The following is a 56,343-nucleotide window of genomic DNA, read 5'->3' as shown; positions in this document are numbered from 1 at the left end:
CAGCGTCACCTACGGCGCCGGTGGCTCGACGCGCGACAAGACCTTGTCGACCGTGCGCGACATCGCCGCGCTCGGCCATGAGGCCGCTCCTCACCTGAGCTGCGTCGGCTCGACCCGCGCCAACATCGCCGAGATCCTGGCCACCTACCGCGCCCAGGGCATCCACCGCCTGGTGGCGCTGCGTGGCGACCTGCCCAGCGGCACCGCGACCGCCGGTGAGTTCCGCTACGCCAGCGAGCTGATCGCGTTCATCCGCGAGACGCAAGGGTCGGATTGGCACATCGAGGTCGCCGCCTACCCCGAATACCACCCACAGCAGCGTTATGCCAAACGCGACCTGCAGTTCTTCGCCGACAAGGTTCGAGCAGGTGCGAACTCGGCGATCACCCAATTCTTCTTCAACCCCGACGCGTACTTCCACTTCGTCGACGAAGTGCGCGCGTTGGGCATCACGGTGCCGATCGTGCCGGGCATCATGCCGATCCACAACTACGCGCGTATCGCCCAGTTCGCGGCGCGCGACGGCATCGAGATCCCGCGCTGGGCGGCGCTGAAGATGGAGGGTTTCCTCGACGACACGGCCTCGATCCGCGCGTTCGGCCTGGACATCGTGACCCGGCTGTGCGAGCGCCTGATCGCAGGCGGCGCACCGGGCATCCACTTCTACACGCTGAACCAGAGCCCGCTGACGCTCGAGATCTGCAAACGCCTGGGGTACTGACCACCCCCGAAGCGCCTTCGGCGCCTCCCGCTCAAGGGGGCGCCATCAGCGGACCGACAGAGCCGGATCCGCGATGGCTGCTTGTTCGGTCGCGGCAATGCAAACTATCGCTGCCAGGCCACGCCTTCTTCAGTCAGCAACGCGTCCAACGGCACGTCGTGCGGCTCGCCCTCGAGCCACGGCACGTAGCCGTGCGCATAGCCGAGGCCGGCGGTCGCCGGTTTGGGCGTGATCGCCGCCAGCGTGCGGTCGTAAAAGCCACCGCCGTAGCCGAGCCGCACACCATCCGGCCCGTAGCCGACGCACGGCACCAGCAGCAGTTCGGGGTGGAATTCTTCGGTGTCCTTCGGCTTCGGGATGCCGTAGGCGTCCTCCTCCATCGGGCAACCGGGGTACCAGACGTGGAAGCGCAGTTGCTTGGTTTCGCGGTCGATCACCGGCAGGCCGATGCGGCGCTCGTCGTGCCCTTCGCTCCAGCGGTAGAGCGCCGGCAGCGCGTCGAACTCGCCCTTGATGGGCCAGTAGGCGCCGATCGTTTTTTCCGGCCGGCCAATCAGCCAGACCTGCAACACCTCTTGCAGGTGGGCGGCCCGCTGGTGGCGGTCGAGCAGGGCCATGCGCTCGGCCTGCAGCTGCTTGCGGAGCAGGGCCTTGTCGCGCGAGGGCTCCAGGTTCAGCTTGAACGGCAGCGTCATGGTCCGTGGCGAAGGCGAGACAGGGATGATGATTGTGCCGGCGCCTGGCTCGCTTGGGCGGCCGGTGTGTACGGGGCAAACTCTTGATTCGGATTGAATTCGCAAGGACACGCCATCCCGGTGAATCGTTATTCCTGTTTCTGCAATGGACTGTTCACCATAAACGTCTTGGTGTCACTCCACTCGGTGCTTAGAGTCGGGTTTTCCCGGACCGCCGCGTCCCTTCTGACGACAACACCGAACCATGACCATCCGCTCCCTGGCTCCTCTTGCCCTGGCCTTGGCCGCTGCGTTCAGCGGCAGCGCCTTTGCCCAATCGTCCGTCACCGTCTATGGCCGGGTCGACCTGTCGGTCGCCCAGCAGGCCGATGCGGTGAAGAACAACGAAGTCCGCAACGGTTCGGGCAGCCGGCTGGGCTTCCGCGGCATCGAAGACCTGGGTGGCGGCCTGAAAGCCGTGTTCCAGATCGAACACCGCTTCAACGCTGACGAGGGCACGCAGTCCAAGGCCGCCTTCTGGGACGGCAAGGCGATCGTCGGCCTCGAAGGCGGCTTTGGCCGCGTGACGCTGGGCCGTGAAGACAACCCGGCCTACGCCCTGAGCCAGATCGTCGCCGACCCGTGGGGCACCGACACCGTGGCGTCCAACAGCACGATCGTCAACGGCCGCATCGGCACGAACCGCTACAGCAACGGCGTGAACTACCGCTTCAGCGCCAACGGCTTCACCGTCGGCGCCCAAGTCGCCGAGGCCGATGGCAACACCCCGGCCAGCGGTGTGGCCGAGAAGCGCCCGTACAGCCTGGGCGGCGCCTGGGCCAGCGGGCCGATCGTGCTGGGCATCGGCTACGAAAACCCGGCCGACGAAGACGACTACTGGGCCACGATCAACGGCAGCTACAACTTCGGCATCGTCAAGGTGGGCGCCTTCTTCGGCACCGGCCGCGACGGCAGTGACCAGAAGGCCCGCTCCTACCTGGTGTCGGCCACGGCGCCGATCGGCCAGGGTGAGCTGCGCGCCAGCTGGGGCGAGCTGAAGAACACGACCACGGACGTGATCCAGGATCGCCAGCTCAGCTTGGGTTATCACTACGCCTTGTCCAAGCGCACGACGATCTATGCTGACATCACGCGCGAAGGCCGTGACGACATCCCCGACAACTTCAAAACCACCGGTTACGACATCGGCATCAAGCACAACTTCTGAGCGACGATCTAACGCATCAGCGCAACAAGTTTTCAGAGGTCTCGGGCATGCTGCCGCGTGGGGACGCGGCACCAGGCGTGCTCTAGAGATGTTGGGGTCATCTTCGCGGGTGACCCCTTTTTTCATTCCGGCCTGACTTGGACTGCGGGGTAGGGCCGGACTGCGAAGGTCGGCGCGTGGGCCGGCCGCCCGGGACATCTTCTGCGGCTCGCTCGCGGGGCACGGCTTGAGGTGATCAACGGGCTACCCATCAACACCGTGGTGCCGGAGATGCGTCGGGGCGACCGCGAATGAGAGCCTTCGAAGATGCCCCGAGCACCCGGTCCTTGCAGATCGGGTGCCAGTGCTCGGCGTGCCACGCCACAGTCGGTTCCACAGGGCGATGGTGGTGTCCTCGCTCGGCGGCCTTCATTCGCGGTCGCCCCAACGGCTCTGGTGCGCCACGGTGTTGATGGGCAGCCCGCCGCTCACTGCAAACATCCGCCCGCGAGCGGGCCGCAGAGCGGGGGCACCGCCGTCGCCCTGCGCCACACCCGTGACAGAGGATCATTCATTGCGGCCCGGCCCCTAAACTCCCCACCATGCCCGTCAGCCCCCAAACCCAGGAAACCGTGCGCTGGTGCAGCGAATTGCTGGGCGCGCTGGGCCCCGTGCGCGTCAAGCGCATGTTCGGCGGCCACGGCCTCTATGTCGACGAGGTCTTCATCGCCATCATCGTCGGCGACGATCTGTTCCTGAAGACGGACGATCAGAATCGCCCGGCTTTCGAAGCTGCCGGTTGCCGGCCATTCGAGTTCCAGACGGCCGACGGCAAGAAGGTCGCAATGAGTTACTGGAGCGCACCGGCCGAGGCCATGGACTCGCCGGCGCAGATGCTGCCCTGGGCGCGGCAAGCGCTGGCTTCGGCATTGCGCGCCAGGGCCAGCAAACCACCGGCCAAACCACGTGCGCCGCGGGCCAAACCGCCGGCCGCCAAGGCCGTCAAGCCCGCCAAGAAGGCTTGACCCGGCTCAGGACGCCAGACCAGCCATGCCGGCTCGTCGGCTTGCCAGGCCTCGGCGGTCAGCACGTCACCGCGGCGCAACCACAGCCGTTCGCCGGTGGTCAGCACATGGTCGTCGAGGTCGCCATCACGCGTCAGCCAGGCCCGCCCGGCCTGCACGGTGACCCAACCCGCATCACCCGCCACCCAACGCCGCGCCTGCGGCAGCGCCAGGCTGCTGGGCTGCTCCAGCTGGGGCAGGGCCAAGGAAGCGAAGGAATGCGTGCTCATCATCAATCTCCTGTCGGCCGGGAACGTTTTCCCGATGGACTGCATCATGCGCGGGAGTCCGGGTTAGCACCAATGCTTTCGAAGGCGTCGATTGATCAGATTTCGTCATGAATAAACCGAGTGGCCGGCCGCTCTCGCTGGACTTCCTGCGCAGCTTCGAGGCCGTCGCCCGGCGCCTGAGCTTCAGCGCCGCGGCCGAAGACCTGCACCTGACGCAGCCGGCCATCAGTCGCCAGATCAAGAGCCTCGAAGAGGAGCTCGGCAGCATGCTGTTCAACCGCGGCACACGCCGGGTCGAGTTGACCCACGCCGGCCAAAGCCTGCTGCGCGCGGTCGAGCCGATGCTGGCCCGGCTCGATGGCACGGTGCGTCAGATCCGCATCGCGCAGGGCCGGGCGCAAATCAGCCTGTCGACCTTCCCGTCGTTCGCGACGCTTTGGCTGATGCCGCGCCTGACCGACTTCGAGCGCCGCCATCCGGGCATCGACATCCGGCTGTCGGCCACCGACCGCCTGGCCGACACGGACGATCCCGAGCTGGACCTGCTGCTGCGGCATTGCCGGCCCGAGCGTGCCCCGGTCGGCGCCGAGCGCATGTTCGGCGAGGTGTTGACGCCGGTTGTGGGCGCCCGCATGGCCGACGCGATCGCCCGCGGCGAGGTGCCACCGCTGGCCCAGCCAGCCGACCTGGCGCAGCACGCGCTGGTCGAGGTCGAAGACAACACGCCCAGCGCCAACGCGCTGGCTTGGCCCGCCTGGTTGGGTGCCCAGGGCCTCGGCCATCTCGCACCGCGGCGCTGGTACAGCGTCAACTTCAATCACCAGCAGATCCAGGCCGTCGTCGCCGGCCAGGGTGTCGGGCTGGCCTGGTTGCCGATGGTGCACGACGCACTGGCTCGCGGCGAACTGGTCGAGCCCTTCGGGCCGGCGCTGCGACTGCGCTCACCTTTCGCCTACTTCATGGTCGCGCTGGACCATGCCCCCTCGCATGGCACGGGCCGCCCCGCGCGGCCCGAGCTGACCGCGCTGCTGGAATTCGTGCGCCAGCATGCTGCCGACACGCGCCGTGCAATCGGCGAAGAGGCGTCGACTGATGCGCCGGAGTCATCAGCGTGATGACAACACGGCATCACGCGGGGCCGGCATAGCCTCTAGCATCGGGGGCCGCGTTTCATGCAACGGATCGAGCCCTCATGTCCCTCCAGCTCTACATCGGCAACAAGAACTACTCCTCCTGGTCCATGCGCCCGTGGGTGGCGCTGCGCCATTTCGGCATCCCGTTCGAGGAGGTCAAGCTGCGTTTCGACAGCTTCGACGCCGGCTCGCAGTTCAAGCAGGCCCTGGCCCGCGTGTCGCCCGCTGGCACGGTGCCGGTGCTGGTCGACGAAGGTTTCTCGGTCTGGGACACGCTGGCAATCGCCGAGTACCTGGCCGAGAAGTTCCCGCAGCACGCGCTGTGGCCCCGCGCGCCGCATGCCCGGGCCCGCGCGCGCAGCCTGTGCGCCGAGATGCACGCCGGCTTTCGCGCGCTGCGCGGCGCCTGCGGCATGAACATCGACGCCTCGATGCCCGAGGTCGGCCAACGCGTGCTGGCCGAGCAGCCTGCCGTACGCGCCGACCTGGAGCGCCTGGCCGCCGCCTGGCAGGACGCGCTGGACAGCTCCGGCGGCCCCTTCCTGTTCGGTGAATTCAGCCTCGCCGACGCCTTCTTCGCACCGGTGATCAGCCGCACCCGCACCTATGCGCTGCCATTGCCGGCCGCGGCCGCCGCCTGGGCCGAGCGCGTGTGGGCCACGCACAGCGTGCAAGCCTGGGTCACCGACGCACTGGCCGAAAAGGATTTCCTCGCTTTCGAGGAGCCCTACCGCCAGGCCCGCTGACCAAGCCGGTACCGCAGCGCCCTGCGCCCGTCAGTGCCAGGGGCGCTGCGGTACATTGACCGGATGCCCGTTTCTCCTCTCACGCGCGCCGCGTTGCGCCGAGCCGCCGCCATGGGGCCTGCGCTGTGCGGCCTTGCCTTGTTCGCGACGCTGCTCGCCCCCGTTGCCGCCGTCGCACAGGACCGCGACGACCCGATCCGCACCGCCCGCGACGCCTTCGCCAGGAAAGACAAAGCCAGGCTCGCCGCACTGCGTGCCCAGGTGGTGGACGCCAAGCACCCGCTGGCCCCTTGGGTCGACTACTGGGAACTGACCAACCGGTTGCCCGAAGTCCGCAGCGACGAGGTCGAGGCCTTCTACCTGCGCTGGCCCGGCAGTTATGTCGAAGACCGCCTGCGCAACGACTGGCTGCTCGAGCTGGGCCACCGGCGCGATTTCGAGCTCTTCTCGCGCGACCTGCCGCGCTTCAAGATGAACGACGACCGCGAGGTGAGCTGCTATGCGCAGCTGATCGACCATCTCGCCGGCAAGGACGTGCGCGACAGCGCCCGCCGCGCCTGGATGGTCCAGCGCGAGCCCGACGAAGGCTGCCAGCTGCTGGCGCAGACGCTCGTCGATGCCAAGCTCTTCAGCCAGGAAGACGTGCTGCGCAAGCTGCGCCACGCGACCGAGCACAACCGTGTCAAGCTGGCGCGCCAGACCGCGGCGCTGCTGGGCGAACCGACCGCGAAAGCGGTGGCCGACATCTTCGACAACCCGGCGCGCTACCTGGCCGTGAAGGCCAATGCCATTGGCCACTTGCGTACCGAGCTGGCTGCGCTGGCACTGGCCCGCGTGGCCGCCAACGACGTCGACACCGCATCCCGCCTGCTCGACGAGCGCTGGGGCGAGGTCCTCGGCGCCGAGCACGGCGCCTGGGCCCGCGCACAAGTCGCCAAGCAGGCGGCGATCGGCCTGAAGCCCGACGCGCTGGCCCACACGCGCAATGCCTGGAAGACGCTGCCGAAAAAGCTGGAGGACCAGCCCGACTGGAGCGACGAAACGCTGGGCTGGCTGGCCCGCGCCGCGCTGCGCCAGGGTGACGGCGCCGAACGCTGGCGCTGGGCCCAGCGCGCGATCGACGCGATGAGCGCCACCGAACGCAACGACCCGACCTGGCAGTACTGGCGGGCCCGCGCGCAACAAGCCCTGGCCAAATCGGGTGAAGCCGGCGATGCGGACCGAGCCGAAGCGCGGCAGACCCTGGCAACGCTGGCCAACCAGCTGCACTTCTACGGCATGCTGGCCGCCGAAGACCTGGGCACGCCGCAACCCCTGCCGTCGCGCAGCGCACCGCTCAGCGAGACCGAACGCCACGCGACCCGTGCCTTGCCTGGGCTGCAGCGCGCGCTGGCCGCGATCGGCATGGGCCTGCGCAGTGAAGGCGTGCGCGAATGGAACTTCTCGCTGATCGGCATGAGCGACCGCGAGCTGCTGGCCGCCGCGCAACTGGCCTGCGACCGCGAGATCTGGGACCGCTGCATCAATACCAGCGAACGCACCAAGGCCGAGGTCGACATCGAGCAACGCTTTCCGCAGCCAATGCGCGCCGACGTGCTGGCCAAGGCGAAGGACATCGGCCTCGACCCGGCCTATGTCTACGGCCTGATCCGGCAGGAATCACGCTTCATCATGGATGCGCGCTCGCATGTCGGCGCCTCGGGCCTGATGCAGATCATGCCGGCCACCGCGAAGTGGACCGCGAAGAAGATCGGCCTGGACTTCAAGCCCGGCATGATCACCGACCGCGACACCAACCTGCGCCTGGGCACCGCCTACCTGAAACTCGTGCTCGACGACCTGGACGGCTCGCAGCCGCTGGCCGCCGCGGCCTACAACGCCGGCCCCGGCCGGCCGCGCCGATGGCGCGAAGGCCCGGTGCTCGAGCCGGCGATCTGGGCCGAGAACATCCCGCTCAACGAGACGCGGGACTACGTCAAGAAGGTGCTGGCCAACGCCACGATCTACTCGAGCCTGATGAACGGCAAGCCGGCCTCGCTGAAGGCTCGCCTGGGTGCACCGATCGGTCCCCGAACCATCAGCGCGCCGCCGGTGGACTCGGAATTGCCGTGAGCGCGACGGAGGTGGCCCCGCCATGCACGATTTACCGAAACCGTCGTACGAAGCGACCCATGTGCCGTCGGTGATGGGGCCCGAAGCGGCCGCCTACTGGTTGATCCTGGGCGGCAGCGGGTTTGTCGGCCGAGCGCTCGCCGAAGTCCTGTGCCGCCCGATGCATGACGGCGGCCCGCGGCTGCTCGTGCCGACCCGCCAGCGCCTGCATGCGCTGCGGCTGGGCCACTTGCCCAAGGTCGACGTGGTGCAGGCCGACGTGCACGATGACGGCGACCTGGCCAAGCTGGTCGCCGGTGCCGATGCGGTGGTCAACCTGGTGGGAATCCTGCATGGTCATGAAGCGGATTTCGATCGTGTGCAGGTCGCGCTGCCGCGCCGCGTGGCGGCCGCCTGCCGCGACGCTGGCGTGCGGCGGGTGGTGCATGTCAGCGCCCTCGGGGCGTCCACCAACGCGCCGTCGCATTACCTGCGCAGCAAAGGCCGAGGCGAGGTCGCGCTGCGCAGCGCGGGGCTCGATCTCACGGTGCTGCGCCCTTCGGTCATCTTCGGTGCCGAAGACCGCCTGACCAACCTTTTCGCGCGGCTGCAGCGTTACCTGCCGGTGCTGCCGCTGGCCGCCGCGGACGCGCGCTTCCAGCCGGTCTGGGTGGGTGACGTGGCCGAGGCGCTGGCCCGCTGCCTGGCCGATCCTCAGACCATCGGCCAGACCTACGAGTGCGCCGGGCCCGAGGTGATGACGCTGGCAGAGCTGGTCAATGCATCCGGCCGTTATGCGGGCCACGCGAGCCACATCGTCGCCTTGCCGCCGGTCTTGTCGCGTTGGCAAGCGGCGCTGATGGAGGCGTGGCCGGGCGCAACACTGATGAGCCGCGACAACCTCGATTCGATGCAGGTACCAAGCGTGGCCGTGCCCGGGCGGCCCGGCCTGGCGGCGCTGGGCATTCGTGCCACGGCGCTGGACGCCGTGGCACCGGGGTACCTCGGCGGACGCTCCGGCTGCTCGCGGCTGGACCCGTTGCGCGCCGAGCACACGTGAAGCGCTACATCGTCGGCGGCGCGGTGCGCGACGCGATGCTGGGCCGTGTGGTCAACGACCACGACTGGGTCGTCGTCGGCAGCACGCCCGAAGAGATGCTGGCCGCCGGCTACCAGGCAGTCGGCAAGGACTTCCCGGTCTTCCTGCACCCTGAGACCCACGAAGAACATGCGCTGGCCCGCACCGAGCGCAAGACCGCGCCGGGCTACCGCGGCTTCGTCGTGCACGCCGAGCCCAGCGTCACGCTCGAAGAGGATCTGCAGCGCCGAGACCTGACGATCAACGCGATGGCGCGCGACGAGGACGGCCGGCTGGTCGACCCGCACGGCGGCGCGCGTGACCTCGAGGCCAAGGTCTTGCGCCATGTCAGCGACGCGTTCGCGGAGGACCCTGTGCGCATCCTGCGGCTGGCCCGGTTTGCCGCACGCTTCGAGGGCTTCACCGTGGCGCCCGAGACGATGGCGCTGGTGCGCCGCATGGTCGATGCGGGCGAGGTCGACGCACTGGTGGCCGAACGGGTCTGGCAGGAAGTGGCGACCGGGTTGATGGAGGCCCGGCCCAGCCGGATGCTGCAGGTGCTGCGCGAAGAAGGTGCACTGGCGCGCTTGATGCCCGAGGTCGACCGGCTGTACGGCGTGCCGCAGCCCGAGGCGCATCACCCGGAGATCGACACCGGCGTGCACCTCGAGATGGTGCTGGACCAGGCCGCGGCGGCGAACGCACCGCTGACGGTGCGATTCGCGTGCCTCTGCCACGACCTCGGCAAGGGCACGACGCCGCCGGACGAGTGGCCGCGCCACATCGGCCACGAAGGCCGCAGCGAAGAGCTGGCGCGCGCGTTGGCGACCCGGCTGAAGGCGCCCACTGAAGCGACCGAGCTGGCGGCGTTGGTCGCCCGCGAGCACACCAATATCCACCGCGCGACCGAACTGCGCCCTGCCGCACTGACCCGGCTGCTCGAACGCTGCGACGCCTTCCGGCGCCCGCAGCGCTTTGCCGAGGCCCTGTTCGCCTGTGAACTCGATGCGCGTGGCCGGCTCGGATTGGAGCGGCGCGACTACCCCAGCCGCCCGCTGCTGACGAAGGTGTTTGCTGCCGCGGCCGCCATGCCGACCGCCGAAGTCGCCGCGACCGCGATTGCCCGCGGCGCCCAGGGCGACGAAATCGCCCAGGCCATCCACCAGGCCCGGGTGCGGGCCGTGGCGGCGGCGTTGGACACCGACGCCGACTGATGCAGCTTCAGAGCCGGTGCAGCCGGTCGCCTTCAGAAAAGCCGATCGGCTCGAAGACCAAGCCCGTCGTCGCAAAGCCGATGACCTTGAACAGCTCTCCCATCTCGTGCTCGGTGATCAGCTTCTGCGCCATCGCGCGTCCGCGCAGGTCGGCCGCCTCGAGCAACGGTGCAATGCCGCAGTTGATCAGGAAACGCGCTTGGCTGGTGTAGCCGATCACGTCGAGCCCAGCGTCCTGGCCGGCCAGCGCGATGCCGGTGAAGTTGACGTGGGCGGTGATGTCCTTCTCGCCGGGGTCGGCCAGCGGGTCGGTGTCGGCCTGGTGCGCGCGGTGGCACATCACCGTGCCACCGTGGCGCTGCACGTGGTAGTACTCGGCCTCGGGGAAGCCGTAGTCGATGAAGAAGGCGGCGCCGCGTTCGAGCTGGCCAGCCAGGCTGGTGACGAAGGCTTCGGCCTGCGGGTGGATCTCGGTCACCGTGCCGGGCAGGAAGGGGCCTTCGTGCGGAGGGCGCAACGCGGTATCGCGGTCGTCGAAGACCAGCTGGCCGTCTCGCACCGCGACGCCACGTTCCTGCCACCGCTGGCCGTCGAAACGCAGCAGTTGCACCGGCATCGCATCGAGCACTTCATTGCCGAGCACGACGCCGTGCATCGCCGATGGCCACTGGTCGGCCCAGCGGACACGATCACCAAAGCGGGCCAGCCGCGCCTGCTGCCGCGCCCGCAACTCGGCCGACAGCTCGACGATCGTGTAGCGGACCAGCGCATGCCCCATCGCGGCCAGGCCATCGAGCACGCTCTCGGCGAGCGTGCCGCTGCCAGCACCGAACTCGAACACCTCGTCGGCCTCGGCAATCTCCAGCACCTGCGCCACCTGGGCGGCGAGCGCGCGGCCGAACAGCGGCGACAACTCCGGCGCGGTGACGAAGTCACTGCCGTCGGCGGGCATGCGGCCGAGCTTGGGACGCGTGTTCGCGTAGTAGCCCAGGCCTGGCGTGTACAGCGCCAGTGCCATGTAGCGGTCGAACGGCAACCAGCCGCCGGCCACGGCGATCTCCGTGCGGATGTGTTCGCCCAGGGCCATCGATACACTGCCCGCTTCGCTTCCTTGCATCGTGCGATTGTAGGAAGCGCCGTCTTTCTGCCCAGCCATTCCGGCCCGCCTCCATGACTTCATCCACCCCGCTCGACTGTGTCGTGATCGGTGCCGGCCCGGCCGGTTGCAATGCTGCTTCGTGGGCGGCGCAGATGGGCCTACGCGTCGCGGTGGTCGAACAGGCGTCGGCGCCCTGCGCCACACTGGCCAGCCTCGATTTCGTGCAGGACTGGGTGCTGGGTCACCCGCGTACCACCTTGCGTGCCGTCGGCGAACAACTGGCTGCCCACACGCTCGGGCTGGCCGGGTTGCAGTGGCACCTGGGCCGCGCGGTCACCGGGTTGGTCCGGCAGGCATCGGGCTGGCAGGTGCAACTGGCCGACGGCGGCCTGCTCGACAGTGCGACGTTGCTGTTGGCGACCGGCGTGCGGCCCATTCGGCCGCCAGCCTATGGCGCCAGCCCCCAAGTGATGGACGCCCAGTCGCTCACCGCCCGCCGGGCCGAGTTGCCGCCCGGTCGCGTGCTGCTGCTGGGCGGCGGCGACAACGCGCTGGAGAACGCGGCCTACCTGGCCGGGCGCGGGCATGCGGTGACGATCTGGACACGCGGCGACTACCGCGGCCAGGCGACGCTGATCGCCGCGCTGGACCGCTGTCCGACGCTGGTGCAGCGCCTGCACACGGCCCTGCCGATAGCGCTGCGCGCACAGCCTGACGGCCGCATCGAGGCCGAATCGGTCGCTTTCGGCTGCGAGCAGTTTGATCACGCCGCGGTGCTGTTCGGCTACGAGCCAGAGCCCGCGCCATGGGGCTGGCTCACCAGCGCGTTGCAGGCGGCCGGCCAGCCGAGCCCGCGTCTGCCGCCCGGCCGGCCCGCCGAGGCGCTCGGCGTGTTCGTTGCCGGTGATGCCAGCGGGCGCTGGCATCCTTGCGTGCAGACCGCACTGGCCGATGGCGTCGCCGCAGCGCAGCAGGTTGCTGCGTATCTGCATCCAGCCGGTGCCAGCCTGGCGCACGCGGCGCCAAAGCCGCCGCCGTCGACGCTGAACAGCCAGATCCTGCACCTGAACGGCCTGCGCTTCGGCGCCAACCTCGGTGTGCTGGCTCATGAACGCGACGGGCCGCAGCCGATCCAGGTCGACGCCGAACTCAATCTCGGCCAGCAGCCGGCGCTGGCACGCGACGCCGACCTGGGCCATGTGCTGGACTACCGCAAGGTGCGCCAGATCATCATCGACGAGTGCACCACCGAGCACACCGACCTGCTCGAATCGCTGCTCGCCAAGCTGTGCGTGCGGCTGATGCGGCTGCCGGGTGTGCTCGGCGTGCGGATCAAGGTCGCCAAGCTGGAAATCTTCGACGACTGCGAAGTCGCCATCCGCTGTGAAGCAGGGTTGTGGTGAGCCCCCACACTCCCTGCCGGTCGCTGCCTTGCAGGCCGCGCCGAACCAGAGACTCGGCCCTTCGTCAGGCACGAACAGTCCTCAGGACTGTTCATGTCCGGCCTCAGCCCCCGAGGGGGCTCGCGCAGCGGACCGGCCGAGCCGGATCCGCGCACGCCACTTGGTGGGCGCCGGCTCCTGCGGAGCGCCTCGTGAGCGGCGTGGTGGAGCGTGGGGGAAAATAGCGGGTTGGCGGATCTGTGGGTCGGCCGCATGGATGGACTGAGATGAACGACATTGCCCGCCCCGAAACCACCGCGATTGACGCCACAGCTGCGGCTGCCGAGAAGAAGGCCGCCTTCGAGACGAACAAGTTGAGCAAGCGGCTGCACCGGCAGGTCGGCCAGGCGATCGCCGACTTCAACATGATCGAAGAAGGCGACAAGGTGATGGTCTGCCTGTCGGGCGGCAAGGACAGCTACTCACTGCTCGACATCCTGCTGAACCTGCAGCAGCGCGCGCCGATCCGTTTCGAGCTGATCGCCGTGAACCTCGACCAGAAGCAGCCGGGTTTCCCGGAAGAGATCCTGCCGAACTACCTGCGCTCGCGCGGCGTGCCGTTCCACATCGAGGAGCAGGACACCTACTCGATCGTCAAGAACATCATCCCCGAAGGCAAGACGATGTGCAGCCTGTGCTCGCGGCTGCGCCGGGGCATCCTGTACCGCGTTGCCAAGGAGCTGGGCGCGACCAAGATCGCGCTGGGCCACCACCGCGACGACATGGTCGTGACGCTGCTGATGAACATGTTCTTCGGCTCGCGCATGAAGGGCATGCCGCCGAAGCTGGTCAGCGACAACGGCGAGCACGTGGTGATCCGCCCGCTGGCCTACGTGGCCGAGACCGACCTGGAGAAGTGGTCGGCGCACCGCCAGTTCCCGATCATCCCGTGCAGCTTGTGCGGCAGCCAAGAGAACCTGCAGCGCGTGCAGATCAAGGCGATGATCCGCGACTGGGACAAGAAGTTTCCGGGCCGGATCGACAACATGTTCAGCGCGATGGGCAACATCACGCTGTCGCACATGATGGACCGCTCGCTCTACCCGTTCACGTCGATCCGGGCCACCGGTCAGCCCGACCCGACCGGTGACAAGGCCTTCGACGAAGACGAGGACGGCTGCGCCACCCCGGCCGTCAACTCGATTGAACCTCAGGTCGTTCAATGGGATCTGACCAACAAAACACGGGGTGGACCCGTCGTTTCTTGAGGAGTAAGTCGATGAACAGCCACCGCCGCATCGCCCTCCGCTGGACCGCCGTCGGCGCCGCCCTCGCGGCCGCCACGCTGGCCGGCTGTGCATCGTTCAAGACCCTCACCAGCGAAGTCAGCACTTTTGGCGAGTGGCCCACCGGTCGGCCCGCCGGCAGCTACGTGATCGAGCGCCTGCCCTCGCAACAGGCCGCCCCGGGCGGCCTGCAGGCGGATGTCGAGCAAGGCGCCCACCAGGCGCTGCAAATGGCCGGCTTCGTGCCCACCGCGGCAGGTGCCACGCCGGACGTGGTGGTGCAGATCGGCGCACGCATCACCCGCTACGACCGCTCGCCCTGGGACGACCCGTTGTGGTGGCGCCCCTATGGTTCGCGTTGGGCGGGCCCGGGCTGGCCCGGTGCCTGGGGGCCCTATGGGCCGTGGCGCTGGCGCAGCGAGCCCAGCGAATACCAGCGCGAAGTGGGCCTGTTGATCCGCGACAAGGCCTCGGGCCAGCCGCTGTACGAGGCCCGCGCCCGCACCGACGGCATCACCGCCGGTGGGCCGCCGGTGATCGCGGCGATGTTCTCGGCGGCGCTGAAGGACTTCCCGAAAGCGCGCAATGAGCCGCACGACGTCGATATTCAGCTGCCCTGAGCGGGCGGGATAATCCCGCCTTCATGCCAACGAGCCGGCGCGCGACGCCGGCTTGGCTTTTCTGGAGCACAGATCCATGGCGCTGAACGTCGTCATCATGGCCGCGGGCAAGGGCACCCGCATGCACTCGACCACCCCGAAGGTGCTGCACAAGCTGGCCGGCCGGCCGTTGCTGCAGCATGTGCTGGACCGCGTCGCGCCGCTGGCACCGCAACGCCAGGTGGTGGTCACCGGCCACGGCGCCGGGCAGGTGGAGCAGCTGGTGGGCGCCGCCGCCGTGTGTGTGCGCCAGGAGCCGCAACTGGGCACCGGCCATGCCGTGCAGCAGACCGCGCCGGCGCTGGACGACAACGCCGAGACCACGCTGATCCTGAACGGCGACGTGCCGTTGATCGGCAGCGACACCGCAGCCGCGCTGGCCTCGGCCTGCGGTGGCAAGAATCTCGCCCTGCTGACCGTGACACTGGCCGACGCCACCGGCTACGGCCGCATCGTGCGCCAAGGTGACGCAGTGCAGGCGATCGTCGAGCACAAGGATGCGACGCCCGAGCAGCGCACCATCCGCGAGGTCTACACCGGCATGATGGCCGCGCCGACCGCGCTGTTGAAACGCTGGGTGTCAGCGCTGAAGAACGACAACGCACAGCGGGAGTTCTACCTGACCGACATCGTCGCGATGGCGGTGGCCGATGGCGTGCCGGTGGTTGCCACCTCGGCGCACGACGAGACCGAAGTGCTGGGCGTCAACAGCCCCGCCCAGCTGGCCGACCTGGAGCGCCGGTTGCAGCGCCGCCAGGCCGACGCGCTGATGACCGCCGGCCTGCGCCTGGCGGACCCGGCCCGCTTCGACCTGCGCGGCACGCTCAAGCATGGCCGCGACGTCGAGATCGACGTCAACTGCGTCTTCGAAGGTGAAGTCGAGCTGGGCGACGAGGTTCGCATCGGTGCGAACTGCGTCATCCGCAATGCACGCATCGCCGCTGGCGCGGTGATCCACCCGTTCACCCACATCGACGGCGAGGCGCTGGGCGTGCAGGTCGGCGCCGGTGCGCTGATCGGCCCATTCGCGCGGCTGCGGCCCGGCGCGGTGCTGGGCGACGAAGTGCACATCGGCAACTTCGTCGAGGTCAAGAACTCGACGCTGGCCAGGGGCGCCAAGGCCAATCACCTGGCCTACCTGGGTGACGCCACCGTCGGCGAACGCGTCAACTACGGCGCAGGCGCGATCACCGCCAACTATGACGGGGCCAACAAGCACCGCACGGTGATCGGCAACGATGTGCACGTCGGCAGCAACTGCGTGCTGGTCGCGCCGATCACATTGGGTGACGGCGCGACGATCGGCGGTGGCTCGACGATCGCGAAGGACGCGCCAGCCGGCCAGCTGACGGTCGCGCGCGCCAGGCAGGTCAGCCTGGCCGGCTGGCAGCGGCCGAAAAAGTAGGCACCCGGCGACGGAATACCGTCGCCACCCTCCAAGAGGGCGGGCGGCCGCCTTGGGAGCAGCCAGGCGACGGCCGCGCCATCCGCTGGCCATCGTCAGGCCACCAACGCGCGCGCCAGCAGTTCCGGCTGGCCGGCCAACTCGATCGGCAGGTAGACCGCCGGCGCCTTGGCTTCCTTCAGGCGTCGCGCCTGGGCACCGAGGTTGAACACCGCGATGGGCCGGCCCGACTCGGCGGCCGCCGTCAGCACATAGCAGAAGGTTTCGGGCCAGACCGAGGGCAGCAGGATCATGTCCGGCGCCAGCTCGGCGATGCGGCCGGGCAGCGCCTTGTCCTCGTAGCGGCCCAGCACCTGCACGCCGGCCGCGCGCAGCGCTGCGTCGTCGGACGAGTGGCCAAGCAGCGTGAAGCGCAGGCCCAACTCGGCCGCGGCACGGCTGCGCGCCAGGCCCAGCAGCACGTTCAGCCCCTTGATCGGGCTCAGCGCCCCCACCACCAGGAGCTTCCGCACCGTTCCGCGCGGCAGCGGGTTGGCCGGCAGGTGCAGCGGTTCGTGCGGTTGCACCCGAACGCGCACCGCGGGGAAGTAGTTCGACAGCCGCGCCGCGACATCCTCGTCCGGCACGATGACCTGCTGCGCCCGCGTCAGCAGCTGCGAATGGGCAGCACGCCAGGCCCCGATGCGGCCGGCCGCCCGGCCCTCGTCGTCACGCTGCAGACAACGGTCGCAGGTGTCGCGGTCCGGCTCGCCGCAGTAGCGGCCGCTCGCGTCGACCAGGTTGATGCGCGGACAGATCAGGTGGTAGTCGTGCACCGTCACCGACAGCGGCACGTCAAGCGCCTTGCACAGCCCCGGCAGCAGTTCGCGCAGCACCGGCGGATGATCGACCAGGTGGTGCAGCTGCACCTCGCGCAGATCGAGCGCTGCCAGCACGTCCAGCAGCGCCTGCGCCGGGTGGCGCGGCCCGTAGCGGCCATCGGTGAGCAACGGCACCGCCTGCAGCGCCGGCAGGTCGAGCGTGCCGGCCAGGCCGCCGGTGGCGCCGAGCGCGACGCAGCCGGGCCGGCGCGACGGGTGCATCGTCACCACGCCAAGGCCGCGTTCGGCGCGCAGCCGCGCAGCCTCTTCGGCCTCGTGGCGGGCCGTGCCGCCGCCGCGGGCGTGGTTGACCATCAGCACCAGGCCACCACCGATGGCGACCTCGGTCGCACGCTTCAGGCGTGCCGCATCCAGCCGCGCGCGTTCAGGCAGCAGCGGATCATGGGCGATCCAGTCGTCGATGCGTTGCTGGTAGTCCGGGTGGCGCTGCAACAGCGTCGCGATGCCAGCCCGCGTGCGCGCACTGGCCTCGGCGCTGAAGCTGACCGAGCCCTGGTGCAGCACGTAGACGTCGCTGGCCACCAACTGCACCCAGCCGGCCGCGTTGGCACGCATGCACCAGTCGTTCTCTTCACCGTAGCCGCGGCCGAAACGCTCGACGTCGAGCAGGCCGACGGCGTCCAGCGCCGAGCGCCGCATCCACATGCAAAAGCCGACCCCGGTCGGCACCTCGACATGGCGGCCGCGGTTGACCGTCGCGGCCAGGGCGTCCAGCGCCCCATCGTCCAGCTCCAGCCGTTCCCAGTTGCTGTGGAGCATGCGCGGGTAGCTGCAGACCGTCGCGTTGTTCGACAGCGGCGTGATCGAGGCCGCGCGCGGCTCTGCCTCGCCATGCGCGACCAGCCGGTCCAGCCAGCCCGGGTGGACGCGGGTGTCGGAGTTCAGGATCACGACGTCGCGGTCCCAATGCAGCTTCAGGCCTTTGTTGACGGTGGCGACGAATCCGCGGTTGCGCTCGTTGACCATCAGGTGGATCAGGCCCAGCGCCGCCAGCTCACGCAAATGGGCCGACAAGGCCGGCTCGGGGCTGCAGTCGTCGATCACCACCAGTTGGTACGGCGTGTCGACCCACGACGACAACACGCTCCACAAGCAACGCAACGTCTCCTGGGCGCCAGCGTAGACCGGCACGATCACGTCGACCCGGGGCTGCGCCGCAGGCTGCGGCAGGTTGCGCCAGGCGTTCAGCTCGAGGTAATCGCGCCCATCGAGCCGCGACGGCACGGCCCACGGCAAGCGGCCGGGTTCGTTCGGTTGGGCATCGGCCGGCAGGCCGTCGAGCAAGAAGCGCTGCAGCGGGTCGACCGTTGCCGCCACCTCGCCGCCCCGCACGTGCGACAACCGCTGCAGCAAGCCCTGCCGCGTGCCGGTGGTCGGCTCGAAGCGGGCCGCGGGCCGGCGGCGCTCTTTCCAGCCCCAGTTGACGAAGTGGATCAGCGGGTCGGCGCCCGAGCCGCGCACGTCGGCGTTGGTGCTTAGGTAGTAGGCTGCGTCGAACCAGGCACATGGCGACAGCCCTTGGTGCCGACCGACCAGGCCATAGTGCAGCAGGCGATTGATGCCGGGGTGGCGTCGGCCCTTCAGCTGGCCGGTGTAGTGACGCGCATCGAACAGGGCCATCGGCACCAGTGAGCGGGCATCACCCTGCTCGACGTAGTGCCGCAGCGCCGGCATGCCGCCACGCTCGGCAGGGCTGATCTGCTCGTCGTAGCAGGCCTTGTCGAACAGGCCCAACGCATGGGTCAGCGTCAGCTCCAGCCGCTTGGCCAGGCCGGCAGTCCCGGGCCTGCTTTGCAAGCGCGTCAGCAGCCTGAACGCTCGATCGGCGTTGGCCGCCTTCTGCAGCCAGCGGCCGAGGCGACCACGCGGTGCAATGCGAAACGGATGGCGCAAGCGCTCGGCCGGCGCGACCAGCAAGCGCGGATCTTGGTCCAACCAGGCACCGGCGCCGACCGATTCGGCCAGCACCGCCAACGCCTGGCGCGCCGTATCGTCGATGTCGCCCAGCCCGCCCGCCCAGGCCAGATGCTCCATCGCCAGCAGCGCCAGGTGGCTCCGCTGCAGCGGGTCGGGCCAGGCCAGCGCCTCGTCCAGACGGGCCGGCAGTTCCGAGCGCTTCAGGCGCCATTCCGGCCCCAGCGGGCCGCCGCGGCCTTCGAGCTGCAACACCAGTTCGTCGGCACCGGATGGCTGGTCGCCCCACAGACTGCCGGGCACTTCGAGCAGGAACCCGACCTCGTCATGCGGCAATTTCAGCGATGACGACACGTCGCCGCGTGAAACGCGCCGCACCGGCACCTCGTAGCGGCGGTCGCCGCAGCGCAGGCGCAGCGGCTCGCGCGCTTCAGGCGAGTCAGCCAACCAGCCGCCCAATGCCAAGCCCTGCCAGCCTTCGACGTTGCACGACACGGGTGCGGGCGGCGGGGCCTTCGGCACCGCGCCGCCATCGCCCCACAGCACGGCCTGTTCAAGGTGCGGTGCCAGCGCAGCCTGCTCGGCCTGGGCTCGCTGCACGTCCGGGCTTTGGGCCAGCGTCGCCATCCAGCTGCGCAAGCCCGCGGCGGTGGGTTGAGCGGGCGACTTGACGATCGCACCGTTTTCGCCGATGCGAACGCCCAGCGCCGCGCCGGCCTGGCCCAGCGCCGGCCAGATGGACAGGGGCAGGTCGATCTCGAAGCCGAGCGCCAGCGCCTCGCCGGCACCGACGGCCCGGCAGACATCCATCCGCTGCTGGCGGCGCACCGGCGCCGCAAACGTCTGCTCACCACAGACCAGGTACAGGGCCTCCTGCCCGGGCGCCTGCGGGTCGAAGGCCCAACCAACCACGGCGATGCCCGACAGGCGCTCGACCACCAACCGGGCAGGGGTTGGGGCAGCCATCGGAAGCTCGAGGTCGACGAGGGTCGAGGCGGTGTCGGAAGAGGAGGCAGATGCGTCGGCGGGCATGACACTCGGGGGCGCAACAGTGCGACTGAGACAGGGTCTTCGATTTTCGATGATTTCGACCCCAAGGCCGCAGCGCGCACAATACGAGCCTCAGCGGCCGCGCCGCGCCCCCCTAGATTGCATTTGAGTTCCTCGCATTCAGCCAACCGCTCGCTGCCGGCGCTGGCCTCATTGACGCTGGCTGCGTTGGGCGTCGTGTACGGCGACATCGGCACCAGCCCGCTGTACGCGCTGAAGGAGGTGTTCCACGCGGGGCACGTCGCAGCGACGCCGGTCAACATCCTCGGTGTGCTCAGCCTGATCTTCTGGACGATGACGATCATCGTCTCGTTGAAGTATGTGCTGCTGATCCTGCGCGCCGACAACAACGGCGAAGGCGGGCTGATCGCGATGCTGGCGCTGGCCACCACCGCGGTGAAGGAGCGGCCGACGCTGCGCCGCACGCTGATGGTCGTCGGCCTGTTCGGCACCGCGATCTTCTATGGCGACGGCGTCATCACGCCGGCCATCTCGGTGCTGTCGGCGGTCGAGGGGCTGCAGGTCATCGCCCCCGGGATGCACGAATGGGTGATCCCGATCACGCTGGTGGTGCTGACCGCGCTGTTCTCGGTGCAGCGTTTCGGCACCGGTGGCATCGGCAAGTTTTTCGGCCCGATCACCCTCGTCTGGTTCATCGCGCTGGTCGCGCTCGGGCTGCCGCACGTGATGGCCAACCCAGCCGTGCTGGTTGCGCTGAACCCACAGTACGCGATCGGCTTCTTTGCCGCGCACCCGACGGTGGCTTTCGTGGCCCTCGGCGCGGTGGTGTTGTGCGTGACCGGCGGCGAAGCGCTGTATGCCGACATGGGCCACTTCGGCCGCCGGCCGATCCGCATCGCCTGGTACGCGATAGTGATGCCGGCGCTGGTCATCAACTACTTCGGCCAGGGCGCGTTGCTCCTGGGCAGCCCGGACGCGGTCGTGAACCCGTTCTACCTGATGGCGCCCGAGTCGATGCGCCTGCCGCTGGTGGTGCTGGCCACCGCGGCGACGGTGATTGCTTCACAAGCGCTGATCTCGGCCGCTTTCTCGGTCACCAAACAGGCGATCCAGCTCGGCATCCTGCCGCGCATGAGCGTGCGCCACACCTCGGTGCGCGACACCGGCCAGATCTACGTGCCCTTCATCAACTGGGGCCTGTATGTCTTCATCGTGCTGGCCGTGGCGCTGTTCAAGAGTTCGTCGAGCCTGGCGTCGGCCTACGGCATCGCGGTGACGCTGGACATGACGATCACGACGGTGATGACGTTCTACGTCATCCGCTACGGCTGGAAGTACCCGCTCGCGTTGTGCCTGCTGGCGACCGGTTTCTTCTTCGTCATCGACATCACCTTCTTCCTGTCGAACACGCTGAAGCTGCTGGCCGGCGGCTGGTTCCCGCTGGTCATCGGTGCCGGCATGTTCCTGCTGATGCTGACCTGGAAACAGGGCCGCGCGATCATGCACGAGCGGGTGCGCAACGAAGCGATCGAGCTGAGCAGCTTCCTCGAAGCGGTGTTCGTCAGTCCACCGGTGCGCGTGCCGGGGACTGCGGTGTTCCTGGTCGCCGAAGAGGGACTGGCGCCGAACGCGCTGATGCACAACCTGAAACACAACAAGGTGCTGCACGAGCACAACCTGTTCGTGCACGTGAAGCACCACGAGGTGCCGTGGATCGGTTTCGACAAGCGGCTGGCGCTCGAATCGCTGGGCCACGACTGCTGGCAGATCACGCTGAACTTCGGCTTCAAGAACGACCCCGACGTGCCCGAGGCGCTGCGCCTGCTCGAAGGCCGCGGCGTGCCGCTGGAGGAGATGGAGACCAGCTACTTCCTCAGCCGCGACACGGTGATCCCGACCTTCGGCGACGGCATGGCGATGTGGCGCGAAAAACTCTTCGCCAGCATGCACCGCAACGCCGCCGACATGGCCGATTTCCTGGCCCTGCCGTCGAACCGAATCGTCGAGCTGGGCGCGAAGGTCGAGATCTGACGCTCGCGTCAGCCGTCGGCCAACGCGTGCAGCCGGTCGGCTGCCGACTTGGGCAACCGGCCTGCCGCACCAATGGCCACCGGCCCGACGAGTAGTTCAGCGAACACCGCGCGCAGTTGCCGCGGCGTCACCGCCTGCAGCGCATCGCGACGCTCGGCGCGTGAGCGCACGCGACCGAACGCGAACAGGTCCAGTACCGCTTCCTCCAGCCGGCGCGACGGCTTCTCCCAGGCCTGCAGACGCCGCACCGCGATCTGGTTGCGCGCGCGCTCGAGTTGCAGCGGCTCGATCCTGCCGGCCTGCGCCTGCAGCAGACGCACCACTTCATCGGCAAAGGGCGGGATGTTGGCCGGCGCCATCGAGGCTTCGATGACGAACTGGCCCGCCAGATCGTCGAGATCCGCCGAGCAGGCGGCGTAGTAAACGAGCCCCTGCCGCTCGCGCAGGCTGTCCATCAACGGCGAACTCATGCCTTCGCCCAGCAGCGCAGCCGCGAGCTGGTGCACCGCATGGCGCGGCTCGGTGAGCGGCGGCGCCGGATATCCCAGCACGACATGGGTCTGGCTGTGGCCGGCCAGCCGACGCAACCCGATGCCGCCTTCGAACGATGGGGCGTCGGTGCAATTGGGCTCGCCCTGCGGCAAGCCACCGAGCGCCGCCTCCGCCTCACGCATGATCGCCCGCACATCGATCCGGCCGGCGGCCGCCACCACGATGTTGCAGCCGGTGTACTGCCGCGCGACATACGCCTGCAACTGTTCGCGGGTGAAGGCCTCGATGTTGCGCCGCCGCCCGATCACCGGCTGGGCCTGCGGGTGGGCACCATAACAGGCGTGGTCGAACAAGCGGAACGCCGTGTCGAACGCATCGTCCTCGGTCTCGGCGAACTCCTGCAGGATCACCTGGCGCTCGCGCTCCAGCTCGTCGGCCGGGAAACTCGAGTCGCGCACGATCTCGCCCAGCATGCGCAGGAACAGCGGTGCATGCTCGGCCAGACCACGCATGTGGTAAGCCGTGTGGTCTTTGTCGGTGTGGGCATTGACCTCGGCACCGAGCCGTTCGGCGTCGAGGTTGATCTGCTGGCAGTTGCGGGAATGCGTGCCCTTGAACGCCATGTGTTCGGCCATGTGGCTGATGCCGTTCAGGCGCCGGCTTTCGTTGCGGCTGCCGGTGCGCACGAAGATGCTGACGCTGGCGCTTTCCAGCCGCGGCAGATTGATGGTCAGCACACGCACGCCGTTGGGCAGGGCGGCGACGCGGGTGTCGGGGTCGGATGTGGGGTGGTTCATCGTCATCGGAATGTCCCGCCAGCTTAAGCCCTCGGCGCGGCACGGCTATGCTCGCCGCCCATGCTGAAGCCCAATCCCTTGCGTGACCTGTCCCTGTCGGCGGTGGTAGCCGGTTTCGTCGCCGTGCTGGTCGGCTTCACCAGCTCGGTGGCGATCGTCTTCGCCGCGGCGCAGGCGCTGGGCGCCAACAGCGCCGAAACCGCCTCGTGGATCTGGGCACTCGGGCTGGGCATGGGGCTGACCAGCCTCGGGCTGTCGCTGTACTACCGATTGCCGGTGCTGACGGCCTGGTCGACGCCCGGCGCTGCGTTGATCGCGGCGTCGCACGGCCTGTCGCTACCCGAAGCCACCGGCGCCTTCATCGCCTGTGCGGTGCTGATCACGGTCGCGGGCTACTCGGGCCTGTTCGAGCGGGTGATGGGCCGCATCCCGATGGCGATCGCCGCCGCGCTGCTGGCCGGCGTGCTGGCCCGCTTCGCGCTGGACGCGGTGCTGGCCACCCGCAGCGCTCCACTGCTGGTGATCGTGATGACGCTGGCCTACCTGGCCGGACGGCGCTGGTGGCCGCGTTATGCCGTGCCTGGCGTGCTGCTGGCCGGCATCGTCATCGCGTTGATGCAGGGCCAGGTCCACCTGGCCGGCGTGGCCCTCGAATGGACGCGGCCAGTGTTCACGATGCCGGTCTTCAGCGTCGGCGCGCTGGTCGGCATCGGGCTACCGCTGTTCGTCGTCACGATGGCCTCGCAGAACCTGCCCGGCGTTGCGGCGCAGCGCGCGTCGGGCTACCAGACGCCGGTGTCGCCGGTGGTCGGCGCGACCGGGCTGGCCAGCCTGGTGTTCGCACCTTTCGGCGGTTATGCCTTCAACCTGGCGGCGATCACCGCGGCGATCTGCATGGGCCGCGAGGCGCACGAAGACCCGACAAAGCGCTACACCGCATCGGCCATGGCCGGCGTGTTCTACATCGCCCTCGGCCTGTCCGGGGGCGCCGTGGCCGGGCTGCTGCAGGCGTTTCCGCGCGAGTTGGTGGCCGCCGTCGCCGGGCTGGCGCTGCTCGGCACGATCGCCGGCGGCCTGGCCACCGCGTTGAAAGACGAGCACCACCGCGACGCCGCGCTGCTGACCTTCGTCGTCACGTTGTCGGGCCTGACGATCGCCGGCATCGGCTCAGCGTTTTGGGGCGTGGTGGCCGGCGGTGTGGCGCTTGGCTTCCAGAATCGGCGCTGAACCAACGCCACCGTCTTGGTGGTCTCATCGTTCGCCCTGAAAGCAGGCGCGCCCGAGGCCATCAGCAGCATCTGGCAGGTGGCAGGGAACGGTCGTGCGCGTGAACAAGACACGGCAGGATCAGGGCCGAACCGAATATTCTTCGGCGTTCAGGTGCCTACACTGTCGGGTTTTGCGCCTTCCGGGCGCAGCCGACGAGGAGTGCCCATCATGAACCCTGCCACCCACGTGCTGGTCGTCAGCGCCGACGAAGAATGGCGCTCCGAGGTTGTGCAGGGCTTGAACCAGGCCGCCGGGCGGTTGGACAACCCGTTCGGCCTGATGGCGGTCGGCTGCCCCTGCGGAGACGCCGCCGTGGACGCGGTGCTGGCCACTGCACCGACCCAGGCCGATCTGCAGGTCGTCGTGATCGACCACGGCCCGCGTGGCGCCGGCGCGCGCGGCAACCCCGCCGTCACCACCGCCCAGCGCATCATCGAGGCGCGGCCCGAGCTGTCGTTGTACATGGTGCTGGAAGACGATGCCGACAAGCTGCTGGTCGAGCAACTGGCCAGCGACGCGGTCGATGGCTACTTCTTCCGCGGCGAGCACGACTTCAACGGCTGGTTCCGCATCGTCGCCGCCGAGATCGCCGAAAAGGCCGAGACGCCGTTCTACAACGCGCTGCGCGAATACGTCGCCCAGGCCAAGGACAGCTGGCACACGCCTGGCCACGGCGGCGGCGACTCGTTCAAGGGCAGCCCCTGGGTCGGTGATTTCTACGATTTCGTCGGTGAGCAGATGCTGCGTGCCGACCTCTCCGTCAGCGTGCCGGAGCTCGACTCGCTGCTGCACCCGATGGGCGTCATCGCCCAGGCGCAGAAGCTGGCCGCCAAGGCCTTCGGCGCGCGCAAGACCTATTTCGCGACCAACGGCACCTCGACCGCCAACAAGGTCATCTTCCAGACGCTGCTGGCGCCGGGCGACAAGCTGCTGCTGGACCGCAACTGCCACAAGTCGGTCCACCACGGCGTGATCCTGTCGGGCGCGCGGCCGGTGTACCTGGACTCGTCCGTCAACCGCCACTACGGCATCTTCGGCCCGGTGCCGAAGGCCACGCTGGCCGCCGCGATCGAGGCGCATCCGGATGCCAAGGTGCTGATCCTGACCAGCTGCACCTACGACGGCCTGCGCTACGACCTGAAGCCGATCATCGCGATGGCCCATGCCGCCGGCATCAAGGTCATCATCGACGAGGCCTGGTTCGGCCACGCGCGCTTCCACCCCGAGCTGCGGCCGACCGCGCTCGAATGCGGCGCCGACTACGCGACGCAGAGCACGCACAAGATCCTGTCGGCCTTCTCGCAGGCCAGCATGGTGCACGTCAACGACCCCGCGTTCGACGACCACCTGTTCCGCGAGAACTTCAACATGCACGCGTCGACCAGCCCGCAGTACAACCTGATCGCGAGCCTCGACGTGGCGCGCAAGCAGGCCGTGCTCGAGGGTTACCGCCTGCTGGACCGCTCACTGAAATTCGCGCACGAACTGCGCGAGAAGATCAACGCGACCGGCGCGTTCCGCGTGCTGGAGCTGGAAGACCTGCTGCCGGAAGAGGTCAAGGGCGACGGCATCCGGCTCGACCCGACCAAGCTGACGATCGACATCTCGCAAAGCGGCTACTCGGCCGATGAGCTGCGCGACGAACTGATCGGCCGCTACAACATCCAGGTCGAGAAGAACACGCACAACACGCTCACACTCCTGCTGACGATCGGCACGACGCGCAGCAAGGTCAGCCGCCTGTTCGACGCAATGCTGCGCCTGGCGAAGGAAAAGCGCGCCCCGCGCGCCTACGCCCGTGTTCCCGAGGCGCCCCGCTTCACCGAACTGGCTTGCCTGCCGCGCGATGCGTTCTACGAAGCCGGCGAGCGCCTGCCGCTGCTGGACGAACAGGGCCAGCCGAACGCGCAGCTGACCGGCCGCGTCTGCTGCGACCAGATCGTGCCGTACCCGCCGGGCATCCCGGTGCTGGTGCCGGGCCAGGTGATCGAGGCCAACATCGTGTCCTACCTCGTTCGCCTGCTGCAGACGCAGAAGTCGATCGACCTGCACGGGCTCGCGCTGGTCGATGGTGAGCTGCACCTGCGGGTGCTCAGCGAGGCCGAGCGGGCGGCACTGCCGGCGCGCTGAGCGGGCGACGGCGCGTCACTGGTTCGGCCGGATCCTGTACTCGGCCACGCCGCCGCAGATCGGCTTGTCGTCGCAGCGCGGGGTGGTCACGCCATCCCGCACGCAGCGCATCTTCCCGCTGGCCACCATCCCCAGAACGACAGGGGCCTAGTGGCATAACGGCACCAGTCAGCGGTTGCCGGAAGGGCCCGCCGTGCTGATACTGGGCTACTTCTCCTTCCAGGATCGATCGATGTCCGTTCTGACCTCCTCGTCGCCGCGCCGAGCCGCACGGCCTGCCCAGTTTTTCCGCCTGGCCGTCACCGTGGCGGCGCTGGGCTGCAGTGCCCTGGCGAATGCCGCCAGCGTCACGCCGACCGTGCACTACAAGTTCCCGTTCGCCTACCAGAACAGCTATGCCACGGGCCGGCTGGCGCAGGGGGGCGACGGACAGATCTTCATCGCCACGCACGAGTCCCTGTACCTGTCATGTGGTTCGTTGCTGGCGTTGAACCCGGCCAGCGGCGTGGTCAGCAAGGTCGTGCTGGACCGCAACACCCTGGGCTGCAAGCCGAGTGAGACGCTGAATGTCGACGCGCAGGGCACGCTGTGGGGCAGCCTGTCCTCCAAGGGACCCGGCAGGCGCGGCAGCCTGTTTCGCATCCCCGCTGGCGGCTCGCCGACGTTGGCGCATGCATACACCAAGAGCGAAGGTTATGCCGGCACGACGGCGCCGGTACCGTGGGCCGACGGCAGCCTCAGGTCCGTGCGCGTCTACACCGCGCAGGGCTCCTCAGGCCAGTTCGAGCGCAATGCGGCACCCGCCTATCAGCCCGAACTCTTCCGCATGGTGACGGCCGAAGATGGCATCACCAGCCCCCACACGCTGGCCAGCCGAGGCGACGGCTACCTTTACGGTCTGGCCATCAACACCCAGGGCGAACAGCTGTCGTCGATGTTCCGCGTGAACGACGCGGGGGACCTGAAGGTGCTGGTGAAGTTCTACCCGTACGGCCTGGTCAACCCTGACCTGGTCGACGGCCGTGACGGCTACTTCTACCTGACGATCAACAGCGGCGACAGCGCAGCCCACGGCAGCGTGCTGCGTGTCAGCCCCGAAGGCAACACCACCGTGCTGCACCTGTTCAACGGCGCCGACGGCTCCCACCCGACGAGCGCACCGATCCGCGCCAAGGACGGCTGGCTGTATGGCACTTGCGCCACGGGTGGCACCCATGGCCAAGGCGTCATCTTCCGCATGCAACCCGACGGCGGAAGCTATGAGGTGCTGTACCACTTCGATGGCGGAGCCCGCGGTGGTTGGCCGCGCTCCGGCCTGCTGCAGGCCAGCGACGGGCGCCTGTATGGCCGTGCCATCGGCGGCGGCACGCACGGCAGTGGCGTGGTCTTCAGCTTCAACCCGCCAGCGCCCTGAAGCGACGCTGAACCGGGGCGCAGCACCGGCCGCCGCCAGGCGGCCGGACAGGGTCAGGGCAGGCCGGCCCAGGCCGTCAAGCGCTCGTCGGTCACGTCGCGGCCGATGCCCGTTTCGGAGGGCTGGTCCATCCGTCGCCGCACGATACCCAGCGACGGGGCGTACCAGACCGTCTGGGTCGAGGTGACGGTGGGCAGCGTCTGACCGTCCTTCGACAGCACCACGCGTGCCGCAGTGATGCGGTCGATGCGCACCGCTTGCTGGGTCGGTGGCCCGTTCAGGTCCACCTCTTCGGTGCCGATGACACGGCTGTAGGTGGCCAGGTCGAGGGCCTCGGCGCGGCCATCGCCGTCGACGTCCGGCAACATGTTCGACAAGCGTTGGTCGATCGCGACGATCTGGTCGTTCACGCGCACCGGCGAACGCAGCTCGATCACGTTGGCGAGGTCGACGATGCCATCGCCGTTGGCGTCGATCGGATCGGGCTGGATGATGTTGCCGTTCACCGCAGTGATGTGCACGCTGCCGGCGCCGCCATCGAAGGTGTTGGTGCCCGACTCGGTCACGCCAGGCGTCGCGCTGGTGTGGGTCACGGCGTTGGTGTACGAGTCGCCGTCGGGCGCAATGCCGGCGTACTGCCAGCTGGCGCCGACCACCAGCGGCCGCAGCACGGTGGCATCGTTGAACAGCGTGGCGCCGAGGGCCGGCGCCGTGGGCACCAGGCCGGTGGGCCCTCCCGAATCGTCGTCGGTGTTGCTGCCGCCGCAGCCGGCCAGCGCCAGCGTGATCAGCGTCGTGGCCACAGCCGTGCGGGCCAGCGTTCGCTTCGATTTGCCCGTCGAGGGCTGGAAGGGGGTCATGGTCATCTCCCGTGCGTCGATGAATTCACTGTACCTGCTGCTTCGACGAGGCCCGGCATGCGGCGTCCAGTGCCTGCCAGAAGCGCGCGTCCTGCGAGGTCGCGAAGTTGATCCGCATCAGCGTGCTCGGCCGGCGCGTGGCGTGGAACAGGTGACCCGGCGCGAGCAGCCAGCCCTGGTCGAGCAGCGTCTGCGCCAGCGCTTCGGTGTCGACCCCCGTGTCGACCCAGCCGAACAGGCCTTGCGGCGGTGCCACGAAGCGGCAGCCGTGGGCCAGTGCGAGCTGCACGCTGCGGTGGCGCGCCGCATCGAGCCGCGTCGTGACCCGCTCGGCATGGCGGCGCAGGCTGCCTTGCTCCAGGCAATGCGCGACCGCCTGCTCGAGCACCGCCGGCGTCGTCAACGTCGACAGCAGCTTCACGTCGATCAGACGCTCGACCAGCGATGGCGGCGCGGCAACGTAGCCGACACGCCAACTCGGTGTCAGGATCTTCGAGAAGCCGCTGACGTACAACGTCCGCTGCAGGCCGTCCAGCGCGGCCAGCCGCGGCAGGTGGTTCGGCGCCAGGTGGGCGTAGGTGTCGTCCTCGACGATGCGAAAGTCGTGCGCCTCGGCAAGCTTGAGCACCTGGTGCGCGTCGGCCAGGCTCAGTGAATGGCCGGTCGGGTTGTGCAGCACCGACACCGTCACGTACATCCGCGGCCGGTGCTCGCGCGCCAGCGTCGCCATCACGTTCAGGTCCGGCCCGTCGGCACCGCGCGGCACCGGCAGCAGGCGCATGCCCAGCTGTGTCAGCCGGGCGTATTCGACCGCCCATCCGGGCTCGTCGACCAGCACCGCGTCACCTGGCGACAGCAACGCCCGCGAAACGATGTCCAGCGCATGGGTGGCGCCCGTGGCGGTGACGATCTGCGAAGCCTGGGCCCGCACGCCGAAGTCGGTCAGCTTGGTCGCCAGGGCCTCGCGCAGCCGGCTGTCGCCGGCGGGTTGGCCGTACTGCAGCGCCAGCGCCGAATCGCCGTGCGTCAGCACGCGGCGCAGCGCGCTGGCCAGCAGCGGCAGGTCCAGCCAGTCGGGCGGCAGCGTGCCCAGGCCGGGCGCAGGCAGGTGGCTGACGCCATGGAACATGCCGCGGATCAACGCCGTCGCATCGACCGGCGCGACGCGAACCGGCGACGTGGCCTCGGCCGCCAACGTGGGACCGGACGTGGCGCCGTACGGGCCGCGCCCGCCTTCACGGACGAAGAACCCCCGCTGGCGCCGTGCTTCGACCAAGCCCTGCGCCAGCAACTGGTCGTAGGCCGCCACCACGGTGTGCGGGCTGACGCCATGGCGGCGCGCACAGTCGCGCACCGACGGCAGGCGTGCGCCCGGCGCCAACAGCCGCTGGCGGATGCGCTCGGCAAACTGGCCGGCCAACTGCTCGGTCAGCGTGGCGCCCGCGGTGCGGGTCAGGGCGAAGGCGTCGGGAGCGTTCATGGCGCGGTCTGTGTCGGCAGCTGCAGCAATACAGTTTGGCGAACTGCGCCGCCTGACTGTATCGGCACTGTACCGGTCGGCGCCCTAGACTGTCCAGATGCGAGCCGTGACCGCCGCCCCCTTGACGCCCGAGTCGGCCCGCCGCGGCCTGCTGCTCGGGGCCCTGGGCGTCGTGATCTTCGCGCTGACCTTTCCGATGACGCGGCTGGCGGTCGGCCCGGCCGATGCACCGCAGTTGCCGCCGGCCTTCGTCACCGCCGGCCGCGCGGCTGGCGCGGGGCTGCTCAGCGTGGCCTACCTGCTGGCCACGCGCGCGCCGTGGCCGCAGCGCCGACACCTGCTGACGCTGCTGTTGAGCGCACTCGGCACGGTGGTCGGCTTCCCGCTCGGCATCGCCTTGGCGTTGCGCGAGGTGCCGGCGATGCACGCCGCGGTCGTCACCGGCATCCTGCCGCTGGCCACCGCGGCCATCGCTGCACTGGCCCTGCGCCAACGCGCGTCGGCAGGCTTCTGGGCTTGCGCCGTGCTGGGCTGCGGGCTGGTGCTCGCCTATGCCGCGCTCCAGGGCGGCGGGGCGTTGTCCAGCGCCGATGGCTGGCTGCTGCTGGCGGTGGTCAGTGCCGCTGGTGGTTATGTCGCCGGGGCGCGCCTGGCCGCCGAATGGCCGGCCGAACAGGTGATCTCGTGGGTGCTGGTGTTGAGCCTGCCGTTCACGGCACCGCTGGCCTGGCTTTGGTGGCCCGATGCGCCGGCCGCGGCTTCGGCCTGGGGCGGCTTCGCCTACGTCACGCTGTTCTCGATGTGGCTGGGTTTTTTCGCCTGGTACCGCGGGCTCGCGCTGGGCGGCACGCTGCGCGTCAGCCAGGTGCAGCTGCTGCAGCCTTTTCTCGCGCTGCTGTTCGCGGTGCCAGTGCTGGGCGAACCGTTCGAGGCGTCGACCCTGGTCTTCGCATTGGCCGTGCTGGCGACCGTGGTGATCGGCAAGAAGATGCCGGTCGCGGCCGTAGCGCCTCCCGCATCGGCACGCAGCCCGGCCGAGGTGACGCAATGAAAACACTGGGGCTGTTGGGCGGCATGAGCTGGGAGTCGACGCTCGTCTACTACCGGCTGTTGAACCAGGGCGTCACAGCGCGCCTGGGCGGCTTGCACAGCGCGCCCCTGCGCCTGGCCAGCGTCGATTTCGCCGGCATCGCCGCGCAGCAGCGCGCGGGCGACTGGGCCGGCGCTGCCGAGGTGCTGGGGCAGGCGGCCGTTCAACTGCGGGCCGCCGGCGCCGAAGGCCTGCTGATCGCCAGCAACACGATGCACAAGGTGGCCGGGTCGATCGTCGAGGCCTGCGGCCTGCCGCTGTTGCACATCGGTGACGCGACCGGCCGCGCGCTGCGCGCCGCCGGCCACATCCGCGTCGGCTTGCTCGGCACCCGCTTCACGATGGAAGACCGTTTCCTGGCCGACCACCTGGCTGAGCAACACGGCGTGACCACCGTGGCGCCTGGCCCGGCCGAGCGCGACGAAATCCACCGCGTGATCTACGACGAACTCTGCCGCGGCCTGACGTTGCCTGCGTCACGGGATCGCTTCGTGCAGATCATGGACGGCTTGGCGGAACAAGGCTGCGAGGCCATCATCCTGGGCTGCACGGAGATCTCCCTGCTGACCCCTCCCGATCACCCCCCCGAACCGAACGGCTGGCCGTTGCCACTGTTCGACACCACCGCCTTGCACGCTCACGAGGCAGTGCAATGGATGTTGCTTGAGGAAACCCGACCATGACCATCACCACCCCTGCCAGTGCCTGGCACCTCGCGCAACGCGCGGCCCGCATGAACCCGTCGATCATCCGGGAGATCCTGAAGGTCACGGAGCAACCGGGTGTGCTGTCGCTGGCGGGCGGCCTGCCCTCGCCCGAGACCTTCCCGATCGAGGCGATGCGCGAGGCTACCGCCAAGGTGCTGGCCGACACGCCGAAAGAGGCGCTGCAGTACGCCGCCAGCGAAGGCTTCGGCCCGCTGCGCGAGTGGGTCGCCGCCCAGTTGGCCAAACACGGCCAGCAGGTCACGCCGGCGCAGGTGCTGATCACCACCGGCTCTCAGCAAGGCCTGGACCTGGTCGGCAAGGTGCTGGTCGACGCCGGCGCACCGGTGGCTGTCGAGACGCCGACCTACCTCGGCGCTCTGCAAGCCTTCGCGCCGTACGAGCCGATCTTCAAGAGCCTGGACAGCGACGGCCACGGCCCGCTGCCCGAGGCGATCGAACGCCTGCCGCACGACGCGCCGGGCACCCGCTTCGCCTATGTGCTGCCGAACTTCCAGAACCCGACCGGCCGCGTGATCCCCGAGGCGCGCCGCCAGGCGATCGTCAAGGCCGCGCAGGCCGCGCGGGTGCCGCTGGTCGAAGACAACCCCTATGGCGACCTGTGGTTCGACGAAGCCCCGCCGGCGCCGCTGGCCTCGCGCTGGCCCGAGGGCACGGTCTACCTCGGCTCGTTCTCGAAGGTGCTGGCACCGGGGCTGCGGCTGGGCTACGTGGTCGCCCCGCCCGAGCTGATGCCGAAGCTGCTGCAGGCCAAGCAGGCGGCCGATCTGCACACGCCGGGCTTCAACCAGCGTGTGGTCTACGAGGTCATCAAGAACGGTTTCCTCGACCAGCACGTGCCGACCATCCGCGCCCGCTACAAGGCGCAGCGCGACGCGATGGCCGCGGCGCTGCAAGAGCATCTGCCGGCCGGCAGTGACTGGACAGCCCCGCTGGGCGGCATGTTCTTCTGGGTCCGCCTGCCCGAAGGCTGTCACGCGATGGCGCTGCTCGAGCAGGCCGTGGCCGCGGGGGTCGCGTACGTGCCCGGCGAGGCCTTCTACGCCCATGCACCGGACGTCCGTACGATGCGGCTGTCGTTCGTCACGCTGGCGCCGGACGACATCCGCACCGCGGTGGCGGCGCTGGGCCGCGTGCTCAAGCGCCATCTGAACGAAGAACTTGAAGAGGCCACGCCCTGATATGGCCAGCATGACCCGCCGGTTCAGCCAGCTCGACGTCTTCACCGCCACCCCGCTGCGTGGCAACCCGTTGGCGGTCGTGCACGATGCCGAAGGCCTGTCGGACGCCGAGATGCAGGCTTTCGCCAAGTGGACGAACCTGAGCGAGACCACCTTCCTGCTGCCGCCCACCGATGCGCGGGCCGACTACCGAGTGCGCATCTTCACGCCCGACGGCGAGTTCCAGTTCGCCGGCCATCCGACGCTCGGCAGCTGCCATGCGTGGCTGGCCGCGGGTGGGCAGCCGCGCGACGCGCAGCAGATCGTGCAGCAATGCGGCATCGGGTTGGTCCCGGTGCGGCGCGACGGCACGCGCCTGGCCTTTGCGGCGCCGCCGCTCAGGCGCGAACCGGTCGACGACATCCTATTGGCGCAAGTGGTCGACGCGCTCGGCCTGCCTCCCGGTGATTTGCTCAGCGCCTGCTGGCTGGACAACGGCAACAGGTGGATCGGCCTGCGGGTGGCCAATGCCTCGCGCCTGCGGGCGCTGAAGCCGGACCACAGCCGGTTGAAGCCACTGGCCAAGGTCGGCGTCGTGGCCGAGCAGGACGCCGAGGGCGCCGCCGGCACGCAGTTCGAGCTGCGCGGCTTCGCGGCCCCGATCGGCGTGGCCGAGGACCCGGTGACCGGCAGCCTGAACGCGAGCGTCGCGCAATGGTTGATCGGCGAGGGCCTCGCACCGCCGCAGTACGTGGCCGCGCAGGGCACCGTGATGGGCCGCGCCGGCCGCGTGCACGTCCACCGCGACCCGGTCAGCGGAACGATCTGGATCGGTGGCGACGTGACGCCGTGCATCAGCGGCACGCTGAGCTTGTAGCGAAGACGCCGCACGCTTGTAAGCCGCTGTGCCGGCGGCTTCACGCCCCGCTCGTTCACGCCTACATTCGGGCGATCTCAGATTGAACCCGGAGTCTTTTGCATGCTTCGCCTCAGCTTCTTGACCACCACCGCCCTGCTCGCCATGGCATGCGCCGGCTGCAGCACCCCCGCCTCGCACAGCAAGGGGGGCGGCAGTGGTGAAGGCATGGACGCCCACATGGCCTCGATGAAAGGCAAGGTTGCATTCGCGACGCTCACGCCGACCCAGGGCAACACCGTGCGCGGCCGGTTCGTGTTCCACCAGATGGGCGACCACGTGATGGTGCATGCCCAGGTCAGCGGCCTGAAGCCGAACGCCGAACACGGCATCCACGTGCATGAGAAGGGCGACTGCGCCAGCGCCGACGGCACCAGCGCCGGCGGCCACTTCAACCCCGACGGCAAACCGCACGGCCCGCAGAGCGCCGCCCACCACGCTGGCGACATGCCGGCGCTGAAGGCCGATGCGAACGGCGCCGCGAACCAGAAATTCATGCTGATGGGCCCGACGGTCAGCGCCGGTGCGGCCAGTCTGCTCGACCGTGCGGTGATCGTGCACGCCAGCCCCGATGACTACACCACCCAACCCACCGGCAACTCCGGCGCCCGCATCGCCTGCGGCGTGATAGCCGGGATGTAGGGCCCCCACGCTCCCTGCCGGGCGCTGCCTTGCAGGCCGCGCCGGGCCAGAGGCCCGGCGCCTCGGTAGGCACAGACAGTCCTGGGGACTGTTTGTGTCCGACCTCGGCCCCCAAGGGGGCTCCGCGCACGCCACTTGGAGCGGCGCTGCGCGCCGAAAGAAGCTATGACGATTGAGTTGTTCCGCGACGATGCTGATCTGAACGAATGCGACGCGATCGTCACGGCGGTGGATGGCCTGGCGGTGCAGCTGGACCGCACGGTGTTCTACCCCCAAGGCGGGGGGCAGGCAGGCGACGCCGGTGTGCTGCAGCTGGCCGATGGCCGCACGCTGGCGGTGGCCGACACGCGCAAGGGCGCCGAGGCGGGCCAGATCCTGCACCTGCTGGCCGAGCCGGCCGACGGCGTGCTGCAAGTGGGTGAGCGCATCACCGCGCGCATCGACAGCGCCCGCCGCCAGGCCCATCGGCGCTTTCACACCACCACCCACCTGCTGTGCGCGCTGGTGCCGCACCCGGTCGATGGCTGTTCGATCACCGCCGGTTATGCGCGGCTGGACTTCCACATGACCGAGCCGCTCGACAAGGAAGCGCTGACTGCCGGCCTGGCGCGCTATGTCGCCGCCGCGCACCCGGTCACCACCCGCTGGATCACCGACGCCGAACTCGACGCCAACCCGCAGCTGGTGCGCAGCATGAGCGTGCAACCACCACGCGGCTCGGGCCGCGTGCGGCTGGTCGAAGTGCAAGGCGTCGACCTGCAGCCGTGCGGCGGCACCCATGTGAACAACACCGCCGACATCGGCCCCGTCATCGTCACGAAGATTGAGAAGAAGAGTGCCACCACCCGTCGGGTGGTGCTGGGGTTCGCCGCGGCGAACCCCAGTGGCGCTTAAGCGCCAAGCACTCTTCTTCCGGCACAGGCTCATGTCGGCTCTGCCGACGTGAAGGGCGCCTTTAGCGCCCAGGCCGGAGCCAGAAGACCGTGGCAGTACCGCGCGCGCCGCGGCGGCGCCTCTTTCCATGTCAGCCACCTCTGGGCGCGGCATTGCGAGTGCCCTCTGCTCGCCAGACTACCCGGCCTTCCCGAGCTTTCGTACCCCCCGGGCTGTCGCGCCCCACCCACACCCTTCCTGCCATCCAGCCGACATTTCCGTGACACAACATCCATCGCTGGCAGTTCCTGCAGGCATACGCCTTGCCAGTCCACCTGCCGTGACTTGTCGAAACATCCCATGGTCGACGGCGCGGCTGGCGCACCGTACATTGCGCCTTCTCCCGCCACGCATTGATCGCCATGCATTTGCAGCCGACCGATGACCGCCGCTTTGCTTCGCGCGCCACGCTGGCCAGTCGGCTGTGCGCGGTTCGGGCCCACAGCCTCGCGCTGGCCGAGCCGCTGTCGGCCGAGGACCAGGGCGCGCAGTCGATGCCCGACGCCAGCCCGACCAAGTGGCACCTGGCCCACACCACGTGGCTCTTCGAAACGGTGGTGCTGCAGGCTTTTGCGCCGCACCACCGTCCGTTCGACGTGCGGTTTGGCCGGCTGTTCAACAGCTACTACGAAAGCCTGGGCACACGGCACCCACGACCGCAGCGCGGGCTGCTGACCCGGCCAGCACTGGCCGAGGTGCTGGCCTACCGCGCCCATGTCGACGAGGCGCTGCAAGCCTTCATCGAAGGCGCCGATGCCGATACCTGGGCCGCGGCCGCGCCACTGCTGGAACTGGGCTTGCAACACGAGCAGCAGCACCAGGAGCTGGTCCTGACCGATGTGCTGCACCTGTTGTCGCTGAACCCGCTGGCCCCCGCCTATCGGCCGGCCACGCCCCATGCCCCGAGCACCCACCCCGGCGACGCCGGGTGGTGGGAATGCACCCGCAGCGAGGCCGAGGTCGGCCACGATGGGCGCGACGGCTTCGCGTTCGACAACGAAGGCCCGCGCCATGTCGTGCGGCTGGCGCCGTTCGCGCTGGCGCGTGCGTTGGTCACCAACCGCGAGGTTCAGGCCTTCATCGCCGACGGCGGTTACCGCCGGCCCGAGTTCTGGTTGTCCGACGGCTGGGCCATGGCGCAGGCACAGGGCTGGCAGGCACCGCTGTACTGGCGCGACGGCGAGCGCCAGTTCACGCTGCACAGCGAACAGCCGATCGACCCCAATGCACCAGCCTGTCACCTGAGTTTTTACGAGGCTTCAGCGCTGGCCGCCTGGGCTGGCGCGCGCCTGCCGACCGAGTTCGAATGGGAGGCCGCGGCACACGCTTGGGGCGCCACCGCGCCGGCCGGCCCAGGCCCGTTGCAGCCGGGGCCACGCCGCAGTGGTGCCGACGCGCAGTGCTTCGGTGCAGTCTGGCAATGGACCCGCTCGTCCTACGACCCTTACCCGCGCTTCAAGCCGTTCGCCGGCACCGCCTGCGAATACAACGGCAAGTTCATGGTCGGCCAGTTGGTGCTGCGCGGCAGCAGCTGCGCCACGTCGCCGGGCCACGCCCGCCTCAGCTACCGCAACTTCTTTCCGCCCGCGGCGCGCTGGCAGTTCAGCGGCCTGCGCCTGGCCAGAGACATCGACGCATGAAACCATCGCCCGACACCTGCGCCAGCGAATTCGCCCACGCGATGCAAGAGGCGCTGACACACACCCCGCGCAGGATCTCGCCCAAGTGGTTCTACGACGCCGAGGGCTCGCGCCTGTTCGACGCGATCTGCGAGCTGCCCGAGTACTACCCGACCCGCACCGAGCTGGGCCTGCTGGACCGCAATGCGAACGACATTGCGCGCCGCCTGGGGCCGAGGGTCGAGCTGGTCGAATTCGGCGCCGGCAGCCTGCGCAAGGTACGCTTGCTGCTCGACGCACTGGATCGCCCGGCGGGCCTGTTGCCGATCGACATTTCGGCCGAGCACCTGCACGCAAGTGCGGCGCAGTTGCAGCAGGATCGGCCGGGGCTGGCGGTGCGGCCGCTGGCGGCTGATTTCATGCAGGACCTGGTGTTGCCACCCGCGCAGGGGCCACGGGTCGGGTTCTTCCCCGGCAGCTCGATCGGCAATTTCGAGCCCGACGAAGCGCGCCGGCTGCTGCAACGTATGGCCGGCTGGCTGGACCGCGGGCTGCTGATCGGCGTCGACCTGGTCAAGGACCCGGACCTGCTGCATGCCGCGTACAACGACGCCCAAGGCGTGACCGCGCGCTTCAACCGCAACCTGCTGGCACGCGCCAACGCCGAGTTGGGCGCCGACTTCGAGTTGAGCCGCTGGGCCCACAGCGCGTTCTATCACCCGGCGCTGCAGCGCATCGAGATGCACCTGATCAGCCGCAGCGACCAGGTGGTGCATCTGTGCGGACATGCCATCACGATGGCCGAGGGCGACAGCCTGCACACGGAGAATTCGTACAAGTACACCGTGGCCGGCTTTCAGCGCCTGGCCCGCAGCGCCGGCTTCGAGCCGGAAACCGTGTGGGTCGATGCTCGGCGCTGGTTCGCGCTGCATTGGCTCAAGCCCGCCGCGGCGTGAGGCTGTAAGGCCAGGCGGCGCTCAGGCGACCGACGAGCAGGCCCGCCGCCATTCGGCGTGGCGGGGGTACCGTTCGTTGAAGGAAGCCGCATGCCCCGTCGCTGTTTTCCCGCCGCCCGGGCGCTGGCGGCCCTGGCCACGTTGACCACTGCGCAGGCGGCGTCGCCGTCGTGTACTTCGACCGATGCCGCCGCCCCGAAGCTGATCGTCGAGCTCTACACGTCGGAAGGCTGCAACTCGTGTCCGACGGCCGACCAGTGGCTGGCAGCGCTGCCGCGTGACGGCTCGGTGCTGGCACTGGCCTTTCATGTCGACTACTGGGACAGCCTGGGCTGGACCGACCGCTTCGCCGACGCGGCCTACACCGGCCGCCAGCGGCACCTGCAGGCCAGCAGCGGCGCACGCTTCGTCTACACGCCGCAGCTGATCGTCGGCGGGCGCGACTTCCCAGGCTGGCGCCAGCTGCCCGCAGCAGCTCTGGTGAGCAGTGCGCCGGCCCTGTTGCCGGCCGACGCGCCCAGCCTGCGCCTGCGCCGCGAAGGCGCACAGCTGGTCGCCGAGGTCGGTGCCGGTGGCGGCGGGCAGTTGGCCGGCTACTGGGCCCTGCTCGAAGACGGCCACCAAAGCCAGGTCGCCGCCGGAGAAAACAGCGGCCGCGCGTTGCGCCATGAGCATGTCGTGCGGCGCTACCAGCCGGTGGCCGCCTGGCCCGCCAGTCAAGCGCAGCAATGGCGCTGGACGATGCCCAGCGTCAGCGCCGGCCATGCGGCGCGGGCGGTGTTCGTTCTGACTGATGCCGGCGGGGGCCGCCCGCTGCGGGCGCAGCAACTCACGCTCGCCAACGCGCCCGGCTGCTGAAATCCGGGCGCCGTTGGTGCGGCCAGTTCACTCCTTGCGGTAGTTGTCGTGGCAGGCCTTGCAGCTCTTGCCGACATCGCCGACCGCCGCCTTGATCTGGTCGATGTTGCCACCCTTGGCCGCGACGTTCAGCTTGGTCACCTCTTCCTGCATCTTGCTGGCGGCGGCCTTGAACTTGTCCTGCTCGGTCCAGATTTCGGGCTTGGCCTTGGTGTCGCCGCCGCTGGTGCCGTCGATGAAGCCGGCATAGGGCAGCCTGGACATCGTCGCGACGAGGTCGGCATTGGCCAGCACGGCCGCTGCGTCGAACGGCACCTTGCCGCTGGCCATCGCCGCGATGCGGCTGAAGTGGCTGGCCATCACGGTGAACGCCGCCTTGCGGTACTTGATCGCGTCTTCGGGCTTCTGGAATTGCGCGGCAGCCGGCAAAGCGGTGGCCAGGCCGGCGGCCGCTGCAGCGGCCAGGACGAGACGTTTCATGCGATGTCCTCCAAAGGGTGGAATGAGTTCGTCGACGGCATCGCCTGTCGGCAGCCGACGCTGCATGGGCGTGTCGGCCCGCATCCAGGTCGATCCGATGAGTGTACGCAGCGCTTGCAAGCGCCACGGCCGATACGGCGGCCGGCCACCCCGGGGAAAGCCCGGATCGCCAGGGCCGTGCGGGGGCTGGATTCGGCGCGATGCCGCAGGTAAGGTGGCGGCCCCACCCCCAGTGCGCGAAGCCGCCGCCGTACCCGATGCCACCAGACGATGCCACCCCACCTTTGGTCGCGACCCGCGTCTGGGACCTGCCGACCCGGCTGTTCCACTGGCTGTTGGCCGCCTGCGTGGTCGGCCTGGTGATCACCGGCAACATCGGCGGCAATGCCATCGAGTGGCATATGCGGCTGGGCCTGATGGTTGGCGCGCTGCTGGTGTTTCGCTTGCTGTGGGGTGTGCTGGGTGGCCGCTGGTCGCGTTTCACGAGCTTTCTGTATTCACCGGCCGCGCTGGGGCGCTACCTGCGGGGCCGATCGTTGCCGCATGACCGGTTCGACATCGGCCACAACCCACTCGGCAGCTTCTCGGTCTTCGCGGTGCTGGGGGTGCTGTTGCTGCAAGTGGCGACCGGCCTGGTGGCCGACGACGAGATCGCCACCACCGGCCCGCTGAACCGCTTCGTCAGCGGTGCCACGGCCGGCCTGGCGACCAGTTGGCACAAGGGCTACGGCCCCTGGTTGATCTATGCGCTGACCGCGCTGCACGTCGTGGCGATCGTCTACTACGTGCGCTGGAAGCGGCAGACGCTGGTGCGGGCGATGTGGCACGGCGACAAGCTGTTGCCAGCCGGCACGCCCCCCAGCGCCGACCACCTGGTCAGTCGAACCCTCGCCGGCCTGATCGCCCTGGCCTGCGCCGCTTCGGCGGTGTGGGTCTACAGGCTTGGATAGTGTCCTGTCCCTCAAACAACTGTCATTGCGACGGGCCGCAATGGGGATGATCGCGAGGCGCCGAGCCGGGCAGATACGCTCGGTATCTGCCCAGCTGTCCGGCCGCTCCATCATCGCCATCTGGTCGAATCCCAATGGCAGCTATTTGAGGGACAGGACACTAAACTCTGCCTCCCAGGACTCGCTGCCCCACGGCATGCCCACCCCCGAAATACGGCTGCAGGCGCCGGACACCCCTGAAGCGCTGGACGCCACGCGCCTCATCATGCGCGAGTACGCCGAATCGCTCGGGATCGACCTGTGCTTCCAGAATTTTGAGGCCGAGCTGGCCTCGCTGCCGGGCGAATACGCCGCGCCGGGTGGCGCGCTGCTGCTGGCCTGGGTCGACGACGAGCTGGCGGGCTGCGGCGCCTTCCGCCCGCTGCCCGACGTGGACTACGCCAACGCCTGCGAAATGAAGCGGCTGTACGTGCGCCGGGCCTTCCGCCGCTTCGGCCTCGGCCGTGTGCTGGCCGAAGCCTTGATGGACACCGCCCTGCAGGCCGGCTACTCGGCGATGCTGCTGGACACGCTCGACGACATGGAAGCGGCGCGCGAGCTGTACTCGTCACTCGGCTTCGAAACCATCCCACCCTACTACTACAACCCGATCCCCGGTGCGCACTACCTGAAAGCGGACTTGCAGGGCAACACGCGCTGGTAGATGGGGCACCCGGTGGCCGGGTACGGCCACCACCCGCCGAGCGGGTGCGCGGCCGCTCGGGCGCCACCGCGCCACCCGTGGGGAAAGCGCGATGAAGCTCAGCGCTCCAGCAGGCTCGCCGCCAGGCAGAGGTCTTCCCAGGCCTTGGCCTTGTCGGCGGGCTGGCGCAACAGGTACGCCGGGTGGTAGGTGACGACCAGCGGCACACCCTCGTAGCGGTGCACGCGACCGCGCAGGCGGCCGATCGCGTCATCCGAGCGCAGCAGCGATTGCACCGCGAAGCGGCCCATCGCCAGGATGACCTTCGGCTGCACCAATGCCAGCTGGCGGCGCAGGAACGGTTCGCAACGCGCCAGCTCGGACGGTTCCGGGTTGCGGTTGCGCGGCGGCCGGCATTTCAGCGTGTTGGCGATGAAGACCTGCTGCTGCGGCGGCGCTTCGCTGCGCGTCAGGCCCAATGCTTTCAGCATCGCGTCGAGCAACTGGCCGGCCGGGCCGACGAACGGCTCACCGCGCAGGTCCTCCTGCTCGCCCGGCGCCTCGCCGACGATCATCCAATGGGCACTTGGGTTGCCGACGCCGAACACCGTCTGGGTGCGGCTTTCGCACAGCGCGCAGGCCCGGCACGCACTGACCGCGGCACGCAGCGCCGACCAGTCCAACGTGGCCACCTCGCCGGCCAACGGCTCGAGAGCCTCGGTGGGTTCTGCGGCGGCAGCCGCCGCCACGGCCGCACGAATCGGCACGATCGGCCGCTCGGGTGCCGGCGGTGACGGCACCGGGGCCTCCGGCAGCGCAGGCGACGCATCGGCCACGGCCTCGATCGGCGCACCGGGCGGCGTCCAGACGCTCAGCCCCATCGCCCGCAGCATGGCGCGCTGACGGTCAGTCCAGGCCATGCGCGTGGCCCCCCGCATCGGCGGCACCGGGGTCGAGGGTCCAGCGCATCACCACCGCGTGTTCACGCTGGCCGTGCGCGGCCGGGTAGTAGCCCTTGCGCAGGCCGATCGCCTCGAAGCCCCAGCGCTCGTACAAGCGCCGCGCCCGCTCGTTGCTCTGGCGGACCTCAAGCCAGATCTGCACCGCTTTGCACTCCCGCGCGGCTTCAGCCAAATGGGCCAGCAATGCGCGGGCATGGCCCTGCCCCTGGTGGGCCGGTGCGACGGTCAGGTTCAGCAGGTGCAACTCTTCGACGCCGTGCATCGCGACGCAATAGCCGATCAACTCGCGCCCGGTGACGCGCAGGTCGGCCAGGTAGCCGGCGGCCAGCGAGTCGGTGAAGTGGCCACGCGACCATGGGAAGGGGTAGGCCTGGACCTCGATCGCCATCACGTGGTCGAGGTCCGTCACCGTCATCGGGCGCTGGCCGGTGACGAGCGGGCGGCGTTCGACGGCGCTCATGACGTGGGGTTCCCGGCGGCAGCAGCGGCGGCGGCGGCCTTGGCGGCTTCGCGCTCCGCGGTGGTCAGCGCCACCTTGTCGCGCAGATAGACCGGCAGCGCCTCCTTGGCCGGCACGCCACGGCCGGCCGACCAGGCCGCGCAGGCCAGGCGCAGCAGGGCCGCGGCGCGGTCGGCAGTGCGTGGCCACAGGCGGGCGCCGCCCCAGGGCAGGCGGCCGGCGAAAGCCTCGATCGCACTGCCCGCCAGGTTCACCGGCGCGCCAGCCACGGCCCAGCGGGCGGCGAGCGCCTGCAGGTCGTACAGCGCTGGCGCCTCCCGGGTCGCCCAGGCTTGGCCATCGTGCCGGTAGGCACCGGCGTAGACCTCGTCCATCCGGGCATCCATCGCGACCCACAGCTCGAACGGCTCGGAGCCGTCGACGCCCAGTGCCTGGGCCCGTGCGTCTTCGGCGACGATCATCAGGCTGTCGATCGGCAACACCGGGCAGCCAATGCCGAAGGCCAGGCCCTGCGCCACCGAGACAGCGGTGCGCAGGCCGGTGAAGGCGCCGGGGCCTTGGCCAAAGGCGATGGCGTTGAGCGCCGAGGGTGCCAGGCCACGTTGTGCCAACAGCTCCAGCGCGGCCGGGATCAGGCGCTCGGAGGCCTGGGCGCCGCCTTCGGCGTTGACCACCGAGTGCGCGGCACCATCGGCCAGCCCCACCGCCATCGACTCGGTGGCGGTGTCCAGTGCGAGCAGCTTCATGCGCTTCGCCGCGCCGGCAAGACGCGGCGTGGAAAGGCAACAAGGAGCACGCAGGCAGGCATCGGCCAAGTGTAGCCGTGCGAACATCCCGCCATGGGAAGCAGGTCTGAGGGCGGCGACCGCGCCGTCTCCGCGGCGCGCGGGCTGGGCGGATGGTTGGCAAGCGGGTTGCTGGCACTGGCCGCAGCCGCCCAGGCGCAAAGCCTGCCGGGCGATGTCGACATGGCGCTGAAGCGCGCCAAGTTGCCGGCCAACGCGCTGGCGGCCGTCGTGCAAGAGGTCGGCAGCGGCCCGCCCCTGCTGACTTGGAACGAACAAGCGCCGGTCAATCCGGCCTCGCTGTTCAAGCTCGTCACCACGTTTGCCGCGCTCGACCAGTTGGGGCCGGCCTGGACGTGGACCACGCCGGTCTACCTGACCGGCCCCGTGCGCGACGGCGTGCTCGACGGCTCGGTCGTGATCCAGGGACGCGGCGACCCCAAGCTGGTGGTCGAGCGGGTCTGGCTGTTGTTGCGCCGGCTGCAGCAGCAGGCCGGCGTGCGAGAGATCCGCGGCGACATCGTGCTCGACCACTCGGCCTTTGCGCCGCCGGTGCGCTCACCGGGCGACTTCGACGGGGAACCTCACAAGCCGCAGAACGTGCAGCCCGATGCACTGCTGCTGAACTACAAGTCGGTCAGCTACAGCTTCGTACCGGAACCGGCCTTGGGCTTCGCGCGGGTGGCGGCCGAGCCGATGCTGGCCGGCGTGCAGGTCGACGCGACGGTCCCGCTGGTCAACGGGCCATGCGACGACTGGCGCGCGACGCTGAAGGCCCAATTGGCCGACCCGCTGCGGGTGCACTTCGCCGGCAGCTACCCGCTGGCCTGCGGCGAACGCAACTGGCCGCTGGCAACGGCCGACCCGCAAGCCTACGGCGTTCGCCTGGTCGACACGCTGTGGCGCGGGCTCGGCGGACGCCTGGGCGGCAGCGTGCGCGTCGGCGTGCTGCCGGAGGGCGCGCGCCTGGCCTTTGACCAGGCTTCGCCGCCGCTGGCCGAGGTCATCCGCGACATCAACAAGTTCAGCAACAACGTGATGGCCGAGCAGCTGTTCCTCAGCCTGCCGGCGGCGCAGACGCCCGCCGCCTCGGCCGTGCCGCCAGCGCCCGCGTCGGCCGCCAGCGGCGCGGTCGTCCCGGCACCCGTCTCTCCTGCCGTTCGGCTGGAAGATGCGCGCGACAACCTGCGGCGCTGGTTGGCCGGCCGCTTCGGCGACACCGCCGCACAGCAGACGGTGATTGACAACGGCTCCGGCCTGTCGCGCGAGGTCCGCATCAGCCCGCTGCTGCTGGCGCGCTTGTTGCAAGCGGCCTGGGCCAGCAGCGTGATGCCGGAGCTGATGAGTTCACTGCCGATCAGCGGCACCGACGGCACGCTGAAGCGTTCGACCGCCACCGCCGGCCGCGCGCACCTGAAAACCGGCTCCTTGCGCGACGTGGCCGCGGTGGCCGGCTACGTGCTGTCCAACAACGGCCGGCGTTATGTGCTGGTCGCGATCGTCAACCACCCCAATGCCGCGACGGCCCGCCCCGCGCTCGATGCGCTCGTCCAATGGACCATCCGCGATGGTGGCCCCGACGCCTCGACCACCCTCCCTCCACCTCCCGGCGCCTGCTGCATGCGTTGACACGCACGCAGGATCGCCTCAGCGTCCCCACCCGATGATCCCCGACCACCTGTACCATTGGCTCGGCTACCCCGCCGCCGTGCTGACCACCCTCGCCTTCGTGCCGCAAGCCTGGCTGACGCTGCGAACACGCAACGTCAGCGGCATCTCGGCCCTGACCTACTTCGCGTTGACCGTCGGCATCATGCTGTGGCTGATCTACGGCTGGCACGAGCGGGACTGGGCGCTGATCATCGCCAACGCCATCACGCTGCCCCTGGCCGCCAGCATCCTGCTGACCAAGCTGCGCGAGGATGCGCGCGTTCGCCGCTCGCACGCAGAGCGCCGGCCGCACTGAGTGCAAAACGGCGGCACCGTTGCCGGTGCCGCCGTCAGGTGTGGTCGCGAAGCCGCTCAGAAGCGATAGCCCACCCCGATGTTGATCGCCATCGGGTCGAGCTTGGTCTTGATCGACTGGCCGGTCGACAGGTGAGAGGTCGTCTCGATGAACGACTTGATCACCGACATATCGACGAACCAGTTGCGGTCGATCTTCACGGCCGCGCCAACCTGCGGCGAGATGCCCCAGGCGTCGTCGACTTCGAGCAGCGTCGGCTCGCCGCCCGGGTTGGTCAGCGCGGTCAGGTTGCCGCTGCCCTCTTCGCCGTAGAAGTAGCCATAGGTCAGGCCCAGGCCGACATACGGACGGAAGGTCGCTTCCTTGTCGAAGAAGCGGTACTGGGCGAACAGCGTCGGCGAAACCTGCTTGACGCTGGCGATCTTGCCCACGCCCTTGATCGCGCCATCGCCGACGATTTCGTGCTCGTACGGCAGGCCGGCGTAGAACTCGAACGCTAAGTTCGACGAGTACGTGTAGTTCAGCGTGAGGATCAGCGCGCCGGCTTCCTTCACGTCGATCTTGGTGCCCGGAAGGCTCGGCGCCGACAGGTCGCCGCTGCTGACTTCCGGGATGATCTGGTTGTAGCCGAGCTTGACCGCCATGGTGCCGGCTTCTTGCGCCAGCGCGGCGTTCGACACCAGGGCCAGGGCCGTCAGCATCAGCGCGGAGGTGAGTGTTTTCTTCATGGTCGACAGATCCTTGTTGCTGCGCAGAGGCCGCCGGCTCACAGCCAGCCCTTCTTCGACATTTCAGCCGTCACCAACTGAGCCAGCAGCTTGTAGCCATAGGGCGTCGGGTGCACGGTGTCGGCGTACTGCCAGGTCTCGGTGACGCCGGCGACCAGCGTGTCGGTGGAGCACGCCAGGGAGGTGGCCAACGGCATGTTCTCAAGGTCACAAGCCGGCGTGGTGACGTTGGTCAGACCATACTGCGTGGGATGAGCGGCCTGGTCCTGGCTGACGGAGAACGCATCGACCAGCAGCACATTGGTGCTGCTGCTAGCCTCCAGGCCCGTGGCGAGCGCAGTGTTGTAGGCCTGGACCAGCTCAAGCACCAGCGCACGCGTCACAAAGTCGTCTGTATCCGTACCGCTGTCAGCATCGGCAGACAGATAGGCCGGCGTGCTGCTGACGTCAGGCAAGTTCACGACCACGACCCGTTCGGCGCCCTTCGCGACGATAAGGTCCTTGACGTAGCCGGCCAATTGCGCGCCCGCAGCAGTCATGGCGGCATTGGCGGCCGCTTTGGCTTGATCCAAGTTGCCCGTTTGTGCCAGAGTGCCCTGGAAGACAAACGGAATGGTCATGAACAGGTCATTGCCACCAGCCATCACAGTGACCAGGTCGCCGGAAGCAAAGCTGCCGTTGGACAAATCCAGGTGACGCTGGATCTGCTTCTGCACGGGAACGGTCAACTGGCCCAGCTTGCCGGACTCAAGTCCGTAAACGAGCCAAAGTGCCTCATTGCCGGGACCGACATCGTCCGTGACGCGAGCCCCGCCCTGCGCATAGCTGTAGCAGCCGGCATGGTCTTCGACGGGCTGGTGGCCGCCGAGTTCGGCCGCTGAGTTCAGACCGGTTTGCGCCGAGCACAGGGCATCCACACCCAGTGTCGTGGCCAGCAGCTCGGTCCAGTTGACCGGATCGCCGGTGTTGATCGTGTAGCGGCCACCACCCATCGACGCGACCACGCCGACCTTGTAGCTGCCGACGTCGCTCAGGCTGTCGCCGAACGTGACCATCTTGCCGTATTCGACGCGGGGGGATTGGTCGCCCTCGCCGCCGCCGCTGCAAGCCACCAGCAAAGCGGTCGCCGCCGCCGCCACCCATGACGGATGAAATTTCTTCATGCCCACCTCTCAAGAAACGAAGGACCGCTCCCGGGGCACACACCCGGGGCGGGCTCGGCCTGCCGAGCCCCGGAGGGCGCTCGTCTGCCAGAAAATCGAACGACCGTTCGATTTAGTGGAAAAACTATAAAAGGGGGGTCAGAGGCCTGCCGCCGGGGCAAACCCTCTGTGTGGCGGCGGGCTGACAGCCCCGAGATACGGGGCCTCAAGAGGGTGCGATGTGACGCGGGCCGCGCCTTGCGCGTCAGAACGGGTTGTTCGTCGCGCGGGTGACGGCTTGCGAGCCGAGGGCGTTGTGGACCACCGGCGTCGGCCGCGTCGAATCGGCCCACAGGTAGTTCGTCACGGTCGGGGTGGGCGAGCTGTCGGAGGAGATCAGCGTGTTGTTGGTGCAGGTCGGCGGCGGTGCACTTTCGTCGCAGACGGCCGTGTCGGTGTTCGCCAGGCCATAGGCGCGAGGCACCCGCACCATGCTGTGCATCAGATCGTCCAGCAACAGCAGGCCGAGCTTGCTGCCGTCGTTGGTCAGCTTCAACCGCATGCTGCGGTTGAAGGCGCTGCTCAGGCGGCTCAGCACCCTCGAGCGCACATCGCCATGCTCCAGATCCTCCGCCTTGGCGAACGGCGTATCGCCCATGTCGGGCATCGTGCTGATCAGCACCCGCGCCCCGCTGGACGCCAGGTCGTTGACATGAGACGCCGCGCGCTCGCCGGCCTCTTCCATTCGCGCAGTCAGCGCATCTTCGCTTTCGGCTGGGTAGCTGGCGTAGGCCTGCAGCACATCGTTCATGCCGACCAGCACCGTGGCCAGGTCGTCGCTGCGAATGCTGTCGCCCGAGGTGAATGTGCGGATCTGCGTGTCCAGCTCATCGACCGTGGCCCCTTCGGTGGCCAGCATCTTGGCCTTCGGGTTCGCCACGGCGTCGGGGTTGCATTCGGAGAACACCATGCCGTAGCGCGCCGCCAGGAGCTGAACCCAGATCGGGTTGCCGCGGCACTGCAGGGCGTCGTTGTCATCGACGGCGTTGATCGTGTACTTGTGGCCGTCGTTCGTCAGCATGCTCAACTCATCGCCGAACACCAGGACGCGGCCGGGCTCGAACACGTCGACCTGGCTGGTGCTGCCGCCGCAACCTGCCAGCACACCAGCCATCAGCGCGGCTCCCGCCGTCAAGCGCCACACGCGGGAGGCCCGGCGGGCCAACGAAGTCGAGATCATGCTCATTCCAGTTCGGTGATGTCGTCGTCGCGCACGGCTTTCAGCCAGCCGCCGCGGCGCGTTGAAGGCGGTCCCGCACGCCGTCCCAGGTGGACTCGGCGGGAGGGGTTTCGATCCAGATCAAGGGCGTGCCGCAGGCATCGAGCTCGCGCAGCGCACTGAACAGGGCCTGGGCGGCAGCGGCGGCGTCAGCCGGCATGGCACGACCGGGGATGCCCGCAGGCAGCGGGCCCACGGTACGGGAATATACCGCCACAGGCGGTTTGGCCCCGCCGCCCGTCGGCCCCAGCACCGACAGCGCGGCCTTCAACGCCGGCGCGTCCATCAGCCGGACCTTGGCGCGCGGCGCGTAGTGCGCCTCGAGTGTGCCCGATGCGCGCGGCGCGTCGCGGTCGCGCATGCCCAGCTTTTCGCCGCCGAGTGCGGCCTCGATGCGCTCACGTGTCAGGGTGCCCGGGCGCAGCAGCACGGCGCGGTCGCGGCTGCAGTCGACGATCGCCGATTCGATGCCGACCTCGCAGGGGCCGCCGTCCAGCACCCACAGCGACGGCTCGAATTCGGCCGCCACATGGGACGCCTGCGTCGGGCTGACCCGGCCGAACCGGTTGGCACTCGGTGCGGCCACGCCCGGCACCCCGAGCGAAGCGGCTTCGCTCAGCAGGGCGTGTGCCACCGGGTGGGCCGGGCAGCGCAAACCGATCGTGTCTTGCCCGCCGGCCGCCGCAGCGCCTATGCCCGGTGCTCGCGGCACGATCACCGTCAACGGCCCGGGCCAGAACGCCGCGGCCAGACGCTGCGCCCGCGCCGGCCAGGCGGCAGCAAAAGCCTGGGCGGCATCGACCTGCGCGACATGCACGATCAACGGGTGGTCGGCGGGGCGCCCTTTGGCGGCGTAGATGCGCGCGACGGCGGCATCGTCATCGGCCCGCGCGCCGAGACCGTAGACCGTCTCGGTCGGGAACGCCACCAGCTCGCCATCGGCCAGGCGCTGCGCGGCTTCGCGCAGCGCAGTGGCATCGGCACCGTCGCGGATGGGCATCTCAGACGATGACGGGCCGCCCCGAAGCGGCTGAGCCCCCCCTCGGGGGGCAGGAGCAGAGCGACGTGGGGGCTGTCATCTCAACGACGACGAGCCGCCCCGAGGCGGCTGAACGCTCCCTCGCGGAGCTGGCGCGAAACGACGAGCAGGCCGACGACATATCAGAACGCCGGCAATCCCAGCAGCGCACAAGCCTTCAACGCCAGCGCCCGGGTGTCTTCGGGCGTGGCACCGGTGAAGGTCAGGTGGCCCATCTTGCGGCCCGGCCGCGCGTCGGTCTTGCCGTACAGGTGCAGATGTGCGCCGGGCAAGGCGAGCACTTCGACCCAGCGGGGCGCCTTGGCCGGCGCTTCGCCCCCGACGAACCAGAGGTCGCCGAGCAGGTTCAGCATCACGGCCGGGGAATGCAGGCGCGGGCTGACCAATGGCAAGCCGGCCATGCAGCGCACCTGCAGATCGAACTGCGAGACATCGCAGGCGTCGATCGTGTAGTGGCCGGAGTTGTGCGGCCGCGGCGCCATTTCGTTGGCAACCAGGCGCGGCGCACCGTCGGCACCGGCGACGACGAAGAACTCGACGCACAGCACGCCGACATAGTCCATCGACGCGGCAATGGCTTTCGCGCAGCGTGCGGCCTCGTCAGCCAGTGAAGACGGCACGTCGGGTGCCGGCACCTGGGTGACAGCAAGGATGCCGTCGCGGTGCAGGTTCTGCTGCACCGGAAAGGTCACCGCGTGGCCGTCGGCCCCGCGCGCCACGATGACCGACAGCTCACGCTGCAGCGGCAACAACCGTTCGAGCACGCAACGCGCCTTGCCCAGGCGCTGCCAGGCGCTGGTCAGCTCGGCCCGGTCGGCCACCCGGGCCTGGCCCTTGCCGTCGTAGCCCAGCGTGGCGGTCTTCAAGATGCCTGGCAGCAGCGCCTCGTCGGCGGCGGCCAGCGCCGCCTCCGAGTCAATCACCGCATAGGGCGCGCAAGGCACGCCGGCGCGGCTGAAGTGGGCCTTTTCGGCGGCCCGGTCCTGGCAGATCGCCACCGCCTCGGCGCTGGGCGCCACCGGGCGCGTCTCGGCCAGCACGCGCAGGGCCGGTGCCGGCACGTTCTCGAATTCGGTTGTGACCGCGTCGGCCACGCGGGCCAGCTCGGCCAGTGCCGCGGTGTCGGTGTACGCCGCCAGCAGGTGGTGGTGCGACACCAGCCCGGCCGGGCTGGTCGGGTCGGCGTCGAGCACGGCGGTCGCGTAGCCCATGGCCTGCGCGGCGTGCACGAACATGCGGCCCAGTTGGCCGCCGCCCATCACGCCGAGCGTGGCGCCGGGCAACAGCGGCTTGGGAACGCTCACTTCAGCTCCTGGCTCATGGCCCGCGCGGCTTCGGTCTGCTTGGCGCGGTAGTCGACCAGCCGCTCGCGCAGGCCGGCGTCCTCGTTGGCCAGCATCGCCACCGCGAACAATGCCGCGTTGGCGGCACCGGCGGTACCAATGGCAAACGTCGCCACCGGGATGCCCTTGGGCATCTGCACGATCGAATGCAGCGAGTCGACACCCTGCAGGTGGCGGCTGGCCACCGGCACGCCCAGCACCGGCACCACGGTCTTGGCTGCCAGCATGCCGGGCAGGTGCGCAGCGCCACCGGCGCCGGCGATGATCGCCTTCAGGCCGCGCGCTGCCGCTGCTTCCGCATAGGCGAACATGTCGTCCGGCATGCGGTGGGCGGACACCACGCGGGCTTCGTGGGCGATGCCGAACTCGGCGAGAATCTGGGCGGCGATCTGCATGGTGTCCCAGTCACTGGACGACCCCATCACGATGCCGACCACGGGCAGGGCAGGCTCCAAGCTTGCAGCTCCGGGTCATGGGAAAACCGCGATTTTAGGCTGCGCTTGTTTCCCGCCCGTTCGCCCTTAGTTCACATTCCGACATGATCGACATCACCATACAGAACTTCGAGGCCGAGTTGATCGGCGCTTCCATGCAGCAACCGGTGCTGCTGGACATCTGGGCGCCCTGGTGCGGCCCGTGCAAGAGCCTCGGCCCGGTGCTCGAAAAGCTGGAGACCGCCTACGAGGGCCGCTTCATGTTGGCCAAGCTGAACAGCGACGAGCAGCCCGAGATCGCCGGCCAGCTGAGCCAGGCCTTCGGCGTGCGCTCGATCCCGTTCTGCGTGCTGTTCTCGCAGGGCCAGCCGGTCGACGGCTTCGTCGGCGCGCTGCCGGAGGCCGAGATCCGCAAGTTCCTCGACAAGCATGTGCCCAGCGTCGACGCGCTCGAAGCCGATGCCGAGGTGGCCGAGGCCGAGCAACTGCTCGCCGAGGGCGGCGACGTCGACACCGCGCTGGCCAAGCTGCAGGAGGCTGTGGCGATCGACCCGTCCAACGACAGCGCCCGCATCGACTACCTGAAGCTGCTGCTCAGCGAAGCCGTCGCCGACCCGGCCCGTACCACCCAGGCCCGCCAGGCCTTCGAGCCGGTGGCGAGCAAGGTCTTGTCGGACACGCGCTATGCCGCGATCGAACATTGGTTGAAGGCCTGCGAAGCCGTGCCGACCGCCCGGCCGATGGCGGCGCTGGAGGCGGCGATCAGTGCCAACCGGCGCGATTTCGACGCCCGCTTCGAGCGCGCGCAGTGGCTGTTCGCCCATGGCGAAACGACGGCGGCGATGGACGAGCTGCTGGAGATCCTGATGCGCGACAAGACCTGGAACCAGGAACTGGCGCGCAAGACCTATGTGGCCATCCTCGAGCTGATGACCAAGCCGGCGGCCAAGGCCGACCCCGCCGCCGGCGCCGCCAAGGGCACGCTGGAACTGACCGGCAAGGCCGCCGCCGCGCCTGCCGCCGACCCGGTGCTGGACCAGTACCGGCGCAAGCTCAGCATGGCGCTGTTCTGAGCGCTGCCGGTCGCCCCCTGGGGCGGTGATCGGCGCATGGGCCAACAGCGCTTGGCCCCCTCACCCCTTACCGGCACCGCTGCGGCAAGCAGCCCGCAGTGCCCTGTGCCGCCGCCTGCGCCCCCGGCTGTGAGGGCCAGGCCGTGCCCTCGCCGCCCGGCCCGAGTACCACGCCGATCTTTGCACCCCCAACTGCAATATGGGCATGACGGTATTCATTGAATTGGCTTGGCATTGGCATACCATCGCGCCGCTAATCAATTTGGCTGCCCGCCAAATCAAGGCATCGTGTACATGCACGCAGCGGGAGTATCCATATGCAAAGCAAGTTGGCCGATATTGCCGAAGCCCTCACTGCCGAGGGAGGTTTCTCCGGCGGACCCAAGAACGCTTTCGAGAAGGTGGGCCGTCACACCTTCGTCACGCTGTTGCAGCAGGGCATGAGACCCGACTCGCTGGTGCTCGACTACGGTTGCGGTGTGATGCGTCTGGGCTACTGGATCATGCGGTTTCTTGACCGGGGCGGTTACCACGGAATCGAGCCGAACGAAGAGTATCTGGCGGCCGGGAAAAGAATTGTGATCGGAAGTGAATTATTGGCACAGAAAGCGCCCGGCTTCAGTTCAGACCCGAACTTCAATCTCGCGGTCTTCAACAAGAAATTCGATTTCATCGTGGCGCGATCGATCTTTACCCATTTCACGCCAGCGGCCATTGAAAAGGTATTGGCCTCCGTGCCGGCCTCGTTGAGCGCCACCGGGGTTTTCATTGCGTCGTACTGGCCATCGGACACCGCCAAGCCCCACGCGGCGCGCAAGCCGCCGCTGGTCCTCGGGGAGAAGCTTTTCAATGAGCCGGCGGCCGCCGGCATCAACGTGGCCTATGACGAAAGCACCTTGATCACGATCGCTGAACGGCAAGGTCTGCGCGCGGAACCGTTCAAACAACCGGTCTGCCACGGCCAGCCCTGGATGAAGTTCACCCTCGCCTGACGCGCCAGGGTCGCTGGGTCATCCGCCCGGACGAACCCGGGGCCGGTTACTTCTCGTACTGGCCGAGCCCGACCAGCGTGTCATCCAACGCTTCGCGGGTGCGGGCCTGCTCGGCCTCGTGCTCGGCCAGTGCGCGATCGGCATGCTGCTGCAGAGCATCGGCAACGCCGTCGCGGCCCCCGTGGCGGTGGATGCGGGCGAGCCGGGCATAGGCCGCGGCGCGGTCATCGGCATCCGTCTGGCCCTGTACGCCCGCTTCGGCGACGCGGGTATCGGCCAGCGCCTGCGACACCCGCCCCAGGCGCACGTGGCACCAGGCGCGGTCGGCCAGCAACCGCGCCTCGCGGTGCGCCATGCCTTCCTGGCGGGCACGGTCCAGGTGCTCGTCGAACAGGCGCGCGGCCTCGTCGAAGCGCGACAGCGCCACCAGCAACTGCGCGCGGGTAACCGGCACCATCGCCGACAGTGACGCGACGCCGGTGCCCCAGTCGTAGTTGGCGGTCGACTCGGCTTCCAGCAGCGCCTTGCGCGCCTGCTCGATGTCGGCCCGGCCGAAGGCATCGGCCAGCGCGATCTGGCCCGAGCGCATCGCCGAGATGTTGTGCAACATCGCGCTGATCATCGAGCTGTCGCCATCGGCGCTGGCATGGGCCCGGGCACGCAGGTACCAGGTCTGCGAATTGACGTCGTCGCCGCTGCAGCGGTAGGCGTCGGCAAGCACCAGGCCGACCCGCGCTCGCGCTGCATGCTGGTCCGGCTCGGCCAGCGTCAGCGCGGTCGCCACGTGGCGCGTCATCGCCGGGATGTCGGACGCATTGAAGGCGCAGTTGGCCAGCCAGGCCGAGGCCAGTGCCTGCATTGGCACGTTGCCGGCCGATTCGCCCAGCTCCAGCGCTCGCTGGAACTTGTCGACCGCCTTCGGCGCAATGGTGTCGAAGTGGTCGATCTGGCCGTCGACCAGGTGGATCCAGGCCGACAGCAGCGGGTCTTTGTGGCGCTGGTTCTGGGTCCGCAGGCCAGACAACGCGAAACGCGCGTCCGACAGCAAACCCAGCCGCGCAATCGCCCCGGCCCGTTCGGCCTTCAGGTACTCGCGCTGCAGCGGTTCCGACGCGGCGCCAATCGCGCCGTCCAAGCGTTCAATCAGGCGGGAGGCAACCACGGTGGGGACGACCGGTCAGCGGGCGCCAAGGCGCTCGAAGGCTTCGTGGTATTTCGCGGCCGTGCGCTGGACCACCTCGGGCGGCAGCGCCGGCGCCGGCGCGGTCTTCGGCCAGGGCTTGCCGTCGACGCGGGCCTGCTCCAGCCAGTCGCGCACGAACTGCTTGTCGTAGCTCGGCGGGTTGGCGCCGGCCTTGACCGCATCGGCATAGCCTTCGACCGGCCAGTAGCGCGACGAATCGGGCGTCAGCACCTCGTCCATCAGCGTCAGCGTGCCGTCGGCATCCAGCCCGAATTCGAACTTGGTGTCGGCAATGATGATGCCCTTGGTCAGCGCGAAAGCGGCCGCCTCCTTGTACAGGCGGATCGCGACATCGCGCACCTTTTCGGCCAGCGGGCGGCCGATCTTGGCGGCCATCTGGTCGAACGAGATGTTCTCGTCGTGCTCGCCCATCTCGGCCTTGGTGGCCGGCGTGAAGATGGGGTCTGGCAGCTTGGCCGCGTTGTGCAGGCCCGCCGGCAGCGCGACACCGCACACCGAGCGCGACTGCTGGTACTCCTGCCAGCCCGAGCCGGCGAGGTAGCCGCGCACGACCGCTTCGACCGGGATCGGCTGCAGGCGCTTGACCAGCATCGAGCGGCCGCGCACCTGGGCCACTTCGTCGGGGGCGACCACCGATTCCGGCGCGTCGCCGGTCAGGTGGTTGGGCACGATGTCTTTCAGGCGCTCGAACCAGAACAGCGCCATCTGGGTCAGCAACTCGCCCTTGCCGGGGATCGGTTCGCCCATCACCACGTCGAAGGCCGACAGGCGGTCGCTGGCGATCATCAGGATGCGATCACTGCCGACCGCGTAGTTGTCACGCACCTTGCCGCGCGCCAGAAGAGGGAGGGAATGCAGCGAACTCTGGAGCAGCGTGGCGTTCATGGCACGGGGCGAGAAATGAGCCGCCGATTGTAGGTGGCTTGCCCGCCGAAGCCGAAGCAAAAGCGGCCCCTGCAGGGCCGCTCGATGACTTCTTCACGTGGAGAAGGGGCCGGGCACCGCCCAGCCCCGGGGAGGTCGTCAGACCACCGTCTGCGCCAGTTCGCCTGCGGCGTAGCGCTTGGCCATGTCGGCCATCGTCACCGCCTTGATCTTGCCGGCCTGGCCTTCGCAGCCGAACTCGATGTAGCGCTGCTTGCAGATCTTCATCGCGGCTTCGCGGGCGGGCTTGAGCCACTCGCGGGCGTCGAACTTGTCCGGGTTCTCGGCCATGAACTTGCGCACCGCGCCGGTCATCGCCAGGCGGATGTCGGTGTCGATGTTGATCTTGCGCACGCCGTGCTTGATGGCTTCCTGGATCTCCTCGATCGGCACGCCGTACGTTTCCTTCATCTTGCCGCCGTACTGGTTGATGATCGCCAGCAGGTCCTGCGGCACCGACGAGGAGCCGTGCATCACGAGGTGGGTGTTCGGGATCCGCTTGTGGATTTCCTTCACGCGGCCGATCGCCAGGATGTCGCCGGTGGGCTTGCGGGTGAACTTGTAGGCGCCGTGGCTGGTGCCGATGGCGATCGCCAGCGCGTCCAGCTGGGTGCGCTTGACGAAGTCGGCCGCCTGCTCGGGGTCGGTCAGCAGCTGGTCGTGCGTCATCACCGCGTCGGTGCCGTGGCCGTCTTCCTTGTCACCCTGCATCGTCTCGAGCGAGCCCAGGCAG

Annotated in this window: 50 protein-coding genes and 2 pseudogenes (1 of these 52 only partly in view); 32 read left to right on the top strand and 20 right to left on the bottom strand. The window is 69.1% G+C overall.

Annotation, left to right across the window (positions count from 1 at the left end):
- A protein-coding gene (gene metF, locus VFY73_RS27550) for a methylenetetrahydrofolate reductase [NAD(P)H] (protein WP_329724780.1) crosses the window boundary here: on the top strand, positions 1–721 show its 3' portion. It extends 134 nt beyond the left edge of the window; 721 of the gene's 855 nt are visible here — the last part of the coding sequence; its start codon lies off the left edge, out of view; the stop codon is at positions 719–721.
- A gap of 104 nt (positions 722–825) precedes the next feature.
- Here the strand turns inward: metF and VFY73_RS27545 are convergent, their stop codons facing one another.
- Positions 826–1,416: a 5-formyltetrahydrofolate cyclo-ligase gene (locus VFY73_RS27545; protein ID WP_329724779.1), complete on the bottom strand. Its 591-nt coding sequence runs from the start codon at positions 1,414–1,416 to the stop codon at positions 826–828.
- A 244-nt stretch (positions 1,417–1,660) separates the two neighbouring features.
- Between VFY73_RS27545 and VFY73_RS27540 the strand changes: the two genes are divergently transcribed.
- Positions 1,661–2,623 (top strand): porin, encoded by a 963-nt coding sequence (locus VFY73_RS27540; protein WP_329724778.1) that lies wholly within the window; start codon positions 1,661–1,663, stop codon positions 2,621–2,623.
- Between the two features lie 581 nt (positions 2,624–3,204).
- On the top strand, positions 3,205–3,627 hold the full coding sequence (locus VFY73_RS27535; RefSeq protein ID WP_329724777.1) for a TfoX/Sxy family protein: 423 nt from the start codon (positions 3,205–3,207) through the stop codon (positions 3,625–3,627).
- A 104-nt stretch (positions 3,628–3,731) separates the two neighbouring features.
- On the opposite strand, the pseudogene VFY73_RS30480 reads toward VFY73_RS27535, so the two are convergent.
- A pseudogene (locus VFY73_RS30480) lies at positions 3,732–3,896 on the bottom strand (DUF2917 domain-containing protein); the annotation flags it as partial.
- Positions 3,897–4,003: 107 nt separating this feature from the next.
- Between VFY73_RS30480 and VFY73_RS27530 the strand changes: the two are divergent.
- The 5 genes from VFY73_RS27530 to VFY73_RS27510 all read left to right on the top strand — a co-directional run bounded on the left by VFY73_RS27530 (position 4,004) and on the right by VFY73_RS27510 (position 10,158).
- Complete coding sequence (locus VFY73_RS27530) at positions 4,004–5,011, top strand: LysR family transcriptional regulator (RefSeq protein WP_329724776.1); 1,008 nt, start codon at positions 4,004–4,006, stop codon at positions 5,009–5,011.
- A 77-nt stretch (positions 5,012–5,088) separates the two neighbouring features.
- Positions 5,089–5,775: a glutathione S-transferase gene (locus VFY73_RS27525; RefSeq protein ID WP_329724775.1), complete on the top strand. Its 687-nt coding sequence runs from the start codon at positions 5,089–5,091 to the stop codon at positions 5,773–5,775.
- 63 nt (positions 5,776–5,838) lie between these two features.
- On the top strand, positions 5,839–7,887 hold the full coding sequence (locus tag VFY73_RS27520) for a transglycosylase SLT domain-containing protein (RefSeq protein ID WP_329724774.1): 2,049 nt from the start codon (positions 5,839–5,841) through the stop codon (positions 7,885–7,887).
- Positions 7,888–7,909: 22 nt separating this feature from the next.
- On the top strand, positions 7,910–8,926 hold the full coding sequence (locus VFY73_RS27515; protein ID WP_329724773.1) for a complex I NDUFA9 subunit family protein: 1,017 nt from the start codon (positions 7,910–7,912) through the stop codon (positions 8,924–8,926).
- Positions 8,923–10,158, top strand: a complete 1,236-nt coding sequence (locus tag VFY73_RS27510; RefSeq protein WP_329724772.1) for a multifunctional CCA addition/repair protein — start codon at positions 8,923–8,925, stop codon at positions 10,156–10,158. The genes VFY73_RS27515 and VFY73_RS27510 overlap by 4 nt, the downstream gene beginning before the upstream one ends.
- Before the next feature lie 7 nt (positions 10,159–10,165).
- Here the strand turns inward: VFY73_RS27510 and VFY73_RS27505 are convergent, their stop codons facing one another.
- The gene (locus tag VFY73_RS27505) at positions 10,166–11,275 is read right to left on the bottom strand and encodes a class I SAM-dependent methyltransferase (protein WP_414654547.1); all 1,110 of its coding nucleotides are present in this window, start codon (positions 11,273–11,275) and stop codon (positions 10,166–10,168) included.
- Between the two features lie 53 nt (positions 11,276–11,328).
- Between VFY73_RS27505 and VFY73_RS27500 the strand changes: the two are divergent.
- From VFY73_RS27500 to glmU, 5 genes and pseudogenes are all read left to right on the top strand, one after another.
- Positions 11,329–11,859: pseudogene (locus VFY73_RS27500) on the top strand (FAD-dependent oxidoreductase); the annotation flags it as partial.
- Positions 11,860–12,300: 441 nt separating this feature from the next.
- A complete protein-coding gene (locus tag VFY73_RS27495; RefSeq protein WP_329724792.1) occupies positions 12,301–12,660 on the top strand; it encodes a dihydroneopterin aldolase in 360 nt (119 codons plus the stop codon).
- 266 nt (positions 12,661–12,926) lie between these two features.
- The gene (gene ttcA, locus VFY73_RS27490; protein WP_329724771.1) at positions 12,927–13,907 is read left to right on the top strand and encodes a tRNA 2-thiocytidine(32) synthetase TtcA; all 981 of its coding nucleotides are present in this window, start codon (positions 12,927–12,929) and stop codon (positions 13,905–13,907) included.
- A gap of 11 nt (positions 13,908–13,918) precedes the next feature.
- Complete coding sequence (locus VFY73_RS27485; RefSeq protein WP_329724770.1) at positions 13,919–14,545, top strand: DUF4136 domain-containing protein; 627 nt, start codon at positions 13,919–13,921, stop codon at positions 14,543–14,545.
- Between the two features lie 76 nt (positions 14,546–14,621).
- Positions 14,622–15,989 (top strand): bifunctional UDP-N-acetylglucosamine diphosphorylase/glucosamine-1-phosphate N-acetyltransferase GlmU, encoded by a 1,368-nt coding sequence (gene glmU, locus VFY73_RS27480; protein WP_329724769.1) that lies wholly within the window; start codon positions 14,622–14,624, stop codon positions 15,987–15,989.
- Between the two features lie 95 nt (positions 15,990–16,084).
- On the opposite strand, the gene VFY73_RS27475 is transcribed toward glmU, so the two are convergent.
- A complete protein-coding gene (locus VFY73_RS27475; RefSeq protein ID WP_329724768.1) occupies positions 16,085–19,750 on the bottom strand; it encodes a glycosyltransferase family 2 protein in 3,666 nt (1,221 codons plus the stop codon).
- A gap of 189 nt (positions 19,751–19,939) precedes the next feature.
- Between VFY73_RS27475 and VFY73_RS27470 the strand changes: the two genes are divergently transcribed.
- Entirely contained in the window at positions 19,940–21,826 is a 1,887-nt protein-coding gene (locus VFY73_RS27470) for a potassium transporter Kup (protein WP_329724767.1), read from the top strand.
- An 8-nt stretch (positions 21,827–21,834) separates the two neighbouring features.
- Here the strand turns inward: VFY73_RS27470 and VFY73_RS27465 are convergent, their stop codons facing one another.
- Entirely contained in the window at positions 21,835–23,121 is a 1,287-nt protein-coding gene (locus VFY73_RS27465; RefSeq protein WP_329724766.1) for a pitrilysin family protein, read from the bottom strand.
- Between the two features lie 54 nt (positions 23,122–23,175).
- On the opposite strand from VFY73_RS27465, the gene VFY73_RS27460 reads away from it, so the two are divergent.
- The 3 genes from VFY73_RS27460 (at position 23,176) to VFY73_RS27450 (ending at position 27,928) form a co-directional block, all read left to right on the top strand.
- The gene (locus VFY73_RS27460) at positions 23,176–24,342 is read left to right on the top strand and encodes a benzoate/H(+) symporter BenE family transporter (protein WP_329724765.1); all 1,167 of its coding nucleotides are present in this window, start codon (positions 23,176–23,178) and stop codon (positions 24,340–24,342) included.
- Positions 24,343–24,552: 210 nt separating this feature from the next.
- Entirely contained in the window at positions 24,553–26,514 is a 1,962-nt protein-coding gene (locus VFY73_RS27455) for an aminotransferase class I/II-fold pyridoxal phosphate-dependent enzyme (protein WP_329724764.1), read from the top strand.
- Positions 26,515–26,746: 232 nt separating this feature from the next.
- Complete coding sequence (locus tag VFY73_RS27450) at positions 26,747–27,928, top strand: choice-of-anchor tandem repeat GloVer-containing protein (protein ID WP_329724763.1); 1,182 nt, start codon at positions 26,747–26,749, stop codon at positions 27,926–27,928.
- Positions 27,929–27,981: 53 nt separating this feature from the next.
- On the opposite strand, the gene VFY73_RS27445 is transcribed toward VFY73_RS27450, so the two are convergent.
- Together VFY73_RS27445 and VFY73_RS27440 are read right to left on the bottom strand one after the other, a co-directional pair.
- A complete protein-coding gene (locus VFY73_RS27445; RefSeq protein ID WP_329724762.1) occupies positions 27,982–28,788 on the bottom strand; it encodes a hypothetical protein in 807 nt (268 codons plus the stop codon).
- 25 nt (positions 28,789–28,813) lie between these two features.
- Positions 28,814–30,268 (bottom strand): PLP-dependent aminotransferase family protein, encoded by a 1,455-nt coding sequence (locus tag VFY73_RS27440; RefSeq protein ID WP_329724761.1) that lies wholly within the window; start codon positions 30,266–30,268, stop codon positions 28,814–28,816.
- A gap of 97 nt (positions 30,269–30,365) precedes the next feature.
- Between VFY73_RS27440 and VFY73_RS27435 the strand changes: the two genes are divergently transcribed.
- The 9 genes from VFY73_RS27435 to VFY73_RS27395 all read left to right on the top strand — a co-directional run bounded on the left by VFY73_RS27435 (position 30,366) and on the right by VFY73_RS27395 (position 39,167).
- On the top strand, positions 30,366–31,319 hold the full coding sequence (locus VFY73_RS27435) for a DMT family transporter (RefSeq protein WP_414654545.1): 954 nt from the start codon (positions 30,366–30,368) through the stop codon (positions 31,317–31,319).
- A complete protein-coding gene (locus tag VFY73_RS27430; RefSeq protein ID WP_329724759.1) occupies positions 31,316–32,041 on the top strand; it encodes an aspartate/glutamate racemase family protein in 726 nt (241 codons plus the stop codon). Before VFY73_RS27435 ends, VFY73_RS27430 begins: the two co-directional genes overlap by 4 nt.
- Positions 32,038–33,264: a PLP-dependent aminotransferase family protein gene (locus tag VFY73_RS27425; RefSeq protein WP_329724758.1), complete on the top strand. Its 1,227-nt coding sequence runs from the start codon at positions 32,038–32,040 to the stop codon at positions 33,262–33,264. The genes VFY73_RS27430 and VFY73_RS27425 overlap by 4 nt, the downstream gene beginning before the upstream one ends.
- A gap of 1 nt (position 33,265) precedes the next feature.
- Positions 33,266–34,120 carry a PhzF family phenazine biosynthesis protein gene (locus VFY73_RS27420; protein WP_414654544.1) on the top strand — a complete coding sequence of 285 codons (855 nt, stop codon included), beginning with the start codon at positions 33,266–33,268 and terminating at the stop codon, positions 34,118–34,120.
- Positions 34,121–34,222: 102 nt separating this feature from the next.
- Complete coding sequence (locus VFY73_RS27415) at positions 34,223–34,801, top strand: superoxide dismutase family protein (protein WP_329724757.1); 579 nt, start codon at positions 34,223–34,225, stop codon at positions 34,799–34,801.
- A 165-nt stretch (positions 34,802–34,966) separates the two neighbouring features.
- Entirely contained in the window at positions 34,967–35,695 is a 729-nt protein-coding gene (locus VFY73_RS27410; RefSeq protein WP_329724756.1) for an alanyl-tRNA editing protein, read from the top strand.
- Between the two features lie 401 nt (positions 35,696–36,096).
- Positions 36,097–37,374: an ergothioneine biosynthesis protein EgtB gene (gene egtB / locus VFY73_RS27405; protein WP_329724755.1), complete on the top strand. Its 1,278-nt coding sequence runs from the start codon at positions 36,097–36,099 to the stop codon at positions 37,372–37,374.
- Entirely contained in the window at positions 37,371–38,309 is a 939-nt protein-coding gene (egtD, locus tag VFY73_RS27400) for an L-histidine N(alpha)-methyltransferase (RefSeq protein ID WP_414654543.1), read from the top strand. Before egtB ends, egtD begins: the two co-directional genes overlap by 4 nt.
- Before the next feature lie 90 nt (positions 38,310–38,399).
- A complete protein-coding gene (locus VFY73_RS27395; protein WP_329724754.1) occupies positions 38,400–39,167 on the top strand; it encodes a DUF1223 domain-containing protein in 768 nt (255 codons plus the stop codon).
- Between the two features lie 27 nt (positions 39,168–39,194).
- Here VFY73_RS27395 and VFY73_RS27390 read toward each other — a convergent pair whose 3' ends face one another.
- Complete coding sequence (locus VFY73_RS27390; protein WP_329724753.1) at positions 39,195–39,647, bottom strand: cytochrome c; 453 nt, start codon at positions 39,645–39,647, stop codon at positions 39,195–39,197.
- A 257-nt stretch (positions 39,648–39,904) separates the two neighbouring features.
- Here VFY73_RS27390 and VFY73_RS27385 point away from each other — a divergent pair, with 257 nt between their 5' ends.
- Together VFY73_RS27385 and VFY73_RS27380 are read left to right on the top strand one after the other, a co-directional pair.
- The gene (locus VFY73_RS27385) at positions 39,905–40,597 is read left to right on the top strand and encodes a cytochrome b/b6 domain-containing protein (RefSeq protein ID WP_329724752.1); all 693 of its coding nucleotides are present in this window, start codon (positions 39,905–39,907) and stop codon (positions 40,595–40,597) included.
- Positions 40,598–40,793: 196 nt separating this feature from the next.
- A complete protein-coding gene (locus VFY73_RS27380; protein ID WP_329724751.1) occupies positions 40,794–41,300 on the top strand; it encodes a GNAT family N-acetyltransferase in 507 nt (168 codons plus the stop codon).
- A 98-nt stretch (positions 41,301–41,398) separates the two neighbouring features.
- On the opposite strand, the gene VFY73_RS27375 is transcribed toward VFY73_RS27380, so the two are convergent.
- From VFY73_RS27375 to tsaB, 3 genes are read right to left on the bottom strand one after another with little or no spacing between them, the layout of a single operon-like run.
- On the bottom strand, positions 41,399–42,199 hold the full coding sequence (locus VFY73_RS27375) for a uracil-DNA glycosylase (RefSeq protein ID WP_329724750.1): 801 nt from the start codon (positions 42,197–42,199) through the stop codon (positions 41,399–41,401).
- Positions 42,186–42,701 carry a ribosomal protein S18-alanine N-acetyltransferase gene (gene rimI / locus VFY73_RS27370; protein WP_329724749.1) on the bottom strand — a complete coding sequence of 172 codons (516 nt, stop codon included), beginning with the start codon at positions 42,699–42,701 and terminating at the stop codon, positions 42,186–42,188. The genes VFY73_RS27375 and rimI overlap by 14 nt, the downstream gene beginning before the upstream one ends.
- A complete protein-coding gene (tsaB, locus tag VFY73_RS27365; protein ID WP_329724748.1) occupies positions 42,698–43,447 on the bottom strand; it encodes a tRNA (adenosine(37)-N6)-threonylcarbamoyltransferase complex dimerization subunit type 1 TsaB in 750 nt (249 codons plus the stop codon). The genes rimI and tsaB overlap by 4 nt, the downstream gene beginning before the upstream one ends.
- A 93-nt stretch (positions 43,448–43,540) precedes the next feature.
- On the opposite strand from tsaB, the gene VFY73_RS27360 reads away from it, so the two are divergent.
- Together VFY73_RS27360 and VFY73_RS27355 are read left to right on the top strand one after the other, a co-directional pair.
- Positions 43,541–45,115, top strand: a complete 1,575-nt coding sequence (locus VFY73_RS27360; RefSeq protein ID WP_329724747.1) for a D-alanyl-D-alanine carboxypeptidase/D-alanyl-D-alanine-endopeptidase — start codon at positions 43,541–43,543, stop codon at positions 45,113–45,115.
- 34 nt (positions 45,116–45,149) lie between these two features.
- Positions 45,150–45,452 (top strand): SemiSWEET transporter, encoded by a 303-nt coding sequence (locus VFY73_RS27355; protein ID WP_329724746.1) that lies wholly within the window; start codon positions 45,150–45,152, stop codon positions 45,450–45,452.
- 56 nt (positions 45,453–45,508) lie between these two features.
- Here the strand turns inward: VFY73_RS27355 and VFY73_RS27350 are convergent, their stop codons facing one another.
- The 6 genes from VFY73_RS27350 to purE all read right to left on the bottom strand — a co-directional run bounded on the left by VFY73_RS27350 (position 45,509) and on the right by purE (position 51,405).
- Positions 45,509–46,180 carry an OmpW/AlkL family protein gene (locus VFY73_RS27350; RefSeq protein ID WP_329724745.1) on the bottom strand — a complete coding sequence of 224 codons (672 nt, stop codon included), beginning with the start codon at positions 46,178–46,180 and terminating at the stop codon, positions 45,509–45,511.
- 38 nt (positions 46,181–46,218) lie between these two features.
- Positions 46,219–47,343, bottom strand: a complete 1,125-nt coding sequence (locus VFY73_RS27345; protein ID WP_329724744.1) for an SGNH/GDSL hydrolase family protein — start codon at positions 47,341–47,343, stop codon at positions 46,219–46,221.
- A 244-nt stretch (positions 47,344–47,587) separates the two neighbouring features.
- A complete protein-coding gene (locus VFY73_RS27340; RefSeq protein ID WP_329724743.1) occupies positions 47,588–48,562 on the bottom strand; it encodes an SGNH/GDSL hydrolase family protein in 975 nt (324 codons plus the stop codon).
- Between the two features lie 40 nt (positions 48,563–48,602).
- On the bottom strand, positions 48,603–49,601 hold the full coding sequence (locus VFY73_RS27335) for an L-threonylcarbamoyladenylate synthase (protein ID WP_329724742.1): 999 nt from the start codon (positions 49,599–49,601) through the stop codon (positions 48,603–48,605).
- Between the two features lie 161 nt (positions 49,602–49,762).
- Entirely contained in the window at positions 49,763–50,899 is a 1,137-nt protein-coding gene (locus tag VFY73_RS27330; protein ID WP_414654548.1) for a 5-(carboxyamino)imidazole ribonucleotide synthase, read from the bottom strand.
- 41 nt (positions 50,900–50,940) lie between these two features.
- Positions 50,941–51,405 (bottom strand): 5-(carboxyamino)imidazole ribonucleotide mutase, encoded by a 465-nt coding sequence (gene purE, locus VFY73_RS27325; protein ID WP_329724789.1) that lies wholly within the window; start codon positions 51,403–51,405, stop codon positions 50,941–50,943.
- A gap of 116 nt (positions 51,406–51,521) precedes the next feature.
- Here purE and VFY73_RS27320 point away from each other — a divergent pair, with 116 nt between their 5' ends.
- Both VFY73_RS27320 and VFY73_RS27315 read left to right on the top strand, forming a co-directional pair.
- Complete coding sequence (locus VFY73_RS27320) at positions 51,522–52,490, top strand: tetratricopeptide repeat protein (protein WP_329724740.1); 969 nt, start codon at positions 51,522–51,524, stop codon at positions 52,488–52,490.
- Between the two features lie 317 nt (positions 52,491–52,807).
- Positions 52,808–53,482, top strand: coding sequence for a class I SAM-dependent methyltransferase (locus VFY73_RS27315; protein ID WP_329724739.1), 675 nt, complete (start codon positions 52,808–52,810; stop codon positions 53,480–53,482).
- Between the two features lie 46 nt (positions 53,483–53,528).
- Here VFY73_RS27315 and VFY73_RS27310 read toward each other — a convergent pair whose 3' ends face one another.
- The 3 genes from VFY73_RS27310 to VFY73_RS27300 all read right to left on the bottom strand — a co-directional run.
- Positions 53,529–54,644: a hypothetical protein gene (locus VFY73_RS27310; RefSeq protein ID WP_329724738.1), complete on the bottom strand. Its 1,116-nt coding sequence runs from the start codon at positions 54,642–54,644 to the stop codon at positions 53,529–53,531.
- Positions 54,645–54,659: 15 nt separating this feature from the next.
- Entirely contained in the window at positions 54,660–55,571 is a 912-nt protein-coding gene (locus tag VFY73_RS27305) for a phosphoribosylaminoimidazolesuccinocarboxamide synthase (protein ID WP_329724737.1), read from the bottom strand.
- 138 nt (positions 55,572–55,709) lie between these two features.
- A partial coding sequence (locus VFY73_RS27300) for a class II fructose-bisphosphate aldolase (protein ID WP_329724736.1) occupies positions 55,710–56,343 on the bottom strand: 634 nt, incomplete at its 5' end.

It is taken from the genome of Ideonella sp., from assembly GCF_036277275.1.
In the GTDB taxonomy this organism is placed as follows: Bacteria; Pseudomonadota; Gammaproteobacteria; order Burkholderiales; family Burkholderiaceae_C; genus Ideonella.
The sequence above is the reverse complement of the archived record's forward strand: the minus strand, read 5'-3'. Positions and strand labels throughout refer to the sequence as shown.

Bases quoted from the DNA above. Each gene is read 5' to 3' on its own strand.
- VFY73_RS27520 (WP_329724774.1), top strand. From the start codon at position 5,839: ATGCCCGTTTCTCCTCTCACGCGCGCCGCGTTGCGCCGAGCCGCCGCC.
- VFY73_RS27530 (WP_329724776.1), top strand. From the start codon at position 4,004: ATGAATAAACCGAGTGGCCGGCCGCTCTCGCTGGACTTCCTGCGCAGC.
- VFY73_RS27425 (WP_329724758.1), top strand. From the start codon at position 32,038: ATGACCATCACCACCCCTGCCAGTGCCTGGCACCTCGCGCAACGCGCG.
- VFY73_RS27460 (WP_329724765.1), top strand. From the start codon at position 23,176: ATGCTGAAGCCCAATCCCTTGCGTGACCTGTCCCTGTCGGCGGTGGTA.
- VFY73_RS27345 (WP_329724744.1), bottom strand. From the start codon at position 47,343: ATGAAGAAATTTCATCCGTCATGGGTGGCGGCGGCGGCGACCGCTTTG.
- VFY73_RS27515 (WP_329724773.1), top strand. From the start codon at position 7,910: ATGCACGATTTACCGAAACCGTCGTACGAAGCGACCCATGTGCCGTCG.
- VFY73_RS27420 (WP_414654544.1), top strand. From the start codon at position 33,266: ATGGCCAGCATGACCCGCCGGTTCAGCCAGCTCGACGTCTTCACCGCC.
- VFY73_RS27505 (WP_414654547.1), bottom strand. From the start codon at position 11,275: ATGCAAGGAAGCGAAGCGGGCAGTGTATCGATGGCCCTGGGCGAACAC.
- VFY73_RS27475 (WP_329724768.1), bottom strand. From the start codon at position 19,750: ATGGCTGCCCCAACCCCTGCCCGGTTGGTGGTCGAGCGCCTGTCGGGC.
- VFY73_RS27380 (WP_329724751.1), top strand. From the start codon at position 40,794: ATGCCCACCCCCGAAATACGGCTGCAGGCGCCGGACACCCCTGAAGCG.
- glmU (WP_329724769.1), top strand. From the start codon at position 14,622: ATGGCGCTGAACGTCGTCATCATGGCCGCGGGCAAGGGCACCCGCATG.
- VFY73_RS27335 (WP_329724742.1), bottom strand. From the start codon at position 49,601: ATGCCCATCCGCGACGGTGCCGATGCCACTGCGCTGCGCGAAGCCGCG.
- VFY73_RS27535 (WP_329724777.1), top strand. From the start codon at position 3,205: ATGCCCGTCAGCCCCCAAACCCAGGAAACCGTGCGCTGGTGCAGCGAA.
- VFY73_RS27545 (WP_329724779.1), bottom strand. From the start codon at position 1,416: ATGACGCTGCCGTTCAAGCTGAACCTGGAGCCCTCGCGCGACAAGGCC.
- VFY73_RS27395 (WP_329724754.1), top strand. From the start codon at position 38,400: ATGCCCCGTCGCTGTTTTCCCGCCGCCCGGGCGCTGGCGGCCCTGGCC.
- VFY73_RS27305 (WP_329724737.1), bottom strand. From the start codon at position 55,571: ATGAACGCCACGCTGCTCCAGAGTTCGCTGCATTCCCTCCCTCTTCTG.
- VFY73_RS27330 (WP_414654548.1), bottom strand. From the start codon at position 50,899: ATGGGCGGCGGCCAACTGGGCCGCATGTTCGTGCACGCCGCGCAGGCC.
- VFY73_RS27375 (WP_329724750.1), bottom strand. From the start codon at position 42,199: ATGGCCTGGACTGACCGTCAGCGCGCCATGCTGCGGGCGATGGGGCTG.
- VFY73_RS27450 (WP_329724763.1), top strand. From the start codon at position 26,747: ATGTCCGTTCTGACCTCCTCGTCGCCGCGCCGAGCCGCACGGCCTGCC.
- VFY73_RS27445 (WP_329724762.1), bottom strand. From the start codon at position 28,788: ATGACCCCCTTCCAGCCCTCGACGGGCAAATCGAAGCGAACGCTGGCC.
- ttcA (WP_329724771.1), top strand. From the start codon at position 12,927: ATGAACGACATTGCCCGCCCCGAAACCACCGCGATTGACGCCACAGCT.
- rimI (WP_329724749.1), bottom strand. From the start codon at position 42,701: ATGAGCGCCGTCGAACGCCGCCCGCTCGTCACCGGCCAGCGCCCGATG.
- VFY73_RS27350 (WP_329724745.1), bottom strand. From the start codon at position 46,180: ATGAAGAAAACACTCACCTCCGCGCTGATGCTGACGGCCCTGGCCCTG.
- egtD (WP_414654543.1), top strand. From the start codon at position 37,371: ATGAAACCATCGCCCGACACCTGCGCCAGCGAATTCGCCCACGCGATG.
- tsaB (WP_329724748.1), bottom strand. From the start codon at position 43,447: ATGAAGCTGCTCGCACTGGACACCGCCACCGAGTCGATGGCGGTGGGG.
- purE (WP_329724789.1), bottom strand. From the start codon at position 51,405: ATGGGGTCGTCCAGTGACTGGGACACCATGCAGATCGCCGCCCAGATT.
- egtB (WP_329724755.1), top strand. From the start codon at position 36,097: ATGCATTTGCAGCCGACCGATGACCGCCGCTTTGCTTCGCGCGCCACG.
- VFY73_RS27435 (WP_414654545.1), top strand. From the start codon at position 30,366: ATGCGAGCCGTGACCGCCGCCCCCTTGACGCCCGAGTCGGCCCGCCGC.
- VFY73_RS27385 (WP_329724752.1), top strand. From the start codon at position 39,905: ATGCCACCAGACGATGCCACCCCACCTTTGGTCGCGACCCGCGTCTGG.
- VFY73_RS27390 (WP_329724753.1), bottom strand. From the start codon at position 39,647: ATGAAACGTCTCGTCCTGGCCGCTGCAGCGGCCGCCGGCCTGGCCACC.
- VFY73_RS27355 (WP_329724746.1), top strand. From the start codon at position 45,150: ATGATCCCCGACCACCTGTACCATTGGCTCGGCTACCCCGCCGCCGTG.
- VFY73_RS27540 (WP_329724778.1), top strand. From the start codon at position 1,661: ATGACCATCCGCTCCCTGGCTCCTCTTGCCCTGGCCTTGGCCGCTGCG.
- VFY73_RS27340 (WP_329724743.1), bottom strand. From the start codon at position 48,562: ATGATCTCGACTTCGTTGGCCCGCCGGGCCTCCCGCGTGTGGCGCTTG.
- VFY73_RS27360 (WP_329724747.1), top strand. From the start codon at position 43,541: ATGGGAAGCAGGTCTGAGGGCGGCGACCGCGCCGTCTCCGCGGCGCGC.
- VFY73_RS27430 (WP_329724759.1), top strand. From the start codon at position 31,316: ATGAAAACACTGGGGCTGTTGGGCGGCATGAGCTGGGAGTCGACGCTC.
- VFY73_RS27465 (WP_329724766.1), bottom strand. From the start codon at position 23,121: ATGACGATGAACCACCCCACATCCGACCCCGACACCCGCGTCGCCGCC.
- VFY73_RS27485 (WP_329724770.1), top strand. From the start codon at position 13,919: ATGAACAGCCACCGCCGCATCGCCCTCCGCTGGACCGCCGTCGGCGCC.
- VFY73_RS27410 (WP_329724756.1), top strand. From the start codon at position 34,967: ATGACGATTGAGTTGTTCCGCGACGATGCTGATCTGAACGAATGCGAC.
- VFY73_RS27525 (WP_329724775.1), top strand. From the start codon at position 5,089: ATGTCCCTCCAGCTCTACATCGGCAACAAGAACTACTCCTCCTGGTCC.
- VFY73_RS27320 (WP_329724740.1), top strand. From the start codon at position 51,522: ATGATCGACATCACCATACAGAACTTCGAGGCCGAGTTGATCGGCGCT.
- VFY73_RS27315 (WP_329724739.1), top strand. From the start codon at position 52,808: ATGCAAAGCAAGTTGGCCGATATTGCCGAAGCCCTCACTGCCGAGGGA.
- VFY73_RS27455 (WP_329724764.1), top strand. From the start codon at position 24,553: ATGAACCCTGCCACCCACGTGCTGGTCGTCAGCGCCGACGAAGAATGG.
- VFY73_RS27440 (WP_329724761.1), bottom strand. From the start codon at position 30,268: ATGAACGCTCCCGACGCCTTCGCCCTGACCCGCACCGCGGGCGCCACG.
- VFY73_RS27415 (WP_329724757.1), top strand. From the start codon at position 34,223: ATGCTTCGCCTCAGCTTCTTGACCACCACCGCCCTGCTCGCCATGGCA.